Genomic DNA, 43,016 nt, shown 5'->3' on the forward strand with positions numbered 1-43,016 from the left:
GCGGTAGGCATTGACCCTTCCTACTACAGTATCAAACCCGAAAGCAGGATCCACAGCCCTTTCTACTCGCCACCTCACTTCTTCATTTTGCAAGTAGGGATAGCGGGACCATACCAGAGCTGCCGTAGCGGCCACCTGGGGGCTGGCCACGGAAGTTCCTGATAAGTAATCATAGCCCAGGGCAATCCCGTAGCTATGTATGTAGCTATTGTGGTTGGGTGTGGTGGAGAAAATGTCTACTCCCGGAGCAGCTATATCCACCCAAGGGCCGTAGTTGGAAAAGAAAGCCCGGGCATCACCGAAGTCCGAAGCCGCTACTGCAATACACTCGGGGTAGGCTGCGGGGTAAAAGGGCGAAGAAGTACTATCGTTACCCGCCGCAGCCACTATTATAACCCCCTTACTCCAGGCCAGCTTTACGGCCCGCTCCAAGATCTTAGAAGGTCGCGGGCCTCCCAAGCTTATATTTATCACTTTGGCGCCGTTCCGGGCAGCCCAAAGGATGCCGCGGGCCACCCAACTGTAGAACCCCTGCCCCTCGTCACCCAGGACCTTAACGTTATAAAGGGCAGTACGGTAGCCTAGCCCGGCCACCCCTAAAGCATTATCGGTAACCGCTGCGGCAATACCAGCCACATGGGTACCATGGCCGAATCTATCATCAACGGTACGGCTGTTGGTAAAATTAACGTTGGCTACTATCTGACCGGCCAAATCTTCGTGGTCTTGGTCAATACCAGTGTCTAAGATGGCCACAGCGACCCGTCTGTCTCCGGTGCTAAGGTCCCAGGCTTGCGGCGCTTGAATTCTAATCATGGCCCATTGCTTCTCGAAGTAGGGATCGTTAGGTACAAAGACAGCTTGCGCTACATAATCAGGTTCTGCAAACTCAACGTGCGGGTTCCGCGCATAGCAAGCCGCCTTCTCCACCGCCTTGCCCTGCGGTACTTCCACGACCTCCACGCCTAGCTCAGGGATTAACTCAATTACCCGGCCGCCGTTATCTTTATGCACCCTGTCCACCTCTTCGCGGGACACATTAGCAAAAAATTTAACTAAAACCCGCTCACCAGAGGAAGCTTCAACCGGAGGGCCCGGTGGTAGAGAAGGCCGGGAAACCGCCGTCTCCGTAAAGCAGGGCCCCAGCCAGTATAAAAGTAAACCTATAACAGCACTTACTCCTATGAATACCCTGACTAACGTTTTCCGCATTTTCTCTTTTACCCCTTTCCGGCGTAAAATCTTTTTCAGGGTTTACGGCCCCTGGCTCTACTTGTGTTGCCAGCTTATTCGGCTTTCGCTGTTAAGATGCTGGGGACCGAAGTACCTTGGGTAGCGCTTTCGCTGCCAGTTGTGCGTCCTCCACCGTTACGCGGGCGAGAAACCTCTCTGTCTTTACCGGTACTTTCGTGGCCGGTTGCCCCCACCGCCTGCTTAAGGATGAGGTCCAGGTCTGCGGCCGAGACTTTGGGCGTTCCTACATTGATGCGCGGCAAGCTCAAGGGGTTGCTACGCCGCGTAATTACACCGTATTGAGTTGTGAAGATAAGTCTAAAACCCAGCCGGGCTGCTATATCCCGGGCTTTATCACTAGCTCGTCCGTAAGGCCAGGCGAGGGCATATGCCTTGCGACCCAGGCTATTTTCTAAATCCTGTCTAGATTTTGCCAAATCTTCCAAAACCTGTCTCTCGAATTCTTGTTCCGTCTCCCCGGCCAGGGGTCCTTCCAATGATGGCCGCTGAACACCGTCCCTTCCGCGGCCAAAATAATGCTGGTTATAGGTGTGGGAATGGATGGTTATACCTTGTTCGTCCATTTCTTTAGCCTCTCCCCAACCAAAATGGCGCAGGTTGTTTACACTTTTGCCCATGTAGGCTCCGATTACAAAAACTGCTGCCGGCATTTTACGGTACTTTAGCTCAGGAAAGGCAATCTCGTAAACACTACTGTAACCGTCGTCTATCGTTATAAGTACGGCATTCGGTGGGAGGGGTCTACCCTCCCAAAATCCCATCAGCTGCTCTAACCCAATAACGCGATAGCCTTTCTTTAGCAAAAGGTCTAGATGGCTCACTAGGCGCTCACGGGATATAGTAACGGACTCTTCTGGAGAAGCGAAGTGGTGGTATATTAAAGCAATTACTTTATCCCTGTAATAAACAGGGCTCCCGGACCCGTCTTGCTCTTGTCCACCAGTTTCTCTGACTGCTGAGACCTCGGAAGCAACAGGGGAGGAAAGCACAGAAACGTTTTGTTCTTGGCGCTTTGAGCGGTAGGCCCTAATATAGAAGTTTCCAGAGGCCCCATACCACGTGGCCAGAAGAACAAGGGATAAGAGGCAGAGTATTAGGACAGGATATAACTTCTTCATGGCCCTTCTTTTTCTCCTTAACTAGCTCCGCTTTGCCTGTAAAAAAGTGCTGTGTAGAATTTTAGCTATATTTTACCACTGTCTTAAATAAAATCCAAGATACAACAAATAAGCCAGGACAACCTGCGACCTTCCGAAAACGGGAGCACATGAAAGCAGGTCTTAAATTTTATCGAGTTTAAGTCATAAAAAAAATAGTTCTCGTTTTAAATAGCAGGAATCCCGGCTGCCTTGGCGAATAACATTAGAAAGTTAATACCACCGTCGCCTAAGAATGTGATATTGCCAAAGGGGGACGGAAATGGGGGATGCCATCTTCGTACAAAAGTCGGGGCTGTTAGGTGTGGGGATAGTGGCCAGATGCGGTGTACTCACTCCCCACCAGCTTTCCGGGCTGGCGCGGCTCGCCCAGGAACTGGATTGCCAAGCTTGTAAGCTGACTACCCGCCAGACTCTGATCTTCCTCATCCCGGAAGATAAGCTTGACCAATTAAGACAAGGGGTAGAAGCTTTAGGGCTCCGGATAGGGGTGTTCGGCGAGATCGTCCGCAACGTAAAGGCCTGCGCAGGGAGCAGCCAGCTCTGCCAGCGTTCACTGGCGGATGTCTATGAGTTGGCCGGAATAATTCAAGACAGGTTCATGAACCGCCCCGTACCAAATGACTTCAAAATATCCGTGGCCGGCTGCCACCGGGGTTGCACGGAACCCTTCTGCGCCGACTACGGGGTGGTTGCTACTGGAGAGGACTGCTACAACGTATATTTAGGGGGCCGGGGAGCAAGCAAAAAGCCCATACATGCTTCCTTACTTGCAGAAGGTATAAGCTCTGAAGGAGTTATTGCCCTTTTAGATTACATACTGGAACGGTACACCGCCCTAGCCCAACCCAAGGAGAGGCTGTGCCATACCATAAGCCGGGTAGGCTGGGAGGCCTTCCGGGCCCCGGAAGAACTACTGGAAAGGTTCCGCCGGGGAGAAGAAGGAGATTTTCTTAGCTTCTTGGCTCAAGCAACCAAGGAGGGAAAATAAACCATGTCGGCCAGAGAGATAAATGTAACTACCTTGCGCCGGGCTGTAGACAGGTGTTGCAAGACAATTGAAGAGTGCGGCACGTGCGAAAGGGCTACCTGCCTTATAGGCTTCGCCCAAACCGCTTTGGATTATGCCCGGACTAAAAACACCACCCGCGTGCCCCAAGGCCACAAATTCGTCCCGGAAAACGATCTGCGTGTCTATTACAAGGACGATCTCTTGGAGGCCATAAGCGAGGTTCTCCTTCAGTGCCAGAGCTGCCAGGACAACCACGAGGACGATTGTGTCATAAACGTTACGCGCCGGTGCCTGGAGAGGGCTCTTTGGGGAGAGTACATAGGCTTTAACGGCAGTATCACCGCCTACCTCATGGAAGTAGGCAAGCTTCATCCCGAGATGGGGCAAAGGCTTGTTAAGCTTTACCAAGAAAAGAAAAAGTCTTCCGCCTGAAATAACCTTACATAGGGGAAGACAATCTAAGAAGTAAAGCAATAAGTTAGTAAAAGATAAGGAAATAAGTGGCAACTAAAACTTAAAAAAATAAAACCGAAAAAGATTAACCGGCCGGTTCGGGGGCTAAATCTACGAATTTAGTAAACTCGGGCAAAAAGGCCATCTCCACCGTGCCCACAGGCCCGTTCCTATGTTTGGCCACTATTACCTCGGCAATCCCTTTTTTATCCGTATCCGGGTCGTAATACTGGGGGCGGTAAAGGAAGATAATAACGTCAGCATCAGCCTCTATAGCGCCGCTCTCCAGGAGATCGGCCATTACCGGCCTTTTATCTTGCCTCTGTTCTACTCCGCGGTTGAGCTGGGAAAGGACTAGGACAGGTACGTTCAGCTCCCTCGCCAGGGCCTTAAGGGCCCGGGAAATCAAGGCTATTTCCTGCTGGCGGTTATCGACACGGCGGTGGGCCTGCATGAGCTGCAGGTAATCGATAACCACCAGCCCCAGACCACATTCGGCCTGCAACCGCCGCGCTTTGGCCCTTACCTCCATTACAGTTATGGCCGGGGTATCATCTATATAGATGGGTGCTTCGGCCAGGAGGCTGGCCGCGCTAACTAACCTGGCCCAATCATCTTCTTTGAGGTACCCCGTGCGCAGCCGGTGCTGCTCCACCATAGCTTCCGCCGCCAGCATCCGCTGCACCACCTGGTCGCGAGACATCTCCAGGCTAAATATCGCCACGGGGACTTTTTTCTTTATGGCTACGTTCTGCGCTATGTTCAGGCAAAAGGAGGTTTTCCCCATCCCCGGCCGGGCCGCACATATTATGAGGTCTGAGGGCTGCAGCCCGGAAAGGAGACGGTCTAGATCATGGAAGGTGGGCAGGCCCGTAACCTCGCCCTTGTGGCTCGCCACCCGCTCCAGTTGCTGAAAAGTATTTACCAAAACTTCCTTGATGCTTACAAAACCTTCGCGGTAACGACCCCCTGCTACTTGTAAGATTAATCTTTCCGCTTCATCTATTATCTCTATTACATCCCCGTCTTCGTCATAAGCCCGTTCTGCTACGCGCTGGGCGACCTGGATGAGCTGGCGGAGGGCGGCCTTTTGGGCCACAATACGAGCATAATAACCTGCATTGGCCACACTGGGTACCACCGTGGTCAAGGTAGTAAGGTAAGATGCTCCACCGACGGCCTCCAGCTCACCACGCCGCCGCAATTCCTCGGTGACCGTAAGAAGGTCTACGGCTTCTCCCCGCGCCTCCAGATCAAGGCAGGCGCTGTAAATTAACCTGTGAGCCTCACGGTAGAAATCTTCCACCCGCAAGACCTCGGCAACCTGTAGCAGGGCGTCGCGGTCTAAAAGGATGGCGCCCAAAACGGATTGCTCAGCCTCCAAGCTATGGGGCGGCACCCTTTCCAAAAGTTCCTTCAAGGAACTTCACCCCTCTTTACTTCTGGGGTAACAACAGGTGCTCCAGAGCTTCGGCCACCGTATCCACTGGTATAACCTCAATACCAGGCAGCTCTTGCGGCACCTCCGCCAAATTAGCTTGGGGCAAAATAACATAGCGCATCCCCGCCTGGCGGGCCCCGTAAATCTTTTCTACGATGCCGCCTACGGGCTTCACTTTACCTTGGATGGAGACCTCACCGGTAACAGCCACATCCTGCCTGACCGGCCGCTTCTCTACCGCACTTATAAGAGCGGCAACCACGGCCAGGCCTGCGGAAGGCCCGTCTATATTGGCTCCCCCTATTACGTTTACATGCACATCGTAGTCGCTGAGGTCCCGCCCTGTCAGGAGGCGGAAAACGGCCACCGCGTTGAAAACGGAGTCCCTGGCCATGCTCCCTGCCGTCTCGTTAAACCGCAGGTTCCCCTTGCCGGGCTCCCGGGCCGGAAAGGCGATGGCCTCGACCTCTAATACGGACCCCACAAATCCTGCTACGGCCAGGCCGAAGACCCGCCCTACCTCAGGCTCTTCCTGGGCCCGGGCGGTTACCAGGGGTACCAGGCGTGCGGCCCTGACCACCTCTAAAACATGATCTACAGTGATTACCTTTCTCCGCCGACCTCTCTTTTTGTACTGCTGGTATAAGGCCAAACCGTAAGCATCGGCCAGAATGTTTACCGCCTTACGACCCTCTAAGGTATACTCAGCGATAAGGGAAGGAACAGCAGGCTCAAGTTTAACCCCTAACCTTTCTGCCGCCTGCTTCACTATGGTTTCTATCTGGGAGGGGGTCAGGGGTTCAAAAAAGACCTCGGCGCACCGTGAGCGCAGAGCAGGATTGAGCTCCTCGGGATCGCAGGTGGTAGCCCCTATCAGGATAAAATCGGCCGGAGCCCCTTCCTCAAAAAGCTTCCTTATATACTGGGGCACGTTCTCATCTGCCGGGTCGTAATAAGACGAATCGAACTTTACCCGCTTATCTTCTAACACTTTAAGAAGCTTATTCAAAAGTATGGGGTCCATTTCCCCTATCTCGTCAATAAACAACACCCCTCCGTGAGCCTCGGTGACCAAACCCAGCTTCGGCTCCGGCACCCCGCTTTCGGCCAGATCCCGGCGGGCTCCCTGATAGATGGGATCGTGGACCGAACCCAGCAAGGGGTTGGTAACCTCCCGCGGGTCCCAGCGCAAGGTAGCCCCGTTCACTTCTACAAAAGGCGCATCCGGCCTAAAGGGAGAGCTGCTAACCTTTTTGGCTTCCTCTAGGGCCAGCCGCGCTGCCGTAGTCTTTCCGACTCCCGGCGGGCCGTAAATAAGTATATGCTGGGGATAGGGCGAGACCAGCTTGGCCAAGAGGGCCTGAATGGCCTTTTCCTGGCCTACGATCTGGTCCAGGCTCTGGGGTCTTAAAACCTCCATGGCCGAGCGCGCCAGCTTCACCTGCTCCAATTTTTCCAGCGTGGCAAGCTTCTTTAAGGTGTAAGGATTCTCCGGCCCTCCGTTTTCTTTAAGGATCTGGCGCCTTATCTCCTGCAGGTACTCCTCATGCCGCTCCTGCATTTTTTCGGCCACCCGGCGCTCTAAATTATCCTCTACCGAGCGCCGGGCGATGAAATCGGCCAGCTCTTCCTGAATATCTTGTAGGATGCCGGGTATAGCCTCTAAGGGCGGCACCGTATCTATAGTAGGGTCCTCGTATACGAGCTTTTGCAGCGCCAAAACCCGCTCCGGAAGTTTCTCGGATTGAAGCAGGTCCAGAGCTTCTAACTTGCTCGCCTTTAAAACTACCTTGTCCGTGCCGAATATATCGCAAAGGATCCCGTACAGGGCGCTAACCTGCCGGGAAAGGAAATCGTGTTCTCCGTGGAAAAGCGCTCTGGCCTTTGCCTTCTTAGCCATCTCTTAACCCCTTTCCGTAACCACCTCAACCGTAATCCTGGCCTGCACTTCAGGGTGAAGGCGCAAGATAACGGGATAGGAGCCCAGTACTTTAAGGGGCTCCTCTAGTTCAATTTTACGCCGGTCTATGGAAATGTGGAAGGTGTTTTCTATTGCCTGGGCTATTTCTTTATTGGTAATGGAACCAAAAAGTTTGCCCCCTTCTCCTGCCCGGGCGACCAGGGTTATGGTAGAGCCCTCCAGAGTGCGGGCCAGTTTCCTGGCCTCCTCTAGCTCCTTTTGTTTTTTCCTGGCTTCCCTGGCCTTCTCCCGGTTCAGTTCTTCCAGCCGCTCCTCGGTAGCCAGTACGGCAAGCTTCCTAGGTAGAAGGTAATTACGGGCATAACCGTCCGCCACCTCTACCACACTACCCCGCTTGCCCAGTTTGGGAACATCTTCTAAAAGAATAACCTTCATAAAAATAACGACCTCCCTTTAAGAACCTTTTTCCGGCTCCCGCCGCCATCCTGCCAGGGTATCCACCAAACCCAGGGTTGCCAACACCAACAGGCCCAAAGGCAGGTTAAACAGGAGGAAAAGGAATACCATGAGCTTTAAAGCTCCCGGCCAAGGGAAGCGGTGGGCCCAAAAGGCTACTAAGGCCAGCCCGTTTCCTGCCAGCAAGGGGAAATAAAAGTATAATATGTTTAAACCTACAATTCTTAAGAAATCCAGGTGCCAGTAATCTCCGGCCAGCCACAAAGCCAGGCCGCCGATGAAGCCCCAGATGGCATACCAGGGGAGCTGCCAATACCGGAAGGGAGGAAGCACCCTGTTTCTTAAGTTTAACCGGCGCAGTACAGCCTCTGAAACCAGGTAATTTATCAAGGCCATAAAAAGGGAAACCAGGACCAGCATCCCGGGCAAAAGGAGCTTAATATAGTTCACGGTGACCTCCAGGGAACGCCGCAGGTCCTCCAGTGTATTGCCTTGTTGTAAAAATCTGTCTAATAGTCCCGACCGCTTATAAAAATCCAACACACGATCCGGAAGATGCTTAAGGTCCTCTAGCAAGTCTAGGGAGGACCATCCCAAGATATGGATGGAAAGGAACAGGGAAAAAAGCAGGGAAAAAAGTACCATTACGCTGCCCGCCGCGACCATAATTCCCGGAGGGACTTCCCTTTTAAATAGGTAACCGTACAGAAGTCCCAGACCGGCAAACTGGATAAACAGAAAAAGCGCGTTAAAAATCCCGCTAAAAATACCCACCAAGATACCCGCTACCAGAGTAGCCAATACTCCGGTACGCAAGTCCTGGCGAACCACCAGCACCACAATAGGGACTATCCACAAAATATTGGTTATCACCTGCAAGGGAGGTAGCACTATACCCAGCAAGGCCAAGACCGCAGCTAAGGCAGCCACCAAAGCCCCCTCGGCTAACGGTGCGAGAGCACTGCGCTCACTCAACTATCAGACAGCCCCCTTCCCCGGGTTTGTAATAACGGTTTCCCCAGGTTGGTAATAACGGTCGTAAAGACGTATAGCGGTTCTAAATACGAGGTATAGAGTTCCTAAAAGGTAAGGATATAAAGGAAAGAGGGAGCAGCTAGGCAAGCCCCCTCCATCCATGACATGACTTACCGCTTTAAGCATACCTCAAACTTGCGGTCTTACTCCACCGTAAAGGGTAACAAGGCCATTATCCTGGCCCTTTTTATCGCCCGGGTAAGCTGCCGCTGGTGCCGGGCACAGTTTCCGGTAATCCGGCGAGGTATGATCTTGCCCCGCTCAGTAAGGAATTTACGTAATCTATTCACATCTTTATAATCCACCTGATCGATTTTATCCATGCAAAAGCTGCAGATGCGCTTGCGCCCACGCTTGCGATCACGCGCCAATTCTCTCACTCTCCTTAAAGCTTGCTTTTAAAAGGGAAGATCGTCTTCTCCCAGCTCTACCTCGGTACCCAGATCGCTTAAGTCGGGAAAATCTCCTATATCCTCAGCGCTTGAGCTTGCTGCTCTATCCTTGGGCCAATCCAAAAAACGTACGTCATCGGCCACCACTTCGGTAACCTGCCGCCTCTGCCCGTCGGACGTCTCATAGGTCCGCACCTGAAGACGCCCCTCCACAGCCACCAAGCGCCCCTTCCCCAGATGGCTGGCACAGGTTTCGGCCAGCTTACGCCATAAGCTTATACGGATAAAATCGGTTTCCCGCTCACCCTGCTGGTTTAAGTAAGGGCGGTCTACGGCCAAAGTAAAGTTAGCCACGGCCACCCCATTGGGTGTATAGCGCAATTCCGGGTCCCGTACCAAGCGACCTATAAGGATAACCCGGTTTAACATGGCCCTCCCCCCAATTGGCCAACTTAAAAGGAAGCTCCCCATCCTAAAAAGGGGCGTCAGCTGGCCTTCTCCTCTAGGCGGGCAATAAGGTAGCGGATAACTTCGTCCGTTATCTTAAAAACCCGCTCTAATTCTTGGGCTACGGCCGGCGTTCCTTTAAACTGCATAAGAACATAATATCCTTCACGGTATTTCCGTATCTCGTATGCCAGCTTCTTTTTACCCCATTTATCGACCTGGATGATCTCGCCACCGTTCTTTTGTATTAATTCGGTGAATTTGTTAACAACCGCCTCAATCTGCTCCTCATCCAAGTCGGGTCTTATAATATAAAGGGTTTCATAGCTCCGCACTCTTTACACCTCCTCCCTACGGGCTAAACGGCCCCACCCTTAAGAGTGGAGCAGGGAAGCATTTTCCGCTGTATTATAGCATACCGTACCGGCCTAAGCAAGCTTAAATTAGCCTTGCGCCAACTCTATACTCCTTGTCTGAGGCGTTATCCTTAGGTCTCTTGCCCATATGTTTAAGGTAGCCTTAGGAGATAGTTTCTTAAACGCCGGTTAGACGGTCCTCCCCTTCGGCCTTCCCCAAGGTACCTGTTTTGTCTAAAAGGAAAAAGACCAGTAAACTGGGAAGGCAGAAGGAGGTGAACGGCTATGGCAGTACTAGTCACCCCGCGAGAATCCTCCCTGCGCTTGACCTTACAGGTCGGGACGGGTGAGGGCGGGGAGCCCATCTACCGGGTGCGCACCTACAACCGGGTAAAACCTCAGGCTTTAGATCAGGATGTATTCGACGTAGCCCAGGCGTTGGCCGGACTTCAGGTCCATCCGGTAGCAGCCATAACTAGAGTAATAGAAAACGACCTGAGTGCCGGTGCTTAAAAATGTCTGAAAGGGGGCAGGGTGAATGGTATCCAGGCGGCTAGAGCTAATCTTCCAAAACGCTTCCGGCCGGCGGTTTACCTTAGTTTTGCAAGACCCCCGGACTGATCTTACTTCCGGCGAGGTGCAAGCTGTCATGGAGCTAATCCTCGGCCGTAACATCTTCACCTCTAGCGGCGGAGACTTAGTCGGTATAGCGGGGGCCCGGCTGGTTAGCCAGGAGGTAAAGGAGTTTATCTAACAGGGAGGAAACGGTTGATGGAAGAGCTTTGGACCTATATGGGCAATTACGGGTTCCCTATGGTAATGGCCTTTTATCTCTTGATCCGCTTTGAAAAAAAGCTGGATATCTTGACCGCGGCCATAGACGAGTTGGTCCATATCTTAGAACAGGCTAAGGTTGTAACATCCTAAGCCCAAAATTTATCTTAGCCCAGGGCAGTCGGGAGGCGGTTTCTTAAGCTCCCGGCTGCCCTATCACTTTTTTAAGGCTCCTTTCTAACTTGGAGCGCGGTATAAGGATCAGGCGCCCGCAGCCCAGGCACTTGAGCCGGAAATCCATACCCGTACGCAGGACCTCCCAGCGGTTGCTTCCGCACGGGTGCATCTTACGAAGCTCTACAATGTCACCCAGCCGGAGCTCCATAGCCTGCACACCGTCCTTCTAAAGGATTATCGCACAGCTTCTAATGTTTTGAGCGCTGCTTCAGCGGAAATACGCACCTGCCACGAAGGATCTTCCAGGGCCCTTTTTAGGTAGGGCGAAGCCTTAAGATGCCCTAGCCGGCCCAAAGCATAGGCTGCAGCCGACCTTACTCGGGGGTCTTCGTCCTCCAGGGCTTCTAAAAGTTTGTCTCCTGCTTCTTTAAAACCTGCTTCACCCAAAGCACGCGCCGCCGCCGTCCGGACAGCAGCTTCAGGCGCTTTTAGCGCCCCGATAAGGTGGGGCAAGACCTGCGGCCCACCGATGCAAGCCAAGACCTCCACGATACGGATAATAGCCTCTTCGCTGCTCCTCTCCAGGAGGGGAAGAAGATACGGTAGGCCGGCTTCTCCAAAAGCGGTCAGCACCTGCGCTATACGAGCCGGGGGAATCCTGCCTCGCGGTTCAGTTAAAGCTAGGGCCAGGGGTTCAAGGCAGCGCGGGTCACGTAGAAAACTTAAACCCGCAGCAGCAGCTATCTGAACGCTCTCATCCCGGTCGGCCAAGGCACAAAGAAGGGGGCCTACGGCCCGGCCCTGGCCCGTAATACCGAGGACTTCCGCGGCCAGCGCCCTTACCCTGCTAGGTCCCTTCTTTAATAGAGCCAGCCACTCTTCCACCAGCTCTTCTTCCTTGATCCATGCTTTAAGATCTTCCTGTATCCCGGGGCAGAGTTTGGGCCAGCAGGTCAAGATAATTTCCGCTACTTGCTCCGGCCTGAGATGCCGCAGGAGGCGCTTTAGCCTTGGCGTAAGCCGCGCGGCGCAGGAAAGTTCTCCTTTTAACCTCTCCGGGTCGACGTTCTTCTTAAACCACCCGCCGAACAACGGCCCCACCACTGTTCCTTTTTCTAAAGGGTTATAACCTTTTCGGCAGATAACAGGTGCTCAAGGATGGTATACATGTTAGTTATACTGCCTACGCAAAGCTTCTCTTTAAGCTGGTAGTAGTCAAGGCAAGTACCGCACGAAAGTATCTCTACTCCCCGCTGCTCCAGGTTAAGAAGGGTAGCCAGGGCCGGTGAACCTTCGCAGCAAAGTTTGACGCCGCTGTTGATGAACAAGAGGCAGCGAGGCATAACCTCGCCGTCGGCCAGAGTCTGAAGGAAGTTGCGCATCAATAATTCGCCGAGCTCCTGCGCTCCCCTCCCTAAGGTGTCGGAGGTTATCAATATAACCTGCCCCGGGTGAACGCTTAACTGGGTAGAGGGCAGGCCCTCCTTGCGGATATGGATGTAATAGTCGGTGCCCCTCTGTTCCACCTCCACAGCGCACTCTAAACTACGGGCCAGCTTGACCACGTTATCCCGGGCTACCTCGTTATCAACTATGGTAACTACTTTCCCGCCATCTTTTAAGGCCTCCAAGGCCTTCTTCGTGTTGATCACAGGCTGCGGGCAAGCAAGTCCCCGTGCATCAACAGTAGTCTCCAAAGCCCATCCCGCCCTTCTCCAGAAGTAAAACTACCGCCTTTTATACTTCGACACGTAAGGATTTTTACCTTCCGCCTTTTAGCTCCGCAGGAAGGCTCCGTAAGCCTTGTAGGACATGAAAATATCCACTTTGCTGGCTATCTCCAAAGGAGCGTGCATGGAAAGAAGGGGCGGGCCGCAGTCGGCCACTTCCGGGCCGAAATAGGCGAGATACTTGGCAATAGTGCCACCGCCGCCCAAATCCACTTTGCCCAATTCGCCGGTCTGCCAAATAACCCCTGCGTTATTAAATATAGCCCGCAGTTCAGCCATAAACTCTGCACTGGCATCGTTGGCATCGTATTTTCCCCGGTGGCCGGTATATTTGTTGAGCACCACTCCCCGGCCCAGCAAGGAAACATTGGTTTTATCAAAAACCCCTTCATAAGTAGGATCTAAACCGGCCGTAACATCTGCAGAAAGGGCTTTGGAGGAAGCCAAGATACGCCCCACGGTCAAAATATCCGCCAGCCCGGCCCGGGCCGCCAGCTCGACAACCACCTGCTCTAGAAGGCGTGACTGGGCCCCGGTATTACCGGTGCTGCCTATCTCCTCTTTATCTACCCACAGCACAACAGCCGTATGTTGGGGACGCTCCATCTCCAGAAGAGCTTTAAGGGCCGTATAAGCGCACACGCGGTCGTCCTGCCCGTATCCGCCCACCATGCTGCGGTCGAGCCCCAGGTCCCGCGCCGGACCAGCAGGTACCAGCTCAAGCTCGGCTACGATGAAATCTTCTTCTACCAGGCCGAAGCGTTCGTTGAGGAGCTTAAGTATATTTAGCCGTACCTTATCCTTTGTATCCTCTCCTGGGTAAGGGATATTGCCCACCACCAGGTTTAGATCTTCTCCCGTTACGGCCTCCTCCATATTTTTCTTCATCTGTTCCTTGGCCAGATGGGGAAGGAGGTCGCTTATGGCGAAAACAGGATCCGCCGGATCTTCTCCTATCACGATTTCCCTCCGGGTACCATCCCTCAAGATGGCCACTCCGTGAAGGGCCAAAGGCAAGGCCATCCACTGATATTTTTTAATCCCGCCGTAATAATGGGTCTTAAAAAGGGCTAACCCTCCGCTTTCGTACAGGGGAGTGGGCTTAAGATCTAGGCGCGGGGCATCGATATGCGCTCCCACCAGGCGCAAACCCCGGTCTAAAGGAAGCTCCCCTACCACACCCAAAACCAGTACCTTCTGCCTCCATTCCCAGAAAAACTTGGTCCCCGGCACAAGGCCCTGGCTGGAAGATAGACTGTTTAAGGAGACAAAGCCCTTCTCCCGAACAAGGTCCAGGGCCAGGCGCACGGCCTCCCTTTCGGTTTTAGCCTGACTTAGAAAGCTTTTATATCCTTCGCAAAAGTCAAATACGGCCTCCTTGTCCCCCGGTGCCAGCCTCTCCCAGGCGCTTTTTTCGGAAAGCCCGAGTTCCTCCTTTAACCTCTTGCCATCCCCTTTCATCTCTTCTCTTTCCTCCTGTTGCAAAATTTTTGTACTTAGAAAAGGCTTTGGATATCGACCAGTCCTTTTAACCAAGCAAAAAGGTCGAGAAGGGGAGGGGTAAGGCGGGAAGCTGCAAGCTCCCGTGCTAGGGGCAAAAAGAAGGGCAGCTCTAAAAACCAACCCTTTTCAATCCCCAGCTCCAGGATCCCCAGACCCAGCGCAAGATATATAGCCTGGCTCATCAAGCCCAGGACCAACCCCAGCACGCGGGAAATACTCCAGGGCGTAGCGGCCCAACTGCGGACAAACTTAAAGGCTAAACGTTTTAAAACCCAGAGGGAAATATAAAAAAGCGCTAGGAAAGCCAATATTTTAAGCAGCCCCAGGGCCAGCTCGGACGCTATGGTTTCTCCTAGGGTAGCCGAACTTCCACCGCTTTTCTCTATAACTTCCCATAACCGGGCCCTCAAGGAAAAGGGTAACGACCAATTGGAGAGCCAGCCATCCACTTGCTTCATAACCGGCGCGCTCAGTTCCTGGTCGAGGACAAACCGAGGAAGGGGGAGGTACGGAAGCAAAATATTAGCTACTTTATGGCAGATTCCGAAGCTCTCGTCAAGCCAGCGGACGAAGGGATCCGTCAGGTTTAAGGATAAAAGAGCAGCGACTAAATATCCTGTAAGCCCGGCTACCAGGCCGGCAAAACCTAGGCGGTAACCCCGGAAACCTGCCCATACGAGCGCTAGAAGGAGAAAGAGATCCACATAATTCACTAGCTAGAATATGCCTCCCAGGAAAAAATCGTAAACGCCCTTCCAAGTTATCCAAAAGTAATTATAACAATAAAATCCCCGTTCAGGGGATTCCCCTGGTCTTTCCCCGTGCTCAGGGATCTCGGGTGGAGCGGTCTGCGGGTGGGGGAAGGTATCGGGCCGCGGTATCTCCCTCGGCCACTCTGGAAAATCGATGCGGTTATACAGTGAGGACCACCTCCTTACGTTGACCTAATTTAACTTCTCAGACTAAAATATCCCCTCCTTTGAAAAAAGCTATACTCACCCACCTTACATTCTGGGTTGAAACGTTAGCGCAGATATTCCACCAGGTAGACCAGCAGGGCGGCTATACCCCCTGCCATAAGGGGCCCTACAGGTATTCCCCCGAAGAAAGCTACGCCGATTATGGAGCCAAGAATCATGCCGATCATCATATGGGGATAGCGCCGGAGAAGTTCCAAACCCTGGCAGTTGAGCAAGGTGGCCAGAAGCCCGCTCAAAATTGCTATAAGGCCGGTAGTATTTGTAAAGGAGCGCAAAATTTCCGCCGGCCCGACGTGCCCGTGGGTAAAAGGGATGAGAACCGAAATAACTAAAAAGATGAGTCCTATCTCCAGGGCCCGCCGCTCCAGCAAAGGGAAAAAACGCTCTAAATTAACGAATTCAAGGACTAATAAAATGGCTGCCGCAGCGGCAATGATGTTGGAGCGGCCCAGAATACCCAAAAGCATGATTAAGATTAAAATTAGGGTAGAGGCATTCATGACCAGGAAATCCCCTTTAGGCTCCCTTAAGGAATTATATGCCCCCTTACCCTGGTTATAGTCTCGGGTAATCGGACCTTATTTCCCTCTATTCCCCTCCTGAATATCTTTTTATCAGGCCCCCGTTATAAACAGGTACCACCTTTAAAATCCCCACCCTGGAGCTGTACTCTAGATCGGGCCCGAAGCCCAGTTCTACAAGCTGAGCCCCGTGCAGGCTTTGCTGCAATACTTTAAGGATGTCGGTTCCTGCGCTGCGGTAAAACTCCCTGGCCACCAAGGCACCATCCCTTAATATGTACTGGCCCTTCTTTTCTAATTCGCTTACAAGGAGACCGGCCGTTAAAAAATCCTCCAGAGAAAAGCGGTCCCGGGTCCCAGCACATAAAATCGTAACATCCCCGCCACCCATCCCGGCCACCACTTCTGCCACCGCCGGAGCATTTATTAAAGCTGCCAAAAGCACCACACGCGCCGAGGAGGCCTTCCGGATAGCCCGGGTACCGTTGGTGGTGGTCATAATAATCCGCTTTCCCTGAACCATCTCCGGAGTATACTCCAGGGGCGAATTCCCCAGATCGAATCCCGGGATCTTCACCGCTCCTCTCTCTCCACCTAAAAGGACCCGATCATCCCCCAGCCTTTCCCTCATCTCAATGGCTTCTTCCGGGGTGATAACCGGTATAATCTCCAGGCAACCTGCCTCCAGCGCGGCGGCTATAGTGGTGGTAGCCCTTAAAGTATCCACCACGAGGGCGATTTTTCCGTTTAAACCTTCATCGGTGGCGCTGCCAATGGTAGGAAATACATCTATTTCCAAACCTCTATCCCCCCAAATCGCCTAACGTTACCTTTAATAGTGTAGGGCCTGAGCGAAGATATTCTTCGCCCCGGCCCTGATTCCTCCTTTAAGAAACAACGGATTTTAAGGTGGCCCTCAAAGTATCCCCCCGCAGGCCCACCCGCAAGGCTTCTAAGGCCAGCACATCCTGGGGCTGCACGTTGCCTAAATTCACGTTGGGGCCGAAACGCAAAATGAGTTCCTGTTGCTGGTGCTTTTGGGGCGCCTCCCATATTATGTCTTCGAGCCTTGGTATCCGGCCGGCTAAAAATTCTAAGTCTTCCTCTTTAATGAGCCCCCGGCTATCGTAAATAACCACACCCTGACCTGACTCCCGGCCCTCTACTATAACTTTATAGGCTCCGTCCTCGAGATCCCGCTTGATCTGATTTAGAATAGCCGTATTCTCCAAGGCATCCCGAGGGTCCTTTTTCCCTACCTCGCTTAAAACTCCCAATCCCAGCTCCCGTGCCCGGCGTATGGCGTAAGTCCTCATTTCCTGGGTTAAGGGGACGGTCCCATCGGAAACTTCAATAAAAGTATAGCCCAATTCTTTTGCCGTCTGCAAGTAAAGCTCCAGTTTGCCCTGCCAGCAGGCCACCTCCAGGAAAGTGCCTCCCGGAAAGATATCTATGCCGAAGGAGCGCACCAGGCGTATCTTTTCCCGCAGCAGATCCGCGGGGTAAAATAGCGAGGTGCCAAAACCAAGTTTTAGGAAGTCTATATATGGTGCGGCCACCCTTAAAAGATCGTGCAGCTGGGCCAAACCGAGCCCCTTATCGATAACCATGGTGAGGCCCTGTTTCCTGGGCTTCTTTTGCTGCCGCCCCGCCAAAGGAAACTCTAAAATACCGTGCCAACCACAAGAGTTGAGGTCTTTCTCCATCACTTTTACTTTCGCCTCCTTGAGGGGGAGTTTTTAAAACCTAATTCCCTGTTTACTTTATTCCATAAACTCCCCTAAGGAGACAGTTTACCGGTGTAGCCCGTAAAAAATAAGGGCCACCCCTGCAAGAATCATAAGAAATTTTTCGGCCGTTACCTTCCCCGCCAAACCCCACAGGCCGACCGCGGTAACCATCATCATTACGGTGGGACCTACCAGGGCCAAAGCAGCATTTATTTTTAAAGCCGTATCCACCCGGTTAAACTTAAGCATAAGACAGGCTGCCGTCATTTCCACCAGGCTGGACAAAAAGCGCAGGGTGGCCATGCTCAACACGTACTTGTCAAGAAAAAAGAAAAACATGGTAGTCCCTCCCGTAAATCTTGTATGCCGGGCCGGGACAAAATAGAAGCAGGACTTAAAAAAGGAGTGATAAAGCCTTGCAAGCCTCCATGCGGCTTCCCTTCGCTCTTTTATGCACCGTACCGTTCATTATGGTGCTGGGAAACTCTATGCTCGTGCCCTTGCTGCCCAAAATGAAAGAAGCCATGGCCGTAAGCCTTTTTCAGGTTAGCCTTTTTATCACCGGCTTCTCCCTCCCGGCAGGTATCACCATACCCTTCGCCGGATTTCTCTCCGACCGCTTCGGCCGCAAAATAATTATGGCCCCCGCCCTTATCCTTTACGGAACCGGGGGCCTCCTGGCCGGAACCGCAGCCCTTCTGGCAGCCCAGCCTTATTATCTTATTTTAGGCAGCCGCATACTCCAAGGCATAGGCGCCGGGGGAACCTACCAGCTAGCCATGGCCCTGGTAGGCGACATATTCCAAAGCAACGAGCGGGCTAAAGCCTTAGGCCTGCTGGAAGCCTCTAACGGGCTGGGCAAGGTTATAAGCCCGATCGCCGGAGCGCTCCTGGGGTTAATAACGTGGTTTGCCCCTTTCTTTGCTTACGGTTTTCTCGCCATCCCCGTAGGAATAGCCATATGGTTGATAGTGCGGGAGCCTAAGCAGGGTATAGGCCAGCACCGAACCATAGCAAGTTATTTCGGAAGCCTAAAGCAGATATTTAAAGAAAAGGGGACGGGGCTTTTAGCCTGCTTTCTTGCCGGCATGACCGTGCTTTTTCTTTTGTTCGGTGTCTTAAGCCTGGTGGCAGATAGTCTAGAGGCGAAGGGGTGGGAAGGGATTAAAATAGGGCTTCTTCTTGCCCTCCCCGTAGGTTCCATGGCCCTGACTTCTTACCTCTGCGGTAGCTACCTGCAGAAAAAAAGCGCAAGGATATTAAAGCTAACCCTTGTAGCAGGCCTGGGCCTGGTGGCAGGTGCCCTCCTCCTTATGGGCTTCCGGCTACCTATTTATCTTTTTCTAATAGCCCTCATCCTTTTGGGAGTAGGCACGGGGAGCGTCCTGCCCGCGGTAAATACCCTCATTACCAGTTCAACCTCCGCTTCCCAGCGCGGAGGTATCACGTGCCTTTACGGTTCCATGCGCTTTTTAGGGGTAGCCCTGGGCCCGCCCGTCTTCGGCCTTGCAGCTACTTTAGAAAACCTAACCCTTTTTGGCCTGGCGGCAGCTTTGACCTTCGCTGTAACGCTGCTCGCCGCTTTCCTGGTGCACGTCAGGGAGATGCTGCCGCCCGATCTCCTTACCCAGACTTGAGCAAGTTAACTTGGTTTCAATCATTCAACTCCTTTCTTTCGCCCGTTTCCAGGTAGATGGCTTCTTCGGCAATATTGGTAGCGTGATCAGCTATGCGCTCCAAGTACCTGCTTACAAAGAGGAGATAAGTGGCCTGGGTTATGGTCCGAGGGTTTTCCATCATAAAGACCAGTAACTCCCGGAAGATCTGGTTATGCAATTGATCGACCTGGTCATCGGCTTCGGCCACGGCGTAAGCCAGTTTAACATCACCATGGACATAAGCATCCAAGGCCTGCTTCACCATATTTTGAGCCAGCTCTGCCATGCGCGGGATGTCTATCAAGGGTTTGATGAGGGGCTGGCCCGTGGCTATTATCCTGTTGGCCGTACGGGCGATGTCTACCGAATAGTCGGCTATCCTTTCCAGGTCGGTTATTATCTTGAAGCCGGCCGCGATCTTCCGTAAATCCTTGGCCATAGGTTGCTGGGTAGCAATGAGCTTGAGGCACTGGTCCTCTATCTGAAGCTCTAGCTCATCTACCACAGTATCCCCCTCAATAACCTCATTGGCTATCTTAGAATCGAGCTTAGCCAGGCTCTCCACCGCTTTGGCTATCACCTGCTCCACGATACTCCCCATGCGCAGTATTTCCTGTTGGAGGCTTTCCAGGGATTGGTGGAAGTTGTGACGTATGCTTCCTGCCATGGTCCTATCTCCCCTTAAGGTTTCTATAGTATTATGCATATTATATTCCACCTCCTTTATTCTGTCACCTTCTCTCTTTTGTGAATATTGTATACTTTACCTTCCATCTCTTCCCAAATTGCTTCCATAAAATTCCCTATCTTCTTTAGATACACATTGCGGTTGCCTTTTATCTTTAGTACCTTTGGGGAACGGATTTGTCCTCCAGATCTTTAAATACGCGCCGCCGAATTTTTCTTTAGTGCCGCGCCCTGGTGGCCTTCCCGTTTACCCTCTTCCCCTTGTAACCTTCGCCATCTTCCGGGCCCGCCAGACTGCTTCATCCGAAGCGCCCGGTTATATAATCCTCCGTACGCTTGTCCCTCGGCCTGGTAAAGATGATGGCCGTATCGTCGTATTCTATTACTTCTCCGTTTAAAAAAAAGGCCGTGGTATCCGAAATCCGTGCTGCTTGCTGCATGTTATGAGTCACAATTACGATGGTGTACTTTCCCTTAAGAGATAAAACCAGCTCCTCTATCTTTAACGTGGAAATGGGATCCAGAGCGGAAGAAGGCTCGTCCATAAGGATCACTTCCGGCTCCACGGCCAGACAACGGGCGATGCACAGGCGCTGCTGCTGGCCGCCGGAAAGGCTTAAAGCAGAGCTCTTCAAGCGGTCTGCTACTTCATCCCACAGCGCGGCCGCTTTTAGGCTCCTTTCTACAATTTCGTCCAACTGTTTTTTCTTGGTTATCCCGTGCACGCGGGGACCATAAGCCACATTATCGTAAATGGACATAGGGAAGGGGTTGGGGCGCTGGAAGACCATACCCACGCGTCTGCGGAGGGCTATAACATCGGTGTCCGGAGCGTAGATATTTTGGCCGTCCAGAAGGACTTCCCCGGAAAGGTGGGTGTTTTCAATAAGATCGTTTAACCGGTTAAGGACCCGCAGGAAGGTGGACTTCCCACATCCTGAAGGCCCTATGAGGGCGGTTACGGAATTCTCCGTTATAGTCAGGTTTATATCTTTCAGCGCCCAGGTATTTCCATAGTAAAAATTTAAATTTCTGACTGTTATTTTGGGTTTGCCCATAACACCCTCTGCCCTGCTTTTTGTTTCCCCATGTAATTATAAGCAGTTATCATTAAGTATGAGTTAGTTGTTTATTAAGCTTAAATTAAGGCTGCGCCTAATGAAAAGTGCGCGGGCCGACAAAAAAGCGGCGGCAAGCTTAAAACCGACTTGCCGCCGCAAGCTAGCTTACGTTTAGAACAAGCAAGTATTAGAATAAGCCTTTAACTACCCCCGTCTCTACATCTACATCGATCCTGCGGAAAGCCGGATCGGAAGAGGTGCCCGGCACTAAGCGTATCTCTCCGCAGAGAGGAACGAGGAATTTGGCCCCGGCGAAAACCAAAACATCCCGTATGGGCAGGGTCCAGCCTTTAGGAACGCCTTTAAGGTTGGGATCGTGGCTCAGGCTCAAATGAGTTTTGGCCATCATGGTGTAGAAGTCGGGATACTTTTCCTGGAGAACTTTGGCTTTAGCTTCGGCAGCCGGCAGCCACTGCACGCCATCCGCACCGTACACTTCGCGGGCTATTAATTCCACCCTCTCCATGAAGGGCATCTCTAAGGGGTAGAAGAATTTGAAATCTACCTCTTCCTGGCTGGCATCTATTACTGCATCGGCCAATTCCAGGGCTCCGTCGCCGCCGTACCTCCAGTGGTTGCTTATGGCGCAGCGGGCTCCCGCCTGCTCCACATACCGCCGAATAAGCTTGTGCTCTTCTGGTGTATCGGTGGGGAAGGCATTAATGCATACTACCGGCTTGACACCGGACTTCTTCACAATGCCGATGTGGTGCAGGAGATTTTCGATACCCTTCTCCAGCAAGGGGAGGTTTTCCTTAGTGTAAGCCTCATCCAAGGGACGCCCGGGCACTACCGCGGGCCCGCCTCCGTGCATCTTCAGGCTCCGCACCGTAGCTACGATAACCGAGACGTTGGGTTTAAGCCCGCTGTGGCGGCACTTTACGTTTACGAATTTCTCAAAACCTATGTCCGCACCAAAGCCGCTCTCCGTACAATGGTACTCGAAAAGCTTAAGCCCTATGCGGTCACCTATGATAGAGGATTGGCCCACGGCTATATTGGCGAAGGGGCCGGCATGCACCATTACGGGCTGGTACTCAGCAGTCCAGCATAAGGTGGGGTTGATGGATTCCCTCATGATGGCGCACATGGCGCCTGCTACCTCTAGATCTTCGGTGGTGATGGGGTTGCCTTGCCGGTCGTAAGCCACTATTATCCGGCCAATGCTTTCCCGCATATCCTTAAGGTCGCGGACCATGGCCAGAATAGCCATAAGTTCTGAGGCCACGCTGACCATAAAGCCCGACTGCATGGTAACGCCGTCCATCTCGTTACCTAAGCCGATGACTATGTTCCTTAGCGCCTGGGCGCCCAAGTCCATTACCCAGCGCTGTTCGATCTTTTTAGGATGGATATTGAGGCGCCTTAGGCCCCTCTTGGCCAGCTCTTCATCAGTATAGTTGGTCTCGTGCTGCATCCGGGCAGTAAGGGCTACCATCATAAGATTGTGGGCGTTGGTAATGTTGTTGATATCCCCGGTTAAGCCTAAGGAAAATTCTGTCATGGGTATGAGCAAAGCATTGCCGCCGCCAGCAGCGGTACCCTTTATGTTAAAGGTCGGTGCAGAAGATGGCTGCCGGATACAACCCCCGGCATTCTTACCCCTCTTGGCCAGGCCTTCTATAAGCCCCAAGGTGGTAGTCGTCTTACCTTCTCCCAAGGGAGTAGGGGTAACCGCCGTAACTTCGATGTACTTACCGTCGGGCTTGTCCTTAAGCCTCTCCAGAATCTTCATATAATCCAGCCGACAGAGCCTACCGTAAGGAATTACCTCGTCCTTTTTTAACCCGAGCCTGTCCGGTACTTCCTCAGGTTTGGGCATGTTCTTTTCCGCTTCTAAAGAGATCTGCCAGTCGGGCATTTGGGTAGGATCCCAGGGCATGAAACTTTCAGCCTCCTTTGCCGGAAATGGTCTAGCCATTGGACCGGTTATACTTTTTTAAAATTATTCGCCATAAGAGGAGCAGTTCCTTCTAATACTACTTCCAAAAGGATAAAAAATTAAACTCAGGGAAAACCTCTTGATAAACCCCACTAAAGGAGAGAACCCTCCTGGCCCGCACATGGTTTACGCCACATAGAACGCCTGAGAAACCACACTCACATTTAGATAAGCTCCAGACTTAAATCCAAGGCCGAAACGCTGTGGGTCAGGGCCCCCACGGAAATGAAATCAACCCCAGCCGCTGCCACCTCTGCCACCCGGTCCAGAGTAATGCCTCCGGAAGCTTCTATTAAAGCCCGCCCGGAAGCCATTTTTACCGCCTCCCGGATCTCTGCCAGTTCCATGTTATCGAGCAAAATAAGATCTGCTCCGCCGTCTAAAGCCTCGGCCACCTGCTCCAGGGTCTCCGCTTCTACCTCCACTTTCGTGGTAAAGGGTATGGCCTCCCGCACCCGTTTTATGGCCTGCACAATACTTCCGGCTGCCTTTAGGTGATTATCCTTAATGAGCACGGCATCCCCCAGATTCCACCGGTGGTTTACCCCCCCTCCCATGCGTACGGCATATTTATCCAAAAGCCTAAGTCCAGGTACGGTTTTACGGGTGTCGCATATCCGAGCCTTATAAGGCTTAACCCTTTCTACGTAAAGGGAGGTGAGGGTGGCGATGCCGGACATGCGCTGGAGGAAATTTAGGGCCACCCGCTCACCTCCTAAAATGGCCCAAAGCGGCCCTTCTACCCTCGCCACCTCCTGCCCGGCCCGTACACGGCTGCCGTCACGGACCAGGGGGGTAAGGGTACAACCCGGGGGACAAAGCTTAAAAACGAGCTCAGCCACAGGTAGCCCCGCTATTATCCCCTCTTGTTTGGCCAGGATCACCCCATAACCCCGGTCAGCAGGAGAAAAGAGGGTCATGCTGGTTATATCCCCGGCCCCCAAATCTTCCTCCAAAGCCCGCTTGACTATATCCGTTACCGTAAGCACGTTAAGCATAACTTGCTTCCGCCCTCCTTAACTAAGAAATGCCCACCTATGGCTGCTGTTCGGGCGGGACAGCCAAAGCAGCTTCCGGCCCTCTTAACTAGGAAATGCCCTCAGTACGCCAAACCTCGAGGGGGGTTACTTTCAACTCTTCTTTTCGCAGCACTAAATGTCTGCAGTAGGCGGGGTCAACCCCGGGGAAGTCTGTCCTGTAATGAACCCCGCGGCTCTCTTTGCGCCAGGCCGCAGCTTCCACCACCAGGCGGGCAAGGAGAAGTAAATTACTGAGTTCCGCTTCCCGCCGGGTTCTAGCCTCCTTTTTTAGCAAGGGCCATAAGGCTTCCAGCCGGGCAGTTGCTTCCTTAAGGCCCGGCCCGTTACGCACCAACCCCGCCCAGCGCTCCATTGTTCTTTTTATCAACTTCTGTTTGTCTTCCTCAGAAAAAGCCTCCTCCTTAAGCCTGCACGACAAAGGAGGGGGATTGATAATCCTCCATTCTTTTTGCAAAATGTCGGCCGCTATCCGGCCCCCGAAGACAACGGCTTCTAGAAGGGAATTGCTGGCCAGGCGGTTGGCTCCGTGCGCGCCCGTGCAAGCCACCTCCCCGCAGGCATACAGGCCTTCTAGATTTGTCCGGCCGTAAAGATCCGTCCGCACCCCGCCTATCCAATAATGGGCAGCCGGAGCTACGGGGATCCAGTCACGGCATACGTCCAGGCCCAGCCTGCGGCAGGTGGAAACCACAGTGGGAAAGCGCTTCTCCAGCATTTCCGTATCTAAATGAGTGACGTCTAAGAAGACGCAGCGTGTGCCCGTACGGTCCATTTCTTTCATTATGGCCCTGGCTACCACGTCCCGAGGGGCCAGCTCGGCGAGGGGATGGTAGCGGGGCATAAACCTTTCCCCATGCCTGTTCCTTAAAACAGCCCCCTCTCCCCTTAGCGCCTCCGTAATTAAAAACCCCGGGGCTCCCGGGTGGGCCAGGACAGTCGGGTGGAACTGGTAAAATTCCAGGTCCATGACCTCCGCGCCGGCCCGGAAGGCCATGGCCACACCATCCCCCGTAGCTACCGGCGGATTGGTGGTAATAGGATAAAGCCGGCCGGCTCCTCCGGTAGCCAAAACCGTGGCTCTGGCCAGGATAGCCTTAACCCTCCCCTCTCCGTCTAAAACCAGCGCGCCGTAACACCGGCGGCCGTCAGCCAGGAGGTCCAAGGCCATGGTGCGGGGAAGGAGACGGATATTCTTTTCCGCAGCGGCCCGGGCGGCCAACCCCTTCCATACCACTGCCCCCGTGGCATCACCGCCGGCATGGAGTACGCGGCGGTGGCTATGGGCCCCCTCTTTGCCCAGGTGGAGACCCCCGCCTTCCCGGTCAAAGGGTATACCCCACTCCATAAGCTCCTCGACCCGCCGAGGTCCTTCGGTAACCAGGACCCTTACTGCCTCCGGATCGTTTAATCCGGCACCAGCCCTTATGGTGTCCCGGGCATGGAGTGCGGGTGAATCTTCCTCGTCTATAGCTGCTGCAATCCCCCCTTGAGCGAGTTCCGTCGAGCACTGGGAAGGGTCATCTTTGGTGATCATCACGACCCGGTACCGGGAGGCTACTTTTAAAGCCGTGAAAAGACCTGCTATACCGCTACCTACTATCAAAACATCGGTCTCTTCCCGGGGGAGAGAACTCAGGTCAAAATTAACCAGATAGGAAGGTATCCCTTGCATGTTTTATACCACTTCCAACATGCGCTTTAGGGCCCGGTAAGCCCTCTGCCGGATATCTTCGGGAACTTTGATTACAGGCTGCATTTCTTTAAGGCACTGGGCTATTTTGCTTAAGGTGGTGAGTTTCATATTGGGGCAGATAAGGCCCGGGGAAAGAAGATAGAATTTTTTCCCAGGGTTTTCCTGCTGTAAGCGGTGGATGATACCCATCTCCGTACCTATGATGAATTCCTGTGCGTCGCTTTCCCGGGCATATTTTAATATGGCGCCGGTGCTTCCCACAAAATCCGCCGCCTCGCACACCTCCGGCCGGCATTCCGGGTGCACCAGCACCTTGGCCTGCGGGTGGGCGGCCCGCGCCTCTTCTAATTCCTCTAAGGTAGCCCTGTAATGGGTGATGCAAAGCCCCGGCCAGGGGATTATCTCTTTGTCTGTGAAGCGGGATACGTAACTGGCCAGGTTGCGGTCCGGCACAAAGAGGATCCGGTGGTGGGGTAGGGATTGGACAACCTTAACTGCGTTACTGGAGGTACAGCAGATGTCGCTTTCTGCCTTAACTTCGGCCGGTGAATTCACATAACATACCACCGCCGCATCAGGATATTTCTCCTTTTCCCGCCTGAGTTCCTGGACATCAACACTTTCTGCTAAGGGGCAGCCCGCAAAAGCATCCGGCAGAAGCACCGTTTTATCCGGGGCCAGAATACTGGCTGTCTCGGCCATAAAGCGCACGCCAGCCAGCACTATTACTTCCGCATCAGCTTCCGCTGCATAGCGGCTCAGCTCTAAAGAATCACCCACCAGGTCGGCGATGTCCTGTACTGCATCCTGCTGGTAATTATGGGCTAAAATGACGGCCTGTCTCTCCCTTTTTAGTTCCTGTATTTCCCTGACCAGCTCATGCATGCCCTTTCCCTCCCAGGCAAAAGACAATACATCTGTCTTGTCACTTTTTAAGGCCATTATAATGCGGCTTTTTTCTCCCGTCAACCTCACTTTTAAGCTTTTTATTCATGGCCATTTTATTCCTTCTCCAATAGAATACCCGCCCCGGCCAACTCCGCCTCGATAGCTTCCAGGACCTCTTCCCTTTCTGCCGTCACCGTGTGCAGGTGGACGCCCTGCTCTGTTAAGGTGTAAAGGGGTTTAGCCCCGCTTTTGTGCAGGCTTTCTAAAAACTTGTACACATCCCTCCTGGAGGACAGCATCAAGAAGCCACGCAGTTCCCCGTAAAGGGGATGCTCCACTACCACATCCAGAACCCGCCCGCCGTTATCTACTATTATTAGAAGCTCCTTTTCCATGCCCGCCATATCGTGCTGGCAGGCAAAGGTACGCTTATGCCCTTCTTCGGCAGGCCCTAACATATATCCCTGGGGGGTGGCCAAAACATTCGCTCCGCCGGCCCTTAGGATCGCCATATCCTGAACTATAACTTGCCTGCTTACACCCAGCCTCCGGGCAAGTTCGGCCCCTGTGATGGGTTTACCAGCCCTTAGCATCTCCATTATCCTCTCTCGCCTTGCAGGCCCCTTCACCTCGCAGTTCCCCCTAACGATCCTTAATCTTTCGGGTGTTAAGGTTCTATTCCCCTTTCCCGTTCTCCGGGGCCACCATATACATAAGCTCCCTTTCCCCTTCCCGGCCTTAGGCCTATTTAAAAAACATTTGGCGGATGCTTTCTCGGTAGGGCGGCCGAAGGATGCCTTTTTCGGTAATAATGGCCGTTATATAACGGTGCGGTGTTACATCAAAGGCCGGGTTAAAGACGCTGATACCTTCCGGAGCTACCGGCCTCAACCCGAAATGGGTAACTTCTTGGGGATCCCTCTCCTCGATGGGAATTTCTTCTCCCGTAGCCAAGCTGAGGTCAAAAGTAGAGCTGGGAGCGGCTACGTAAAAAGGCAAATCGTGCTCCCGCGCCAAAATGGCGAGGCTATAGGTCCCTATCTTGTTGGCCACATCCCCATTGGCCGCGATGCGGTCTGCGCCAACCACCACCGCCTGCACCCAACCCTTGCTCATGACTACTGCTGCCATGCTATCGGTAATAAGGGTTACGGGTATCCCCGCCTGTTTAAGCTCCCAGGCTGTTAGTCTTGCCCCCTGCAAAAGCGGTCTTGTTTCATCTACGAAAACATGCATTATTTTACCGCGTTCGGCTAGATAATACACCGGGGCCAGGGCCGTGCCGTAACGGGCCGTAGCCAGGGTACCCGCATTGCAGTGGGTGAGGATGGCGTCTACCTCCTTCAATAGCTCGGCGCCGTAACGCCCTATCTCCCGGCACATGCTTTCATCTTCCTGTTGTATAGAAAGGGCTTCCTGTAAAACTAACTCCTTAAGTTCTCGTACCGTTAGGCCTTCGGCCCCGCTTACTTTTTCCTGCACCCTTTTTAAGGCCCAGAAGAGGTTTACAGCCGTAGGTCGGGAAGATGCCAGGTATTCAGCAGCCTTTTTTAACTGGGTACAAAGCTCTTCTTTGTCTTGAGCCGGAAAATCTTTAACGGCCAAATACAGCCCAAAGGCCGCCGCTATACCGATGGCGGGAGCGCCCCGCACTTTAAGTTCTTTTATGGCCTGCCAGACTTCTTCCTTCGTCTCCAGCCGTATGAACACCAGCTCACCGGGCAGGCGTGTCTGATCAATGATCTCTAAATGCCCGTCCCTCCAGGCGACGGGCGCTAAAATTGCGGCCATTTTGTCATCCCTCCCTAGCTTGTCGCAACACGGATTTGCTCGAGAGTTTTTACTTTGGAGATATCTTTTCTGTTTACGGCCAAGATTGTAATATAAAGGCAGGAGGTGGTATACCAGTGTCCAGCTGCATTTGCTGTGTTTTAACTTGTATGGATTATAGAATCCAGCCCCTGGTCAGCCGCTGGCTAGAAGGCAGAGGCTTGAAGGGCCATTATGACTACATAGCCCTGCCCGGTGCCAGCCGCAATTTCTTATCAGAAAATAAACTCGCTATGATAGAAACCTCTGTGAAGTTGCACCAGGTAAAGGAGGTATACCTGGTCCACCACGAAGACTGCGGAGCCTACGGCCTAGGCAACCTGCCCCTTGAGGAGCAGCTCAAAAAGCACCGGGAAGACATGTATCAAGCCGCTAAAATTATAAAGGAACGGTACCCCAATTTAATTTGTCACCTGGCTTTTGTTCGCCTTGACGGAAGTATAGTAGAATTGTCTTAAGGCTCAACCGATAGCAGTATACTATAGCTTAAGCGTTTCGTTCAAATCGCGAGCGAGGAGTGTGGGTTTAGCTATTGTACGACTTGCCAAACTCTATGTCCGGCCCTAAAGAGAAAGTACTTATTTTTGGATGTTCACACCGGGGGGAAGGCTTGGGTCGGCTTCCCTCGGGCCAGATCATTTTCGTTCCCTACGCCCTTCCCGGAGAAGAGGTGGAGTGCCGTATCACGGAGGCAAAGCGTGACTACTCCCGGGGCAGGTTAGAGAAAATCTTGACTTCCTCCCCTCACCGGGTAGAGCCTCCCTGCCCGGTATATTACGCCTGCGGCGGGTGCCACCTGCAGCACGCCGATTATTCCTTCCAGTTGGAAATAAAAAAACGCCAAGTGGAGGATGCTTTATCGAGGATAGGAAAGCTAAAAGATTTCACCTTGAAGCCTCTGGTGGGGCTTAACCCTCCTTGGAGGTACCGGAACAAGATCGGGTTACATGCAGGAGAAATAAACGGCGTCCCCCGCTTAAGTCTTTACCGGGAGGGATCCCACATCCTGGTGGACACCCGTGATTGTCTCCTTGTTCCCGAAGATATGGTAAAAGTTTGGCAAGCAGTAGAGGGTTCCCTGCCTGCAATGCAAAATCTACCTGAAACGAAAAATAACGGGCTGTCCGGTGCCATCATCCGTAAGTCTTTTCACACAGGCGAACTAATGTCTATCCTCGTCGGTCTACCCGACCTTCAGGGGGGCCGGACCCTTGTCCAAAAGCTCTGTAAGGCCGGGGTGTCTTCGGTAATCGCCCTATTCCCCGGTAAAGGCGTGCGCGTCCTAGCCGGCCCCGGATATCTATGGGAAAGAATTGGTTCCTTCCGCTTTCGCCTCTCTCCTCTTTCCTTCTTTCAAGTCAACCCCAGGCAGACAGATACCCTTTATAAAATTGTCCTGGACTACGCAGGCCTTACGGGAAAGGAAACCGTATTGGACGTTTACTCTGGTACCGGCACCATAGCCCTCTTTTTATCTCCCCGGGCGGCCAGGGTATATGCCTTAGAAGTATCTAAGGAAGCCTTACAGGATGCGTATGCTAACGCCAAGGAAAATAAAATAGATAACGTCTTTTTCATCCACGGATATGCTGAAAGGACACTTCCCCGGCTCCTTAACGAAGGATTAACACCAGAGGTTATAGTCCTTGACCCTCCGCGGCAAGGGTGCCACCCGAAGGTGCTGGAGGCGGTAGCCAGCATAAGGCCGCGCTGCCTTATCTATATTTCCTGTTACCCGCCTACCCTGGCCAGGGACCTGCTTTATCTGTGCCGCCGGGGATATAGGGTGAAGGAAATACAGCCTGTGGACATGTTCCCCCAGACCCATCACGTCGAATGTGTTGCCCTGGTGTATCCCGCATAAAACGGTGCTTCCCATACTACGCCCCGAGATTAACCGGAAAAAAATAGGCTTGCGGTAGAGGAAAAGGCAAATTCCTGTCGAAATCTTTGTTAGGGGTTGCTAGATGAAAAATCCACAAAGGCTTCTATGGCTTAAGGGGAGTGTTGGCCATAATGAAGTGGCAAAGTTTTTTTGTATTGCTTTTATTCATCCTGGTAGGGCTGGGGGCTTTTTTATCGCTGTCCTTTTCGCCACCGGCAAATGACGGCATCGCAGGGCAGCCTGGTACTGCGGCTAAGAATGAGGAGCCGGAAGGGGGCAAAGGCGCGGGTCTATTTGTGCCCCCGGAAAAGGGGTACTGGATCGAAGTACGCGTGGCGGACCAGAAGGTGCGTATATACAAAGACGGCCAGCTCGAAAAAGAGTGGCTGGCCTCTACAGGAACGGCGGACAAGGGATGTATACCTCTTCCACAGCCTGCCCATGGACCGTAACCAACGTATCATCCCCGAAGAAGCTGCCAAACTCGGTACCCCTGCCTCCCACGGTTGCGTCCGGTTAGAAGTGGATAACGCTAAGTGGATTTACGACTATATCCCGCCGGGTACCCCTGTTTATATTCACTGACCGCCTGTATGTCAAACAGCGGTATCTCAGCTCCGGGGTTGGGGGGTTTTGGGGCTGCCGGTTTTATCCTGAATGAACTTTTCCTTTTCCGCCGAGATCCCTTCTGCCCGTCTCAAGATAGACCTTACAAACTCCTGTCGCTTGTGCTCTAGCTCTTCTCCTAACCTTTCTGCCTGCCAGCGCTGTTCATCTATCTTCCGGGGGTTATCGGGCAACGCTTTACCTCCTCCCACGCAAAAGGTCCGTCTTTATTATGGCCCCCGGGAGATAACTCTATGTACAATTCCTTACCCACCTCAAAGCGACCCCCGCTTAAAAATCGCCATCTGCGGGAAATTTGACTTATGGCTCATTCCTCCAGTGCAACCACCCGGTTAACCAGTGAACCGATCCCCTCGATGTAAATTTCGATGGTATCTCCCACCTCCATGGGGCCCACTCCTTCCGGAGTGCCCGTTAAAATTACATCCCCCGGCAACAGAGTCATTACCTGCGAAATAAAGCTAACCAGATAGGGTACCGGGAAAATAAGCTGGGAGGTCCTGCTTTCCTGCCTGAGTCTCCCGTTAAGCCGGGCCTGTATGAGGAGATCACCCGGTTCTATCCCGCAAACTATATACGGGCCCAGCGGCAGGAAGGTATCAAAGGATTTAGCCCTGGTCCACTGGCCATCCTTTTTCTGGAGGTCCCGGGCCGTAACGTCGTTGGCCACGGTGTAACCTAAAATATACTCGCCCGCTTCCTCTTCTTTAACCCTGTGACAGTGCTTCCCTATAACTACAGCCAGTTCTGCTTCATAATCCAGCCTTTTTATACCCGGCCAGTAAACTATATCTTCTCCGGGCCCTATGACGCTGGTAGAAGGCTTGAGAAAAAGCACGGGCTCTTCGGGGAAGGGCTGTTTCATCTCCAGGGCATGGTTCCGGTAGTTAAGCCCCACACATACCGCCTTGCTGGGCTGGCAAGGTGCAAGAAGTTTCACCTCTTCCAGGCGATACTTTTCCCCGCTTTCTGCATACCCATGGAAGGGGTCGCCCTCCAAAGCGATAATTTCCCCATCCTCCAGCCGGCCGTACAAAAGTTTCCCTCCGGCCAAAAACCTTACCAAGACCGTCTTCCGTTCCATATTAGAAGACCTACCTCCTTTATACCAGCTCCTGCTAAGTAAAGTAAAATTCATATATGCTTTTGAGACTTGGCCGTAAGGAGGCTTTCTGGCCCATTTTATGCTTAAGGTGTAGTTTGAAACAGTTTTGCTTCAACCGTTACAATTGACTTGAACGTGAACATTCTATAGAGGAAAAGTCTTCTCTCTTAAAGGGTTGAAAGGTATGGTGTACAAAAATAAGAACAGGAGCCGCTGTGAGTTAGTTTACCAGGGCAAAGCTTCCCGGCGAGACATTTTAGAAAATACTCCGGCAGCACGTCTCCAACCCTTGCGTATCAGGGGAGAGGATGAAAGCTTTTCGCCCCAGGGATGGAAGAATATGCTCGTTTGGGGTGATAACCTGCCTGTACTTAAAACTTTACTGCAGATGAAGAAAAAGGGGGAACTTAAAGATAGCCTGGGGAGGCCAGGCGTAACCCTCATTTACATAGATCCCCCCTTCTCCTCCCGTCAGGAGTACACCGCGAGCAACGGGCTTAAGGCCTACGAAGACACCCTCACGGGCCCCTCTTTCATAGAATTCTTGCGTCAAAGACTCCTTTTTTTATACGAGCTTCTAACCGAGGACGGCAGTATATACGTACATCTAGACGAAAGAAAAAGCCATTACATCAAGGTGATTATGGACGAAATCTTTGGGGAGGAGAACTTCCAAAGGGAAATTGTATGGCGTATAGGCTGGGTCTCAGGTTTTAAAACCCGGGCCAAAAATTGGATACGCAACCACGACGTGCTCCTCTTTTACACCAAATCCCCCAATTTCTATTTCCACAAGCTATACCTGCCGTACCCCCCAGGGTATAGGCGGCGGGACGGCCAGCCCCCACGGGGTAAGGGTTACCCCTTAGAGGATACGTGGAACTGCTATCCCCAGGACCGGTTAGACTCCATTCAAATCATGAGTTTCTCCGGCGAAAAAACCGGATTCCCCACTCAAAAAAACGAAAACCTCTTAGAAAGGATTATACTGGCCTCGTCCCGTAAGGGCGACATAGTCCTGGACGCCTTCTGCGGCTCTGGTACGACTTTAAGCGTGGCCGAAAAGTTAGAGCGGCGCTGGATCGGCATCGACAATAGCGAAGTGGCCATCAGTATCACCGAAACGAGGCTCCTAAATTTAAGACGAAACATCGGAAATACGGGAGAAAAATTGAGCCCGCGGCCTTTTATTCTTTATCGCGGCTTTTTGTCTTAACTAAGGGAAGTAAAGCTAGCCCATAATCTCATCCGGCCGGAAGAAGAGGTTTATCTCCCTCTCGGCGCTTTCAGAAGAATCGGACCCGTGAATAACGTTCTTACCCGTCTCTAAAGCATAGTCTCCCCGTATGGTCCCCGGAGCGGCCTCCTGGGGATTAGTAGCCCCCATAAGCTTGCGCAACCCTGCGATGACGCCGGGCCCTTCCAGGACCACGGCCACCACCGGACCGGAGGTAATATGCTCCACGAGCTCCCCGAAAAAGGGCTTCTCCCGGTGCTCAGCGTAATGTCTTTCCGCCATTTCGCGGCTTAGGCGCAACATCTTCAGGGCCACAATGCGGTAACCTTTGCGCTCAATGCGGCCTAATATTTCCCCCACCAATCCCCTGGCCACTGCTTCGGGTTTTATCATGCAGAAGGTGCGCTCCATATCTTCTACCATACCCCTTTCAAGCATAGAAGGTGAAAAGTAAGCTTGAGTAAAGTGTTTACCCCCTCCCGGCGGTCCGCAGGCCGCAGTGTGCACAGGGCTGGCGCTACATCCGCCGCCAGGCCTGCTTTAACCTGTTCGCCGTCTTCGGGCTCCTTACGCTGGCGGTGATATTCTTCTATAAGGGCCGTAAATTCCTCGGCCTCCAGGGTTTCCTTCTCCATCAGAGCCTTAGCTATAATATGCAATTCTTCCATATGCTCCTTTAGGATCTTTTCCGCCCGGTTGTAACACTCGTCGATGATACGCCGGGCTTCTTTATCAATGGAGAAGGCCACAGCTTCGCTGTAATTGCGGTCCCTGGCCAGATCCCGACCGAGGAAGGGGGTTTCATGCTTGCGCCCGAAGGTTAACGGCCCCAGCTCATCAGACATGCCGTATTCAGTAATCATCTTGCGTACAAGCTCGGTAGCCCGCTCCAGGTCATTTTGGGCGCCAGTACTAACTTCTTTTAATACCAGCGCCTCAGCCACACGGCCGCCTAAAAGCATGGTTATCTGATCTATTATCTGCGATTTAGTCATATACCGCCGGTCTTCCTTGGGAAGGAGCAAAGTATAACCTCCGGCCCTACCCCGGGGAATAATGGAGACTTTGTGCAAAGGATCTGTGTGGGGAAGGTAATGCCCCAGCAGGGCATGACCGGCTTCATGGTAGGCCACCAGCCGCTTCTCGTAATCGCTGATAACCCGCGATTTCTTCTCCGGACCGGCGATGACCCGTTCTATGGCTTCTTCCATCTCCTCCATGCCTATCTTCTTTTTCCCACGGCGGGCGGCGAGCAGAGCTGCCTCGTTTACCAGGTTGGCCAGGTCCGCTCCGGTAAAACCGGGTGTGCGTCGCGCTATAACATCTAGGTCTACGTTAGCATCCAAAGGCTTCCCGCGCACGTGAACTTTAAGGATGTCTTTCCGGCCGTTGATATCAGGCACATCCACCACAATCTGCCGATCGAAACGCCCCGGCCTGAGGAGGGCAGGATCCAGTATATCCGGCCGGTTGGTCGCCGCTATGACGATGATTCCTTCATTGGGGTTAAAGCCGTCCATCTCTACTAGAAGCTGGTTTAAGGTTTGTTCGCGCTCGTCATGGCCTCCGCCCAAACCTGCTCCCCGCTGCCTGCCCACTGCATCGATCTCATCTATAAACACTATACACGGGGCGTTCTTTTTGGCCTGCTCGAAAAGATCCCTTACCCGGGAGGCCCCTACGCCCACGAACATCTCCACAAAGTCCGAACCGCTGATGCTAAAAAAGGGTACGCCCGCCTCACCGGCCACGGCCCGGGCAAGCAGGGTCTTCCCGGTACCGGGGGGTCCGTAGAGGAGCACTCCTTTGGGGATCCTGGCCCCCAGCTCGTTAAACTTGCGGGGGTTCTTTAAGAACTCCACTATCTCCTGGAGCTCCTCCTTCACTTCATCCATACCCGCCACGTCATCAAAGGTAACCCGCTTCTTATCGTCCGGGGTATGAAGCCTGGCCCGGCTCCTCCCGAACTGCATCACCCGGGAACCCCCGCCCTGCGTCTGCTGCATCATAAAAAATACTAGGCCTACCAAGAGCAGAATGGGTACGAGGCTGCCCAAGAGGTTGGTCCACCAGGCAGGTTCTGGGGGAGGTAAGGTCTTAACAGGTACATTCCGGTCCACCAGCTTCTCTATCAGCTCGGGTGAGGCCGGAGCATTGACGGAAAACTTGGTACCATTTTTAAGGGTACCGGTTATTTTAAAAATTTCTTTCTCGGGAGTTATGGTTACTTCCTGGACTTGTCCTTGATCGATTAGCTGATAAAATCTGGTAAAATCTAGCTCCTCAGTAGCCCTCTCCACAGGCGCCGATATCCGCAGAATGGAGACGGCCAGCAGGACTATCAAGAGATAAACAGCCAGGTTTTTGAAAACACGGTTCAACGATAAAGCCCTCCTCTCGCCCTACCCCGTCTAGGAGATTATATTTTATCATAATAAAATTATGAATGCAATTTTGCCTTTCAGGCGTCCTCTTCCATAACGAAGTGAAGGGCCCGGCGGGTCTCCGGTGTTATTTTAAAATCCTCAGAGAGCCGTACCCCTGCCACCCACACGATATCCTCTCCGGACACTATAATCGGCACCCGCTTACGTTCCCGCATATCAATGCCCGCATCCACAAATAAATCCTGAAGTTTTTTAGTACCCTTCATCCCCAGAGGACGAAAGCGGTCGCCGGGCTGCCAGTTTCGAGCCCATAAGGGCCCTGTGAGTTTATCCTTATCCACCCAAGCTTCCCAAGGGGGGCTGCTGACTTTAGCTGGAGGGGGCAAGATTTCTATCCGGAGGCGCTTACCTATTTCAGGTAGCGGTGTCACGCCTGGCACCTTTAGGGGATGCCGGAAATGGACGGGTTCGTCCTCTTTCTGCGGTTCTTCAAAAAGCAAAAGCCCGTTGCTGACCCGGGCTTGAAGGCCCCTGGGCAGGGTTAAGGCTCCGGCACCTTCCCGCAAGATTGCCCGTAACTGCTCCACGTGTTGGAATTCCATTCCCCCGCCCAGTCTCGCTACCGCGGCCCGCAAAACCCGGCGCTCTAAAGCCGCCGGTAACCCTAAAAGACCTCCCCCGTCTATCTTTAGATATCCCCGGCCCTGCTCTTTGATTACCCTGGTTAAGCCTTCCCGGGCCAATTCCTCCAAAAAGGCTTCTTCCTCGGCCAAAAGGGTAGCGGTACGCGCCAGCACGCGAATGATGGCAGGATTAAACTCTTTAGCCAGCCACGGAATAAGTTCGTGCCGGATCTTGTTTCTCCGGTAACTCTTATCCAGATTGCTAAGATCGCGGCAGGGCACCAGCCCTCTTTCCTGGCAGAATTCCTCGATCTCTTCCCGGGTAATAAAAAGAAGAGGCCTTATAATTCCCTCCCGGTAGGGTACCATGGCCTTAAGGCCCGTGAGGCCGCTACCTCGCAGCAGGTTTAAAAGCAAGGTTTCTGCCTGATCATTTGCCTGATGCCCTACCGCGATCTTAGCAGCTCCTACAGCTCTTGCTACCTCCCTTAAAAAACGGTAGCGAACTTCCCGTGCAGCTTCTTCCAAGGACAGCTTATGTTCCTGCTGAAAAGCCCGCACATCCCGGGCTTCTACCGTTACCGGTAAACCCCACCCTTCGGCCAGCCTTCGGACATAGGCTGCTTCCTCCGCCGAATTTTCCCGAAGGCAGTGGTCTAAGTGGGCAACATGGAGGCTAAAACCGAACTCGTCTCGCAGCTCCAGCAAGGAGGAGAGCAAGGCCAGGGAATCCGGGCCGCCCGATACCCCCACCACTACTTTTTCCCCAGCACCTACCAGTTTATACCTCTGTATGGTCTGCCGTACCTGTTCCAGTAGCGTAGCCATCCCGCTATCTTTCCGGCCACCTTCTCCGGTAGGTAATATTTCGGCATAACCGGTTCTTTTCCTCCTCCGGGTATAAGTTTTTTCGACATTTAAATCTCGGTCTTTAAAGCTTTCAATCTGCTTGTATCCGGGCTACTGCTATGCTCATATCATCGGCAGGGCGACCCGCGGCCAGGGCCACAGCCTGCTTTAGTAAACGATCGGCTAATTCCTGGGGATGGCAATCCGGCGCCCTCTTTAAAGCTGCCACAAGCCACCTTTCCTTTTCCGCAATCTCCTTATGCGCCTCTAATACGCCGTCGCTCACCATCACTAATACATCTCCCGAGTGCAGCTCCTCCTCTACCGTTTCTACAGGGATATCTTCCAAAATACCTACAGGTAAGGACTGGGACCTTACGGTCAAAACCCTGTTATCTCGTAGCAAAAAAGTAGGGCAGGCTCCGAGTTTCAGGAACTCCCCGCGCCCTTGGACTAAATCTAAGACGGCTACATCTAGAGTAGCAAAGCTTTCCGAAGGGGAACGTAACAAAAGCACCAGGTTCACAAAGCGCAAAGCCAGCTCCTGGGGAAAACCCGCCGCAAGAAGATCTTTCAAAAGCTCTACGGCCGTCCGGCTCTCCTTGCGGGCCTCACACCCGGCACCCATGCCGTCGCTCAACACCAACAAATATTTCCCCCCGTCTAACGGTCCCGCAAGAAAGGAGTCCCCGCAGGTCAAATCCCGGTCCCGGGCACAAGAAGCATATCCTACCTCCACAGTAAAATAAGGTTGTAGCTCCTCGTCATCAGACGCCGAAGCTTCCTTTACAGTTTCCTCAAGAACTTGGGCTAAAGCCTGAAACTGGAGGCCTAAATGAAGCCCCAGGGAAGAACCCTTATCCAGTGCCCGGCCCCGGGGCTGAACAGACAAGGCCTGCGCCAGCTCCCAGGCTTTACCGCACCTTCCTTTGAGCCACTCGGGTAGCTCGGGGGCTAAAACAGGTCCTTCCTTTTTTAATAAATCCTTTAAAACCTCCCTCAGCTTGTCCCCTTCCAGCTCCCAGCACACCTTATGTGCAGGGCAGCCCTGGCAGACAAGGCGTTCCACCTGCCTTAAAGTTCCGTTAACGCTGGTGGAATCGTTTTGCGTCCCTAACTCCAAACTTTCCCCTAAACGCCTAAGCGCATTGATTACCCGGTTCCAACGGTCAGAAAGGCCCAGGGCTTCCTTGACCGAACTTTCGTTGTTAGTCCGAATTATAGAAGCGGATAATTGTTTTAAGACCTCTCGCGGCAGCAAGAGAGCAATCAAGGCTACAAGACTGCTTTCTTTTAAAGCCGCATTAGCTCCCTCTGCTCCCAGGAAGTAGCCGGATAGCAAAAGGTGGGCTAAAAGAAACCCCCCTACCACCCCTAACTTGCCCAAATTGTAGAATGCTCCTGCCGTCAAACCCACCAGCGCCAGTAACCCGGCCAGGGCCGGAGCAGTTAAAGACGTAAGGCTGGGCAAAAAGCCCAAAACGGCTCCCGAAGCGGCCCCGGCACCGGCCCCGCCGATTAAGGCGGCCAGAAGTATAAATAAGCGGCCTATCAGGCTCTGAACAGACATGCCTCCTACCTTTAATTCCTGCAATCCTAAAAGCAAGCCCAGTGCGAAAAGGCCCAACCCCAGCAACTGCTCTTCTCGGTAACGGCTCACGACTGCCGCATTCCAAGCCATCGCTAACCCGGCTGCCAGAATAGCCTCAAAAATAAGGAGCATCCAGCCGTAGAAGGTGGGACCCAGAATAACCTGGCCTAAGCCCCGTATAAGTATAACGACTGCCGCACCCAGAGCAATAAAAGCTCCCGGAACCCTACTTACCTTCTTGTTTCGCCGGCATAGGGTATAAGTGAGGCCTAAACCTAAGAAAGTAGCGAGACGAAACCACCCTTCCGGTCCGGGTAAGCTCCAGGCGGTTCCCGCCCCCGCACTTAACACCGTAGGCCATAACAAGTTTGGCCTAAGCCCGGCCACAGCCATAACTATGGCTGCACCAAAAGGCTTTAACTCTGCAAGAATGGTGGCCCGGGATAATATAAAGGCCGCCCCCAGCCAGGCTGTAGCCCCCACCCCCTCAGCTACTCCAACCCTCGACACCCGTTGAGCACGCTCCGCCAACATACACCACCGTCCTTGTTTTACTGAAAAAATTATATCCCAGGGCTTATGCAATTCTTGTCGTCTAGGGATGGGAGGTGGGGACAAAGTTTCGACATGGGGCTAAACCCTTCCATCGTAATTCCTAGCTATGGGTTGCCCATGGAAGGAGAGGAATTAAAACAACAATTGGAGAATCTGGTTAATCGTGTTGATAGTATTGCTAAGCCTAAATCAGGACGTCACTTGCACTAAATCAAAAGGTTAATCATGCCCGGGAAGGTTAGAAAACCCATAAAACCACGGAAGTCCTAGCTCATAAGGTTTTAGCGATAAATCAAGGGGACTTGAATGAGGATAAGTTCTTCCTCTAACGCCTGGCTTAGGCTTACATTTCTGGAAGCAAACCTTGCGATTTTGGGCATAAATGAAGCCTGCTTGGCCACACCGGATAGCCCAAGCAGGCTTCAGGCGTTGGAGAACCTCGATTCTTTAAAGTTTTGGTGACCCGTGCGGGATTCGAACCCGCGTTCCCGGCTTGAAAGACCGGTGTCTTAACCCCAGGATTTGCCACCATGGAAGCCTTGGGATTCCTGGCTCCAAGGGATACCCTTGAAGCCTTACCCTCAGCACCACCGGATTAGCCTCTATAGGTTATATTCGCCACATTTTAGGTTATATTCGCCACATTTTCGCAAAATCCTGCTCAAGCAAGAAGGTTTTTGAACTCGTCAACGGTTAGTCCGGCCTGCTCCAGTATGCTTTTCAAAAGCTTTGGCTTCAGGATTTCACCGGAATGTACGGGAACAGTAACCAAGCTTCTAGCACCCGGCTTTCGCAAGTGGTGATGACTGCCCTGTATTCTCACCACCACAAAGCCAGCCCTCTTCAACGCACTAACCACTTCTTTACCTGTAACCCTCGGTAGCCTGCTCATGAGGCTATCTCTACCTGCACTTCGGCTATTTCAACGTCTTTAGTAGGCAGGGGCAGACCTTCCTGGGCTAAAGCCGCAAGGTGGCCTGCTATAGCCTCTTTAGCCCTCTCCAATGCTTCTTCAACGGTATCTCCCTGGGTGAAGCACCCCGGTAAGGCAGGAACAGAAACGACATAGCCCTTACCTTCCTCATCCCATTCGAGGATAACTTTGTAGCGGTAAAGCATCCTCTTCACCCCCTAACGTGAACACTCCTTACAGCCAAAGGGTAGCGGCTCTCCATGTTTCTTCAGGCTCTCGATGTACCCTCTTATGGCGTCCTCAGCCATTGCCAAAGCTTCTTCCTTAGTTTCCCCTTGGGTGACGCAGCCCGGTAGTGCTGGTACAGAGGCGATATAACCTCCTTCTTCGGCGGGTTCGAGGTAGACAATAAAGCGGGCCATGTTCTTCCCTCCTAAGACGCATTCCAGCCCTTACATAGTATGCCTTGGTTAAGTAAGTCTTAGCTTTTCTGTGGGCAAAATCCTGCTCAAGTGGAGGAGTTTTTTAAAAGGGCCTCTAGCTTTTGCCTTTGCCGCTCTTTCCGCTTATCCTCTGCTCTCCTGCTTCGGAAGCACTCTAGATTATCATTTGGCCCACAATAGCGTTTTTTTCGTGTGCCCTGTAAGACCACCCACAACGCTCACAAATAGGCACATGCTCCTTACTCTCGTTGACCACTTGGTTAAGCTCCCACCAGAAGTAGCCAAGCCAACCGAAAACCCTTGGTATGTCCACTTGATGTCGGAACTTGGAGCAGTAGTCTGCATGGCTAAAAAGCTCTCTCAGATTTCCGGCGACTATGCCATATCTTCCTTCAATGTCCGTTAATAACGCCTCACTTCCGCAGGCTTCTAAAGTGGGTGCAATATATGCCAGTTCTAGCGTAGTCCAGCCTTGTGCGGTAAACCTGCTAGCCCAGGAAGCTATCTCGTCCAATACTCCCGGCTTCCCTTCGTTTAAGTCTTCGATACACCGCCTCATTAAAGCCTTGTGGAACATTAAATCCATACTTCCGCCGAAGGGAAACATTTCGTTAAATGGTTCCGGCCACTGTAGCCAAACATTCAGGCTCCTATTGCCAAAACGGTCTAAAGCGGTAGGAAGCTCAGGCGACAACGGCTTCTCTTCCCAAACAACTGGCCCACATATTTCTTGGCTCTCGGTTTCCGGGCTAACCGACGGCGGAAGATGGCTTCCAGGTGGCGGCCAGGCGAAAGTAATCTTCCTCGTATTTTCATCTAGCGACACAATAGGCATAACTGGCCCTGGCTCTACCTTCAAAAGCCTTTCTTCATAACTCACCCTGTCGCCTTCAAAAACCGGCCTTGTTATCTTGATTTCTTTTAGGCCGGGCACCAAAGACACTCGGCCAACATTTAGCCACTTTCGGAAAAGACCCTCCGGTATTTTCCCCTCCCAGGACTGCGGGAGGCCTACCTCGATAGGAGGGTAGCAAAATCCCTCTTCGGTTATATGGATAACAACAATCCGGTTTATCGTTTCGCTGGGCACTGCACATTCCCAAACTCTAAACCCTCGAAAATCCCAGTACCAACGCTTGACCTCCCTTATATCAGGGAGCAGCCAAATAACAGGCTCGCCTCGCCACTCTTTTTGTGCTCGCTGTAAATCACGGGCATAAGCGGCATTAAGGGGGCTTAGCTCGAACAGGGGAAGCCAAACCTGAACCCGCTGGCGTGGCAATCCGATACCTCCCTGTCGCACGAAATGTCGCACGATAGATTTTCTTCTCATCAAGTTTATCATGGCATTGAGCAAACGAAAAGGGGGGCTTCTATGGTCACTAATCTTAGGCTTTTACGGGTGCGGAGAGGGTTGACCCTCAAAGATATGGCCGCTCAAATCGGCCTTAACGAAACCTGGTACTGCCGAATGGAGAGAGGCCAGAACTACATTCCGCCACACTACCGCCAGAAACTGGCCGAGTTTTTTGGTGTTCCCGTCTCCGAAATCTGTGACGAAGTGACTGGTTGGCCCATACTGGTAGACCAGCCAATGCCGAAGCTAGTGCGGAAGGCGTAGCCAGCGGGATAACCTATATCGTTCCCAAAGCCGCAGGCGTGTTGAGCCTGCTGAGAGGTGGGGGAGGGGAGACCATGTATTTGCGGGAAGCGGTAGAGGCATTTTCCCGAACCCGAAACCCGGAACTCTTGCGGCTTATTCTGAAAAAACATGGGAAGCGGGGTTTCTCTATCGCCTGCCGGGCGGCAGGCATAAGCCGGGGAGCGGGGAAGAGACTTCTCGGCATATACAACGATAACGGGGCAATAGCCCAAATAGCGAAACAGGTAGCGGGATTAAAAACTTCAAGGTGGCAATAAGGCGGCCGGGCGATATGACCCGGCCTTAAGCATTTAGAAAGGGGGAACTCCGATGAAACCTATCCCGATAAAAGCCTACGTAGGCGGCAGGTGGGCCGTAGTGGGAAAACTCATTCCCGGCGACCCTCCGGTATTCGAGCAAAGGATAAAAGCCGACGATATCCTTCGCATTGAAGGAGCGGCGGGGGTAGACCTGCAATACGACCCAGCACTACCGGAAAATACTTTAATCCGCCACATAACACCGTGGGGGGTACTGGAGATACCTCTACCCGTATTAAAAACTCACCGAAAGGCACGTATTCGGCAGGTAGGGCCTCTTCATCCGAAAAGGATTTACCTCCCTTACCGCTATTGGCGGAACACAACCGAGGAGCAGGAACAGCTTACATTCGCATGGGCGGGTGAGACCGTATGAGCCCCCCTGCTGAAAAGTTGGCCCGGGTTAACGACCCGGGCTTTTTTATTCCCGGCCTCTGGTGGACACCGGAGCGGATAGCCTTCCACAACGGCCAGGGGTGGAAAACCGTTCCCTGGCAAAAGTTTATCCCAAAAGGCCAAAAAATGCAAACATTAGCGGTTTCGCCAGTGGGAACGGACGGCCTTTGCCGCTTCATTGCTTGGGATATTGACGATAACAACCCGGTTTCGGTGCGAAAGCTAGTTTCCGGCTTACCGCCTGG

General features: G+C 52.7%; 50 protein-coding genes. 14 read left to right on the forward strand and 36 right to left on the reverse strand.

Annotated features, from left to right (window positions below; translation table 11 throughout):
- Window positions 1-1,212 (reverse strand): S8 family peptidase (locus tag L5656_RS03795; protein ID WP_297199259.1); only part of this gene is annotated, 1,212 nt, incomplete at its 3' end.
- Window positions 1,213-1,286: 74 nt separating this feature from the next.
- Window positions 1,287-2,372, reverse strand: coding sequence for a polysaccharide deacetylase family protein (locus tag L5656_RS03800; protein WP_297199262.1), 1,086 nt, complete (start codon window positions 2,370-2,372; stop codon window positions 1,287-1,289).
- Window positions 2,373-2,673: 301 nt separating this feature from the next.
- Here L5656_RS03800 and L5656_RS03805 point away from each other — a divergent pair, with 301 nt between their 5' ends.
- A complete protein-coding gene (locus L5656_RS03805) occupies window positions 2,674-3,402 on the forward strand; it encodes a nitrite reductase (protein ID WP_297199265.1) in 729 nt (242 codons plus the stop codon).
- A gap of 3 nt (window positions 3,403-3,405) precedes the next feature.
- The gene (locus L5656_RS03810) at window positions 3,406-3,855 is read left to right on the forward strand and encodes a hypothetical protein (RefSeq protein ID WP_297199268.1); all 450 of its coding nucleotides are present in this window, start codon (window positions 3,406-3,408) and stop codon (window positions 3,853-3,855) included.
- Between the two features lie 106 nt (window positions 3,856-3,961).
- On the opposite strand, the gene dnaB is transcribed toward L5656_RS03810, so the two are convergent.
- The 7 genes from dnaB to rpsF all read right to left on the reverse strand — a co-directional run bounded on the left by dnaB (window position 3,962) and on the right by rpsF (window position 9,903).
- Window positions 3,962-5,296: a replicative DNA helicase gene (gene dnaB, locus L5656_RS03815; RefSeq protein ID WP_297199270.1), complete on the reverse strand. Its 1,335-nt coding sequence runs from the start codon at window positions 5,294-5,296 to the stop codon at window positions 3,962-3,964.
- A 16-nt stretch (window positions 5,297-5,312) separates the two neighbouring features.
- Window positions 5,313-7,217, reverse strand: a complete 1,905-nt coding sequence (gene lonC, locus L5656_RS03820; protein WP_297199272.1) for a Lon family ATP-dependent protease — start codon at window positions 7,215-7,217, stop codon at window positions 5,313-5,315.
- Between the two features lie 3 nt (window positions 7,218-7,220).
- The gene (gene rplI / locus L5656_RS03825; protein WP_297199275.1) at window positions 7,221-7,673 is read right to left on the reverse strand and encodes a 50S ribosomal protein L9; all 453 of its coding nucleotides are present in this window, start codon (window positions 7,671-7,673) and stop codon (window positions 7,221-7,223) included.
- Window positions 7,674-7,691: 18 nt separating this feature from the next.
- Entirely contained in the window at window positions 7,692-8,669 is a 978-nt protein-coding gene (locus L5656_RS03830; RefSeq protein ID WP_297199278.1) for a YybS family protein, read from the reverse strand.
- 203 nt (window positions 8,670-8,872) lie between these two features.
- Window positions 8,873-9,100 (reverse strand): 30S ribosomal protein S18, encoded by a 228-nt coding sequence (gene rpsR, locus L5656_RS03835; RefSeq protein WP_297199383.1) that lies wholly within the window; start codon window positions 9,098-9,100, stop codon window positions 8,873-8,875.
- Window positions 9,101-9,127: 27 nt separating this feature from the next.
- Entirely contained in the window at window positions 9,128-9,550 is a 423-nt protein-coding gene (locus tag L5656_RS03840; protein ID WP_297199280.1) for a single-stranded DNA-binding protein, read from the reverse strand.
- 56 nt (window positions 9,551-9,606) lie between these two features.
- Window positions 9,607-9,903 (reverse strand): 30S ribosomal protein S6, encoded by a 297-nt coding sequence (rpsF, locus tag L5656_RS03845; protein WP_297199283.1) that lies wholly within the window; start codon window positions 9,901-9,903, stop codon window positions 9,607-9,609.
- Window positions 9,904-10,209: 306 nt separating this feature from the next.
- On the opposite strand from rpsF, the gene L5656_RS03850 reads away from it, so the two are divergent.
- Genes L5656_RS03850 through L5656_RS03860 form a run of 3 tightly spaced genes read left to right on the forward strand, consistent with a single transcriptional unit; the run spans window position 10,210 to window position 10,851 of the window.
- Complete coding sequence (locus L5656_RS03850) at window positions 10,210-10,437, forward strand: DUF1659 domain-containing protein (protein WP_297199285.1); 228 nt, start codon at window positions 10,210-10,212, stop codon at window positions 10,435-10,437.
- Between the two features lie 25 nt (window positions 10,438-10,462).
- On the forward strand, window positions 10,463-10,678 hold the full coding sequence (locus L5656_RS03855; RefSeq protein WP_297199287.1) for a DUF2922 domain-containing protein: 216 nt from the start codon (window positions 10,463-10,465) through the stop codon (window positions 10,676-10,678).
- A gap of 17 nt (window positions 10,679-10,695) precedes the next feature.
- Complete coding sequence (locus L5656_RS03860) at window positions 10,696-10,851, forward strand: YvrJ family protein (RefSeq protein WP_297199290.1); 156 nt, start codon at window positions 10,696-10,698, stop codon at window positions 10,849-10,851.
- 43 nt (window positions 10,852-10,894) lie between these two features.
- On the opposite strand, the gene L5656_RS03865 is transcribed toward L5656_RS03860, so the two are convergent.
- The 9 genes from L5656_RS03865 to L5656_RS03905 form a co-directional block, all read right to left on the reverse strand.
- Window positions 10,895-11,083 carry a DUF951 domain-containing protein gene (locus tag L5656_RS03865; RefSeq protein WP_297199386.1) on the reverse strand — a complete coding sequence of 63 codons (189 nt, stop codon included), beginning with the start codon at window positions 11,081-11,083 and terminating at the stop codon, window positions 10,895-10,897.
- A 26-nt stretch (window positions 11,084-11,109) separates the two neighbouring features.
- Window positions 11,110-11,976, reverse strand: a complete 867-nt coding sequence (locus tag L5656_RS03870) for a HEAT repeat domain-containing protein (RefSeq protein ID WP_297199293.1) — start codon at window positions 11,974-11,976, stop codon at window positions 11,110-11,112.
- Window positions 11,977-11,990: 14 nt separating this feature from the next.
- The gene (yedF, locus tag L5656_RS03875; RefSeq protein WP_297199296.1) at window positions 11,991-12,572 is read right to left on the reverse strand and encodes a sulfurtransferase-like selenium metabolism protein YedF; all 582 of its coding nucleotides are present in this window, start codon (window positions 12,570-12,572) and stop codon (window positions 11,991-11,993) included.
- A 78-nt stretch (window positions 12,573-12,650) separates the two neighbouring features.
- Window positions 12,651-14,066, reverse strand: coding sequence for an aminopeptidase (locus tag L5656_RS03880; protein ID WP_297199299.1), 1,416 nt, complete (start codon window positions 14,064-14,066; stop codon window positions 12,651-12,653).
- Between the two features lie 35 nt (window positions 14,067-14,101).
- Window positions 14,102-14,821, reverse strand: coding sequence for a CvpA family protein (locus L5656_RS03885; RefSeq protein WP_297199302.1), 720 nt, complete (start codon window positions 14,819-14,821; stop codon window positions 14,102-14,104).
- Between the two features lie 311 nt (window positions 14,822-15,132).
- On the reverse strand, window positions 15,133-15,588 hold the full coding sequence (locus tag L5656_RS03890; protein WP_297199306.1) for a DUF441 domain-containing protein: 456 nt from the start codon (window positions 15,586-15,588) through the stop codon (window positions 15,133-15,135).
- 88 nt (window positions 15,589-15,676) lie between these two features.
- Window positions 15,677-16,408 carry a 2-phosphosulfolactate phosphatase gene (locus tag L5656_RS03895; RefSeq protein WP_297199309.1) on the reverse strand — a complete coding sequence of 244 codons (732 nt, stop codon included), beginning with the start codon at window positions 16,406-16,408 and terminating at the stop codon, window positions 15,677-15,679.
- An 88-nt stretch (window positions 16,409-16,496) separates the two neighbouring features.
- A complete protein-coding gene (locus L5656_RS03900; protein WP_297199390.1) occupies window positions 16,497-17,315 on the reverse strand; it encodes a phosphosulfolactate synthase in 819 nt (272 codons plus the stop codon).
- An 87-nt stretch (window positions 17,316-17,402) separates the two neighbouring features.
- A complete protein-coding gene (locus L5656_RS03905; protein ID WP_297199311.1) occupies window positions 17,403-17,678 on the reverse strand; it encodes a YqhV family protein in 276 nt (91 codons plus the stop codon).
- 77 nt (window positions 17,679-17,755) lie between these two features.
- Between L5656_RS03905 and L5656_RS03910 the strand changes: the two genes are divergently transcribed.
- The gene (locus L5656_RS03910; RefSeq protein ID WP_297199314.1) at window positions 17,756-18,976 is read left to right on the forward strand and encodes an MFS transporter; all 1,221 of its coding nucleotides are present in this window, start codon (window positions 17,756-17,758) and stop codon (window positions 18,974-18,976) included.
- A 16-nt stretch (window positions 18,977-18,992) separates the two neighbouring features.
- Here the strand turns inward: L5656_RS03910 and phoU are convergent, their stop codons facing one another.
- From phoU to mtnA, 8 genes are all read right to left on the reverse strand, one after another.
- Window positions 18,993-19,703 carry a phosphate signaling complex protein PhoU gene (phoU, locus tag L5656_RS03915; protein WP_297199316.1) on the reverse strand — a complete coding sequence of 237 codons (711 nt, stop codon included), beginning with the start codon at window positions 19,701-19,703 and terminating at the stop codon, window positions 18,993-18,995.
- Between the two features lie 280 nt (window positions 19,704-19,983).
- Entirely contained in the window at window positions 19,984-20,742 is a 759-nt protein-coding gene (gene pstB / locus L5656_RS03920; RefSeq protein WP_297199319.1) for a phosphate ABC transporter ATP-binding protein PstB, read from the reverse strand.
- A 190-nt stretch (window positions 20,743-20,932) separates the two neighbouring features.
- Complete coding sequence (locus tag L5656_RS03925; protein ID WP_297199321.1) at window positions 20,933-22,687, reverse strand: formate--tetrahydrofolate ligase; 1,755 nt, start codon at window positions 22,685-22,687, stop codon at window positions 20,933-20,935.
- A 224-nt stretch (window positions 22,688-22,911) separates the two neighbouring features.
- A complete protein-coding gene (gene nadC / locus L5656_RS03930; RefSeq protein WP_297199326.1) occupies window positions 22,912-23,745 on the reverse strand; it encodes a carboxylating nicotinate-nucleotide diphosphorylase in 834 nt (277 codons plus the stop codon).
- Window positions 23,746-23,833: 88 nt separating this feature from the next.
- Entirely contained in the window at window positions 23,834-25,459 is a 1,626-nt protein-coding gene (gene nadB, locus L5656_RS03935) for an L-aspartate oxidase (RefSeq protein ID WP_297199329.1), read from the reverse strand.
- A gap of 3 nt (window positions 25,460-25,462) precedes the next feature.
- On the reverse strand, window positions 25,463-26,422 hold the full coding sequence (nadA, locus tag L5656_RS03940) for a quinolinate synthase NadA (protein WP_297199394.1): 960 nt from the start codon (window positions 26,420-26,422) through the stop codon (window positions 25,463-25,465).
- Between the two features lie 59 nt (window positions 26,423-26,481).
- Window positions 26,482-26,997: a transcription repressor NadR gene (locus tag L5656_RS03945; protein ID WP_297199332.1), complete on the reverse strand. Its 516-nt coding sequence runs from the start codon at window positions 26,995-26,997 to the stop codon at window positions 26,482-26,484.
- Window positions 26,998-27,112: 115 nt separating this feature from the next.
- Window positions 27,113-28,159, reverse strand: a complete 1,047-nt coding sequence (gene mtnA, locus L5656_RS03950) for an S-methyl-5-thioribose-1-phosphate isomerase (RefSeq protein ID WP_297199335.1) — start codon at window positions 28,157-28,159, stop codon at window positions 27,113-27,115.
- A gap of 116 nt (window positions 28,160-28,275) precedes the next feature.
- On the opposite strand from mtnA, the gene L5656_RS03955 reads away from it, so the two are divergent.
- From L5656_RS03955 to L5656_RS11315, 3 genes are all read left to right on the forward strand, one after another.
- The gene (locus L5656_RS03955) at window positions 28,276-28,656 is read left to right on the forward strand and encodes a carbonic anhydrase (RefSeq protein ID WP_297199338.1); all 381 of its coding nucleotides are present in this window, start codon (window positions 28,276-28,278) and stop codon (window positions 28,654-28,656) included.
- Window positions 28,657-28,751: 95 nt separating this feature from the next.
- Window positions 28,752-30,062 carry a 23S rRNA (uracil(1939)-C(5))-methyltransferase RlmD gene (rlmD, locus tag L5656_RS03960; RefSeq protein ID WP_297199397.1) on the forward strand — a complete coding sequence of 437 codons (1,311 nt, stop codon included), beginning with the start codon at window positions 28,752-28,754 and terminating at the stop codon, window positions 30,060-30,062.
- A 279-nt stretch (window positions 30,063-30,341) separates the two neighbouring features.
- Window positions 30,342-30,668 carry a L,D-transpeptidase gene (locus tag L5656_RS11315; protein ID WP_366017862.1) on the forward strand — a complete coding sequence of 109 codons (327 nt, stop codon included), beginning with the start codon at window positions 30,342-30,344 and terminating at the stop codon, window positions 30,666-30,668.
- A 26-nt stretch (window positions 30,669-30,694) separates the two neighbouring features.
- Here the strand turns inward: L5656_RS11315 and L5656_RS03975 are convergent, their stop codons facing one another.
- A complete protein-coding gene (locus L5656_RS03975) occupies window positions 30,695-30,883 on the reverse strand; it encodes a hypothetical protein (protein WP_297199341.1) in 189 nt (62 codons plus the stop codon).
- A 134-nt stretch (window positions 30,884-31,017) separates the two neighbouring features.
- On the reverse strand, window positions 31,018-31,794 hold the full coding sequence (locus L5656_RS03980; protein ID WP_297199344.1) for a fumarylacetoacetate hydrolase family protein: 777 nt from the start codon (window positions 31,792-31,794) through the stop codon (window positions 31,018-31,020).
- Between the two features lie 205 nt (window positions 31,795-31,999).
- On the opposite strand from L5656_RS03980, the gene L5656_RS03985 reads away from it, so the two are divergent.
- The gene (locus L5656_RS03985; protein WP_297199347.1) at window positions 32,000-33,031 is read left to right on the forward strand and encodes a DNA methyltransferase; all 1,032 of its coding nucleotides are present in this window, start codon (window positions 32,000-32,002) and stop codon (window positions 33,029-33,031) included.
- 15 nt (window positions 33,032-33,046) lie between these two features.
- Here the strand turns inward: L5656_RS03985 and ndk are convergent, their stop codons facing one another.
- From ndk to L5656_RS04025, 8 genes are all read right to left on the reverse strand, one after another.
- Window positions 33,047-33,463, reverse strand: coding sequence for a nucleoside-diphosphate kinase (ndk, locus tag L5656_RS03990; protein WP_366017868.1), 417 nt, complete (start codon window positions 33,461-33,463; stop codon window positions 33,047-33,049).
- A gap of 5 nt (window positions 33,464-33,468) precedes the next feature.
- Window positions 33,469-35,433, reverse strand: a complete 1,965-nt coding sequence (gene ftsH / locus L5656_RS03995; protein WP_297199353.1) for an ATP-dependent zinc metalloprotease FtsH — start codon at window positions 35,431-35,433, stop codon at window positions 33,469-33,471.
- An 80-nt stretch (window positions 35,434-35,513) separates the two neighbouring features.
- Window positions 35,514-36,890, reverse strand: coding sequence for a tRNA lysidine(34) synthetase TilS (tilS, locus tag L5656_RS04000; RefSeq protein WP_297199356.1), 1,377 nt, complete (start codon window positions 36,888-36,890; stop codon window positions 35,514-35,516).
- A gap of 112 nt (window positions 36,891-37,002) precedes the next feature.
- Window positions 37,003-39,036: a SpoIIE family protein phosphatase gene (locus tag L5656_RS04005; RefSeq protein ID WP_297199359.1), complete on the reverse strand. Its 2,034-nt coding sequence runs from the start codon at window positions 39,034-39,036 to the stop codon at window positions 37,003-37,005.
- Between the two features lie 682 nt (window positions 39,037-39,718).
- Window positions 39,719-39,949, reverse strand: a complete 231-nt coding sequence (locus L5656_RS04010; RefSeq protein ID WP_297199362.1) for a type II toxin-antitoxin system HicA family toxin — start codon at window positions 39,947-39,949, stop codon at window positions 39,719-39,721.
- Window positions 39,946-40,176: a type II toxin-antitoxin system HicB family antitoxin gene (locus L5656_RS04015; RefSeq protein ID WP_297199364.1), complete on the reverse strand. Its 231-nt coding sequence runs from the start codon at window positions 40,174-40,176 to the stop codon at window positions 39,946-39,948. Before L5656_RS04015 ends, L5656_RS04010 begins: the two co-directional genes overlap by 4 nt.
- A 12-nt stretch (window positions 40,177-40,188) precedes the next feature.
- A complete protein-coding gene (locus tag L5656_RS04020; RefSeq protein ID WP_297199366.1) occupies window positions 40,189-40,392 on the reverse strand; it encodes a type II toxin-antitoxin system HicB family antitoxin in 204 nt (67 codons plus the stop codon).
- Window positions 40,393-40,567: 175 nt separating this feature from the next.
- The gene (locus L5656_RS04025; protein ID WP_297199368.1) at window positions 40,568-41,695 is read right to left on the reverse strand and encodes a hypothetical protein; all 1,128 of its coding nucleotides are present in this window, start codon (window positions 41,693-41,695) and stop codon (window positions 40,568-40,570) included.
- A gap of 93 nt (window positions 41,696-41,788) precedes the next feature.
- Here L5656_RS04025 and L5656_RS04030 point away from each other — a divergent pair, with 93 nt between their 5' ends.
- From L5656_RS04030 to L5656_RS04045, 4 genes are all read left to right on the forward strand, one after another.
- On the forward strand, window positions 41,789-42,034 hold the full coding sequence (locus L5656_RS04030) for a helix-turn-helix domain-containing protein (RefSeq protein WP_297199371.1): 246 nt from the start codon (window positions 41,789-41,791) through the stop codon (window positions 42,032-42,034).
- On the forward strand, window positions 41,983-42,333 hold the full coding sequence (locus tag L5656_RS04035) for a hypothetical protein (protein WP_297199374.1): 351 nt from the start codon (window positions 41,983-41,985) through the stop codon (window positions 42,331-42,333). Before L5656_RS04030 ends, L5656_RS04035 begins: the two co-directional genes overlap by 52 nt.
- A gap of 52 nt (window positions 42,334-42,385) precedes the next feature.
- Entirely contained in the window at window positions 42,386-42,751 is a 366-nt protein-coding gene (locus L5656_RS04040) for a hypothetical protein (protein ID WP_297199376.1), read from the forward strand.
- Window positions 42,748-43,016, forward strand: a 269-nt coding sequence (locus L5656_RS04045) for a hypothetical protein (RefSeq protein WP_297199380.1), incomplete at its 3' end; no start/stop codon positions are given. The genes L5656_RS04040 and L5656_RS04045, both read left to right, overlap by 4 nt.

This window comes from Thermanaeromonas sp., assembly GCF_021890735.1.
Lineage (GTDB): Bacteria > Bacillota > DSM-521 > Neomoorellales > Neomoorellaceae > Thermanaeromonas.

Coding starts and splice junctions, on each gene's coding strand:
- L5656_RS03800 (WP_297199262.1), bottom strand. CDS start 2,372: ATGAAGAAGTTATATCCTGTCCTAATACTCTGCCTCTTATCCCTTGTT.
- L5656_RS03805 (WP_297199265.1), top strand. CDS start 2,674: ATGGGGGATGCCATCTTCGTACAAAAGTCGGGGCTGTTAGGTGTGGGG.
- L5656_RS03810 (WP_297199268.1), top strand. CDS start 3,406: ATGTCGGCCAGAGAGATAAATGTAACTACCTTGCGCCGGGCTGTAGAC.
- lonC (WP_297199272.1), bottom strand. CDS start 7,217: ATGGCTAAGAAGGCAAAGGCCAGAGCGCTTTTCCACGGAGAACACGAT.
- rplI (WP_297199275.1), bottom strand. CDS start 7,673: ATGAAGGTTATTCTTTTAGAAGATGTTCCCAAACTGGGCAAGCGGGGT.
- L5656_RS03840 (WP_297199280.1), bottom strand. CDS start 9,550: ATGTTAAACCGGGTTATCCTTATAGGTCGCTTGGTACGGGACCCGGAA.
- L5656_RS03850 (WP_297199285.1), top strand. CDS start 10,210: ATGGCAGTACTAGTCACCCCGCGAGAATCCTCCCTGCGCTTGACCTTA.
- L5656_RS03855 (WP_297199287.1), top strand. CDS start 10,463: ATGGTATCCAGGCGGCTAGAGCTAATCTTCCAAAACGCTTCCGGCCGG.
- L5656_RS03860 (WP_297199290.1), top strand. CDS start 10,696: ATGGAAGAGCTTTGGACCTATATGGGCAATTACGGGTTCCCTATGGTA.
- L5656_RS03865 (WP_297199386.1), bottom strand. CDS start 11,083: ATGGAGCTCCGGCTGGGTGACATTGTAGAGCTTCGTAAGATGCACCCG.
- L5656_RS03880 (WP_297199299.1), bottom strand. CDS start 14,066: ATGAAAGGGGATGGCAAGAGGTTAAAGGAGGAACTCGGGCTTTCCGAA.
- L5656_RS03890 (WP_297199306.1), bottom strand. CDS start 15,588: ATGAATGCCTCTACCCTAATTTTAATCTTAATCATGCTTTTGGGTATT.
- L5656_RS03900 (WP_297199390.1), bottom strand. CDS start 17,315: ATGGAGAAAGACCTCAACTCTTGTGGTTGGCACGGTATTTTAGAGTTT.
- L5656_RS03905 (WP_297199311.1), bottom strand. CDS start 17,678: ATGTTTTTCTTTTTTCTTGACAAGTACGTGTTGAGCATGGCCACCCTG.
- phoU (WP_297199316.1), bottom strand. CDS start 19,703: ATGCATAATACTATAGAAACCTTAAGGGGAGATAGGACCATGGCAGGA.
- pstB (WP_297199319.1), bottom strand. CDS start 20,742: ATGGGCAAACCCAAAATAACAGTCAGAAATTTAAATTTTTACTATGGA.
- L5656_RS03925 (WP_297199321.1), bottom strand. CDS start 22,687: ATGCCCTGGGATCCTACCCAAATGCCCGACTGGCAGATCTCTTTAGAA.
- nadC (WP_297199326.1), bottom strand. CDS start 23,745: ATGCTTAACGTGCTTACGGTAACGGATATAGTCAAGCGGGCTTTGGAG.
- nadB (WP_297199329.1), bottom strand. CDS start 25,459: ATGCAAGGGATACCTTCCTATCTGGTTAATTTTGACCTGAGTTCTCTC.
- nadA (WP_297199394.1), bottom strand. CDS start 26,422: ATGGCCTTAAAAAGTGACAAGACAGATGTATTGTCTTTTGCCTGGGAG.
- mtnA (WP_297199335.1), bottom strand. CDS start 28,159: ATGGCCGCAATTTTAGCGCCCGTCGCCTGGAGGGACGGGCATTTAGAG.
- rlmD (WP_297199397.1), top strand. CDS start 28,752: ATGTCCGGCCCTAAAGAGAAAGTACTTATTTTTGGATGTTCACACCGG.
- L5656_RS11315 (WP_366017862.1), top strand. CDS start 30,342: ATGAGGAGCCGGAAGGGGGCAAAGGCGCGGGTCTATTTGTGCCCCCGG.
- L5656_RS03980 (WP_297199344.1), bottom strand. CDS start 31,794: ATGGAACGGAAGACGGTCTTGGTAAGGTTTTTGGCCGGAGGGAAACTT.
- L5656_RS03985 (WP_297199347.1), top strand. CDS start 32,000: ATGGTGTACAAAAATAAGAACAGGAGCCGCTGTGAGTTAGTTTACCAG.
- ndk (WP_366017868.1), bottom strand. CDS start 33,463: ATGGAGCGCACCTTCTGCATGATAAAACCCGAAGCAGTGGCCAGGGGA.
- tilS (WP_297199356.1), bottom strand. CDS start 36,890: ATGGCTACGCTACTGGAACAGGTACGGCAGACCATACAGAGGTATAAA.
- L5656_RS04005 (WP_297199359.1), bottom strand. CDS start 39,036: ATGTTGGCGGAGCGTGCTCAACGGGTGTCGAGGGTTGGAGTAGCTGAG.
- L5656_RS04010 (WP_297199362.1), bottom strand. CDS start 39,949: ATGAGCAGGCTACCGAGGGTTACAGGTAAAGAAGTGGTTAGTGCGTTG.
- L5656_RS04015 (WP_297199364.1), bottom strand. CDS start 40,176: ATGCTTTACCGCTACAAAGTTATCCTCGAATGGGATGAGGAAGGTAAG.
- L5656_RS04020 (WP_297199366.1), bottom strand. CDS start 40,392: ATGGCCCGCTTTATTGTCTACCTCGAACCCGCCGAAGAAGGAGGTTAT.
- L5656_RS04030 (WP_297199371.1), top strand. CDS start 41,789: ATGGTCACTAATCTTAGGCTTTTACGGGTGCGGAGAGGGTTGACCCTC.
- L5656_RS04040 (WP_297199376.1), top strand. CDS start 42,386: ATGAAACCTATCCCGATAAAAGCCTACGTAGGCGGCAGGTGGGCCGTA.